General features: G+C 72.2%; 49 protein-coding genes, 3 tRNA genes and 2 pseudogenes (1 of these 54 cut by a window edge). 28 read left to right on the top strand and 26 right to left on the bottom strand.

The annotated features are described in order from the left end of the window. The first annotated feature begins 363 nt into the window (after positions 1–363). From ACFXAE_RS22065 to ACFXAE_RS22095, 7 genes are all read left to right on the top strand, one after another. Entirely contained in the window at positions 364–1320 is a 957-nt protein-coding gene (locus ACFXAE_RS22065) for a GlxA family transcriptional regulator (protein WP_384717443.1), read from the top strand. Between the two features lie 103 nt (positions 1321–1423). Next, positions 1424–2422 carry a type I glyceraldehyde-3-phosphate dehydrogenase gene (gene gap / locus ACFXAE_RS22070; protein WP_384717446.1) on the top strand — a complete coding sequence of 333 codons (999 nt, stop codon included), beginning with the start codon at positions 1424–1426 and terminating at the stop codon, positions 2420–2422. Between the two features lie 219 nt (positions 2423–2641). Then, positions 2642–2715: transfer RNA gene (locus ACFXAE_RS22075), tRNA-Pro, on the top strand. 204 nt (positions 2716–2919) lie between these two features. Beyond that, complete coding sequence (locus ACFXAE_RS22080) at positions 2920–4203, top strand: ABC transporter substrate-binding protein (RefSeq protein ID WP_384717449.1); 1284 nt, start codon at positions 2920–2922, stop codon at positions 4201–4203. Continuing rightward, complete coding sequence (locus ACFXAE_RS22085) at positions 4200–5141, top strand: carbohydrate ABC transporter permease (RefSeq protein WP_384717452.1); 942 nt, start codon at positions 4200–4202, stop codon at positions 5139–5141. The genes ACFXAE_RS22080 and ACFXAE_RS22085 overlap by 4 nt, the downstream gene beginning before the upstream one ends. Further along, the gene (locus tag ACFXAE_RS22090; protein WP_384717455.1) at positions 5141–5974 is read left to right on the top strand and encodes a carbohydrate ABC transporter permease; all 834 of its coding nucleotides are present in this window, start codon (positions 5141–5143) and stop codon (positions 5972–5974) included. The genes ACFXAE_RS22085 and ACFXAE_RS22090 overlap by 1 nt, the downstream gene beginning before the upstream one ends. 25 nt (positions 5975–5999) lie before the next feature. Beyond that, positions 6000–7178, top strand: a complete 1179-nt coding sequence (locus ACFXAE_RS22095) for an ABC transporter ATP-binding protein (protein ID WP_384717458.1) — start codon at positions 6000–6002, stop codon at positions 7176–7178. A 9-nt stretch (positions 7179–7187) separates the two neighbouring features. Here ACFXAE_RS22095 and ACFXAE_RS22100 read toward each other — a convergent pair whose 3' ends face one another. The 6 genes from ACFXAE_RS22100 to ACFXAE_RS22125 form a co-directional block, all read right to left on the bottom strand. Further along, the gene (locus ACFXAE_RS22100) at positions 7188–7715 is read right to left on the bottom strand and encodes an NUDIX hydrolase family protein (protein WP_384717461.1); all 528 of its coding nucleotides are present in this window, start codon (positions 7713–7715) and stop codon (positions 7188–7190) included. A gap of 31 nt (positions 7716–7746) precedes the next feature. Then, positions 7747–8559, bottom strand: coding sequence for an SAM-dependent methyltransferase (locus ACFXAE_RS22105; protein WP_384717464.1), 813 nt, complete (start codon positions 8557–8559; stop codon positions 7747–7749). Positions 8560–8675: 116 nt separating this feature from the next. Then, a complete protein-coding gene (locus tag ACFXAE_RS22110; protein WP_384717467.1) occupies positions 8676–9332 on the bottom strand; it encodes an endonuclease in 657 nt (218 codons plus the stop codon). Between the two features lie 5 nt (positions 9333–9337). Beyond that, on the bottom strand, positions 9338–9670 hold the full coding sequence (locus ACFXAE_RS22115; RefSeq protein WP_384717470.1) for a DUF3140 domain-containing protein: 333 nt from the start codon (positions 9668–9670) through the stop codon (positions 9338–9340). 42 nt (positions 9671–9712) lie between these two features. Continuing rightward, entirely contained in the window at positions 9713–10195 is a 483-nt protein-coding gene (locus ACFXAE_RS22120; RefSeq protein WP_384717473.1) for a Dps family protein, read from the bottom strand. Further along, positions 10192–10452 (bottom strand): WhiB family transcriptional regulator, encoded by a 261-nt coding sequence (locus ACFXAE_RS22125; RefSeq protein WP_384717476.1) that lies wholly within the window; start codon positions 10450–10452, stop codon positions 10192–10194. Before ACFXAE_RS22125 ends, ACFXAE_RS22120 begins: the two co-directional genes overlap by 4 nt. Before the next feature lie 160 nt (positions 10453–10612). On the opposite strand from ACFXAE_RS22125, the gene ACFXAE_RS22130 reads away from it, so the two are divergent. Beyond that, complete coding sequence (locus tag ACFXAE_RS22130; RefSeq protein ID WP_384717479.1) at positions 10613–11800, top strand: thiolase family protein; 1188 nt, start codon at positions 10613–10615, stop codon at positions 11798–11800. A 75-nt stretch (positions 11801–11875) separates the two neighbouring features. Further along, positions 11876–12649, top strand: a complete 774-nt coding sequence (locus ACFXAE_RS22135; protein WP_384717482.1) for a sulfite exporter TauE/SafE family protein — start codon at positions 11876–11878, stop codon at positions 12647–12649. Here ACFXAE_RS22135 and ACFXAE_RS22140 read toward each other — a convergent pair. Further along, positions 12635–14086 carry a diacylglycerol kinase family protein gene (locus ACFXAE_RS22140; protein WP_384717485.1) on the bottom strand — a complete coding sequence of 484 codons (1452 nt, stop codon included), beginning with the start codon at positions 14084–14086 and terminating at the stop codon, positions 12635–12637. The genes ACFXAE_RS22135 and ACFXAE_RS22140 overlap by 15 nt on opposite strands. Before the next feature lie 121 nt (positions 14087–14207). Between ACFXAE_RS22140 and ACFXAE_RS22145 the strand changes: the two genes are divergently transcribed. Beyond that, on the top strand, positions 14208–14957 hold the full coding sequence (locus tag ACFXAE_RS22145; protein ID WP_384717488.1) for a cobalt-precorrin-6A reductase: 750 nt from the start codon (positions 14208–14210) through the stop codon (positions 14955–14957). A 134-nt stretch (positions 14958–15091) separates the two neighbouring features. On the opposite strand, the gene cobF is transcribed toward ACFXAE_RS22145, so the two are convergent. Together cobF and ACFXAE_RS22155 are read right to left on the bottom strand one after the other, a co-directional pair. Then, the gene (gene cobF, locus ACFXAE_RS22150) at positions 15092–15865 is read right to left on the bottom strand and encodes a precorrin-6A synthase (deacetylating) (protein WP_384717491.1); all 774 of its coding nucleotides are present in this window, start codon (positions 15863–15865) and stop codon (positions 15092–15094) included. A 56-nt stretch (positions 15866–15921) separates the two neighbouring features. Continuing rightward, positions 15922–16446, bottom strand: a complete 525-nt coding sequence (locus ACFXAE_RS22155; protein ID WP_384717494.1) for a DUF309 domain-containing protein — start codon at positions 16444–16446, stop codon at positions 15922–15924. 99 nt (positions 16447–16545) lie between these two features. Here ACFXAE_RS22155 and ACFXAE_RS22160 point away from each other — a divergent pair. After that, positions 16546–16619, top strand: a tRNA-Pro gene (locus ACFXAE_RS22160). 773 nt (positions 16620–17392) lie between these two features. Here the strand turns inward: ACFXAE_RS22160 and ACFXAE_RS22165 are convergent. Further along, entirely contained in the window at positions 17393–18298 is a 906-nt protein-coding gene (locus ACFXAE_RS22165) for an endonuclease/exonuclease/phosphatase family protein (RefSeq protein ID WP_384717497.1), read from the bottom strand. Positions 18299–18526: 228 nt separating this feature from the next. On the opposite strand from ACFXAE_RS22165, the gene ACFXAE_RS22170 reads away from it, so the two are divergent. Continuing rightward, positions 18527–19507, top strand: a complete 981-nt coding sequence (locus ACFXAE_RS22170) for an aldo/keto reductase (RefSeq protein ID WP_384717500.1) — start codon at positions 18527–18529, stop codon at positions 19505–19507. A 16-nt stretch (positions 19508–19523) separates the two neighbouring features. Here the strand turns inward: ACFXAE_RS22170 and ACFXAE_RS22175 are convergent, their stop codons facing one another. The 5 genes from ACFXAE_RS22175 to iolC are packed head-to-tail and all read right to left on the bottom strand — an operon-like array spanning position 19524 to position 25013. Further along, positions 19524–20309 (bottom strand): GntR family transcriptional regulator, encoded by a 786-nt coding sequence (locus ACFXAE_RS22175; RefSeq protein WP_384717503.1) that lies wholly within the window; start codon positions 20307–20309, stop codon positions 19524–19526. A 32-nt stretch (positions 20310–20341) separates the two neighbouring features. Continuing rightward, entirely contained in the window at positions 20342–22213 is a 1872-nt protein-coding gene (gene iolD / locus ACFXAE_RS22180) for a 3D-(3,5/4)-trihydroxycyclohexane-1,2-dione acylhydrolase (decyclizing) (protein ID WP_384717506.1), read from the bottom strand. After that, entirely contained in the window at positions 22210–23103 is an 894-nt protein-coding gene (gene iolB, locus ACFXAE_RS22185; protein WP_384717509.1) for a 5-deoxy-glucuronate isomerase, read from the bottom strand. Before iolB ends, iolD begins: the two co-directional genes overlap by 4 nt. A gap of 28 nt (positions 23104–23131) precedes the next feature. Further along, positions 23132–24007, bottom strand: a complete 876-nt coding sequence (locus tag ACFXAE_RS22190; protein WP_384717512.1) for a deoxyribose-phosphate aldolase — start codon at positions 24005–24007, stop codon at positions 23132–23134. Positions 24008–24020: 13 nt separating this feature from the next. Next, positions 24021–25013: a 5-dehydro-2-deoxygluconokinase gene (iolC, locus tag ACFXAE_RS22195; RefSeq protein ID WP_384717515.1), complete on the bottom strand. Its 993-nt coding sequence runs from the start codon at positions 25011–25013 to the stop codon at positions 24021–24023. Positions 25014–25330: 317 nt separating this feature from the next. Between iolC and ACFXAE_RS22200 the strand changes: the two genes are divergently transcribed. From ACFXAE_RS22200 to ACFXAE_RS22220, 5 genes are read left to right on the top strand one after another with little or no spacing between them, the layout of a single operon-like run. After that, positions 25331–26350, top strand: coding sequence for a sugar ABC transporter substrate-binding protein (locus tag ACFXAE_RS22200; RefSeq protein ID WP_384717517.1), 1020 nt, complete (start codon positions 25331–25333; stop codon positions 26348–26350). Continuing rightward, positions 26350–27426: an ABC transporter permease gene (locus ACFXAE_RS22205; RefSeq protein WP_384717520.1), complete on the top strand. Its 1077-nt coding sequence runs from the start codon at positions 26350–26352 to the stop codon at positions 27424–27426. The genes ACFXAE_RS22200 and ACFXAE_RS22205 overlap by 1 nt, the downstream gene beginning before the upstream one ends. A gap of 5 nt (positions 27427–27431) precedes the next feature. Further along, positions 27432–28343: an ATP-binding cassette domain-containing protein gene (locus ACFXAE_RS22210; protein ID WP_384717523.1), complete on the top strand. Its 912-nt coding sequence runs from the start codon at positions 27432–27434 to the stop codon at positions 28341–28343. A gap of 1 nt (position 28344) precedes the next feature. Then, complete coding sequence (locus ACFXAE_RS22215) at positions 28345–29247, top strand: sugar phosphate isomerase/epimerase family protein (RefSeq protein ID WP_384717526.1); 903 nt, start codon at positions 28345–28347, stop codon at positions 29245–29247. A gap of 25 nt (positions 29248–29272) precedes the next feature. Then, positions 29273–30289: a Gfo/Idh/MocA family protein gene (locus ACFXAE_RS22220; RefSeq protein WP_384717529.1), complete on the top strand. Its 1017-nt coding sequence runs from the start codon at positions 29273–29275 to the stop codon at positions 30287–30289. Positions 30290–30332: 43 nt separating this feature from the next. Here ACFXAE_RS22220 and ACFXAE_RS22225 read toward each other — a convergent pair whose 3' ends face one another. The 4 genes from ACFXAE_RS22225 to ACFXAE_RS22240 are packed head-to-tail and all read right to left on the bottom strand — an operon-like array spanning position 30333 to position 34377. After that, positions 30333–31352 (bottom strand): Gfo/Idh/MocA family protein, encoded by a 1020-nt coding sequence (locus tag ACFXAE_RS22225; RefSeq protein WP_384717532.1) that lies wholly within the window; start codon positions 31350–31352, stop codon positions 30333–30335. Continuing rightward, positions 31349–32353, bottom strand: coding sequence for a Gfo/Idh/MocA family oxidoreductase (locus tag ACFXAE_RS22230; RefSeq protein WP_384717535.1), 1005 nt, complete (start codon positions 32351–32353; stop codon positions 31349–31351). Before ACFXAE_RS22230 ends, ACFXAE_RS22225 begins: the two co-directional genes overlap by 4 nt. 53 nt (positions 32354–32406) lie before the next feature. Beyond that, positions 32407–33183, bottom strand: coding sequence for an SDR family oxidoreductase (locus ACFXAE_RS22235; protein ID WP_384717538.1), 777 nt, complete (start codon positions 33181–33183; stop codon positions 32407–32409). A gap of 18 nt (positions 33184–33201) precedes the next feature. Then, positions 33202–34377 carry a phytanoyl-CoA dioxygenase family protein gene (locus ACFXAE_RS22240; RefSeq protein ID WP_384717541.1) on the bottom strand — a complete coding sequence of 392 codons (1176 nt, stop codon included), beginning with the start codon at positions 34375–34377 and terminating at the stop codon, positions 33202–33204. Between the two features lie 107 nt (positions 34378–34484). On the opposite strand from ACFXAE_RS22240, the gene ACFXAE_RS22245 reads away from it, so the two are divergent. Both ACFXAE_RS22245 and ACFXAE_RS22250 read left to right on the top strand, forming a co-directional pair. Then, the gene (locus tag ACFXAE_RS22245; RefSeq protein ID WP_384717544.1) at positions 34485–35519 is read left to right on the top strand and encodes a LacI family DNA-binding transcriptional regulator; all 1035 of its coding nucleotides are present in this window, start codon (positions 34485–34487) and stop codon (positions 35517–35519) included. Between the two features lie 53 nt (positions 35520–35572). Then, a complete protein-coding gene (locus ACFXAE_RS22250; RefSeq protein WP_384717547.1) occupies positions 35573–36184 on the top strand; it encodes a TMEM175 family protein in 612 nt (203 codons plus the stop codon). A gap of 7 nt (positions 36185–36191) precedes the next feature. Here ACFXAE_RS22250 and ACFXAE_RS22255 read toward each other — a convergent pair whose 3' ends face one another. After that, entirely contained in the window at positions 36192–37355 is a 1164-nt protein-coding gene (locus tag ACFXAE_RS22255) for a Gfo/Idh/MocA family protein (protein WP_384717550.1), read from the bottom strand. Between the two features lie 188 nt (positions 37356–37543). On the opposite strand from ACFXAE_RS22255, the gene ACFXAE_RS22260 reads away from it, so the two are divergent. From ACFXAE_RS22260 to ACFXAE_RS22280, 5 genes and pseudogenes are all read left to right on the top strand, one after another. Beyond that, entirely contained in the window at positions 37544–38194 is a 651-nt protein-coding gene (locus tag ACFXAE_RS22260) for a GntR family transcriptional regulator (protein WP_384717553.1), read from the top strand. A 10-nt stretch (positions 38195–38204) separates the two neighbouring features. Continuing rightward, positions 38205–38908 (top strand): annotated as a pseudogene (locus ACFXAE_RS22265) (PrpF domain-containing protein); the annotation flags it as partial. Then, positions 38889–38999, top strand: a pseudogene (locus tag ACFXAE_RS22270) (VOC family protein); the annotation flags it as partial. The pseudogenes ACFXAE_RS22265 and ACFXAE_RS22270, both read left to right, overlap by 20 nt. A gap of 342 nt (positions 39000–39341) precedes the next feature. Next, positions 39342–39415, top strand: a tRNA-Pro gene (locus ACFXAE_RS22275). 148 nt (positions 39416–39563) lie between these two features. Then, the gene (locus ACFXAE_RS22280) at positions 39564–40985 is read left to right on the top strand and encodes a Yip1 family protein (RefSeq protein ID WP_384717556.1); all 1422 of its coding nucleotides are present in this window, start codon (positions 39564–39566) and stop codon (positions 40983–40985) included. 17 nt (positions 40986–41002) lie between these two features. Here ACFXAE_RS22280 and ACFXAE_RS22285 read toward each other — a convergent pair whose 3' ends face one another. Continuing rightward, on the bottom strand, positions 41003–42124 hold the full coding sequence (locus ACFXAE_RS22285; protein ID WP_384717559.1) for a hypothetical protein: 1122 nt from the start codon (positions 42122–42124) through the stop codon (positions 41003–41005). A 799-nt stretch (positions 42125–42923) separates the two neighbouring features. Continuing rightward, entirely contained in the window at positions 42924–44009 is a 1086-nt protein-coding gene (locus ACFXAE_RS22290) for a M12 family metallopeptidase (protein WP_384717561.1), read from the bottom strand. Between the two features lie 95 nt (positions 44010–44104). Between ACFXAE_RS22290 and ACFXAE_RS22295 the strand changes: the two genes are divergently transcribed. Further along, on the top strand, positions 44105–45814 hold the full coding sequence (locus tag ACFXAE_RS22295; RefSeq protein ID WP_384717564.1) for a LuxR C-terminal-related transcriptional regulator: 1710 nt from the start codon (positions 44105–44107) through the stop codon (positions 45812–45814). A 144-nt stretch (positions 45815–45958) separates the two neighbouring features. Here ACFXAE_RS22295 and ACFXAE_RS22300 read toward each other — a convergent pair whose 3' ends face one another. Beyond that, positions 45959–48532: a CHAT domain-containing protein gene (locus ACFXAE_RS22300; RefSeq protein ID WP_384717630.1), complete on the bottom strand. Its 2574-nt coding sequence runs from the start codon at positions 48530–48532 to the stop codon at positions 45959–45961. A 165-nt stretch (positions 48533–48697) separates the two neighbouring features. Here ACFXAE_RS22300 and ACFXAE_RS22305 point away from each other — a divergent pair, with 165 nt between their 5' ends. From ACFXAE_RS22305 to ACFXAE_RS22315, 3 genes are read left to right on the top strand one after another with little or no spacing between them, the layout of a single operon-like run. Further along, the gene (locus ACFXAE_RS22305; RefSeq protein ID WP_384717567.1) at positions 48698–50128 is read left to right on the top strand and encodes a S8/S53 family peptidase; all 1431 of its coding nucleotides are present in this window, start codon (positions 48698–48700) and stop codon (positions 50126–50128) included. A gap of 59 nt (positions 50129–50187) precedes the next feature. After that, complete coding sequence (locus ACFXAE_RS22310; protein ID WP_384717570.1) at positions 50188–50763, top strand: RNA polymerase sigma factor; 576 nt, start codon at positions 50188–50190, stop codon at positions 50761–50763. 5 nt (positions 50764–50768) lie between these two features. Beyond that, a complete protein-coding gene (locus ACFXAE_RS22315; protein WP_384717633.1) occupies positions 50769–51218 on the top strand; it encodes a hypothetical protein in 450 nt (149 codons plus the stop codon). Positions 51219–51303: 85 nt separating this feature from the next. On the opposite strand, the gene ACFXAE_RS22320 is transcribed toward ACFXAE_RS22315, so the two are convergent. From ACFXAE_RS22320 to ACFXAE_RS22330, 3 genes are all read right to left on the bottom strand, one after another. Continuing rightward, entirely contained in the window at positions 51304–52101 is a 798-nt protein-coding gene (locus tag ACFXAE_RS22320) for an N-formylglutamate amidohydrolase (protein WP_384717573.1), read from the bottom strand. Between the two features lie 137 nt (positions 52102–52238). Then, on the bottom strand, positions 52239–54458 hold the full coding sequence (locus ACFXAE_RS22325; protein WP_384717575.1) for an NADP-dependent isocitrate dehydrogenase: 2220 nt from the start codon (positions 54456–54458) through the stop codon (positions 52239–52241). A 364-nt stretch (positions 54459–54822) separates the two neighbouring features. Further along, a protein-coding gene (locus tag ACFXAE_RS22330) for a mechanosensitive ion channel family protein (protein WP_384717577.1) crosses the window boundary here: on the bottom strand, positions 54823–55903 show its 3' portion. Its footprint extends 29 nt past the window's final position; 1081 of the gene's 1110 nt are visible here — the last part of the coding sequence; its start codon lies beyond the right edge, outside the window; the stop codon is at positions 54823–54825.

Consider the following 55903-nt stretch of genomic DNA (forward strand, 5'->3'; position numbering starts at 1 on the left):
GGGGGGGGTGGGGGGTGGGGGGGGGGGGGCGCGCGCCCCAGCCAGTCGGGTGGGGGGCGGCCCCCCCCCCCCGGTCGGGGGCCCTGCCGAACTCGGGGGCTGGTCACGACGATGTGCGCGGCGGCCGGCGCGGGGAGTCCGGCGCTCGCCCGCGACGCCGGCACCGTGGCCGAGGTGCCGGCCCGGCCCCTCACCCGGACCGCGGACGCACTGACCGACTGCGCCCCTCGGTCCCGTGGAGGAAGCCCGACGCGCCTCCCCGCCCTGACCGGGAGAGGCGAGGCGCCGGCGGTCCGGCCGGCGCCGTCCGCCCGCTCCACAAGGTGGACGCGGCAGGGCCACGCCCCACGTAACCTCTCTCCCGTGCCAGCCCCACGCCTTCGTCGCGTCGCCGTCCTGATCCTCGAGGGTGCGAAGCCGCTCGATGTCGGCATACCCGCACAGGTGTTCACGACCCGCGCGAGCATGCCGTACGAGGTGCGGGTGTGCGGGGCCGCGCCCGGTCCCGTCACCGGCGGCGACGGCCTGTCGTACCACGTCGCCCACGGCCCGGACGAGCTCGCGTGGGCCGACATCGTCTTCATCCCCGGCTACCGGTTCCCGGACCGCGACGACCCGCCGGAGGCCGTCGTCGACGCGTTGACCGCCGCCCACGCCCGGGGCACGCGGCTCGCCGCCATCTCCACGGGTGCCTTCGCGCTCGCCGCCACGGGTCTGCTCGACGGCAGACGGGCCACGACGCACTGGCATTACACGCGGGCGCTGGCGGCGAAGTATCCGCTCGTCCGGGTCGACGAGAACGTCCTGTTCGTCGACGAGGGCAGCGTGCTGACGTCGGCCGGCGCCGCCTCGGGCATCGACCTGTGCCTGCACATCCTGCGCGGCGACCTCGGGGTGGCCGCGTCCAACCACGCGGCCCGCCGCCTGGTCGCGGCCCCCTACCGCAGCGGCGGCCAGGCACAGTACGTGCCGCGCAGCGTGCCCGAGCCGCTCGGCGAGCGGTTCGCCACCACCCGCGAGTGGGCGCTGCGCCGGCTCGGCGAGCCCCTCACCCTGGAGGCGCTCGCCCGGCACGCGGCGGTCTCGCCGCGCACGTTCTCGCGGCGCTTCGTCGAGGACACCGGCTACACACCGATGCAGTGGGTCATGCGCGCCCGCGTCGACATGGCCCGCGAGCTGCTCGAACGCTCGCAGCGGAGTGTCGAGCGGATCGCCGCCGACGTCGGCCTCGGCACCGGCGCCAATCTGCGGCTGCACTTCCAGCGCATCCTCGGCACCACGCCGAGCGAGTACCGGCGCACCTTCGCCCGGGGCGGGTAGCCGCCGGGCACGTGGCGCGATCCTTTCGAACCGTGGCGATCACGCCGCTGTCAGGGGCGGACGCCGCACGCGACGCTGGTGGCGAACCGAAGGGACACCACTCATGACGCGTATCGCGATCAACGGATTCGGCCGCATCGGACGCAATGTGCTGCGCGCACTGCTCGAACGCGACAGCCGCCTCGACATCGTCGCCGTCAACGACCTCACGGAGCCCGCCACCCTCGCCCGGCTGCTGGCCTATGACACGACGGCCGGCCGGCTCGGCCGCCCGGTGAGCGTCGACGGCGACGTCCTCGTCGTCGACGGCCGTCGCATCAGGGTGCTCGCCGAGCGCGAACCGGCGCGGCTGCCCTGGGCCGAACTCGGCGTGGACATCGTGCTCGAGGCGACCGGCCGCTTCACGTCGGCCGAGGCCGCCCGCGCCCACCTCGACGCCGGCGCGAGGAAGGTGCTCGTCGGCGCACCGTCGGAGGGCGCCGACGTCACCCTGGCGTTCGGGGTCAACACCGACGCGTACGACCCGGCCGCGCACACGATCGTCTCGAACGCCTCGTGCACGACCAACGCGCTCGCGCCGCTGGCCGCGGTGCTCGACGAGCTCGCCGGTATCGAGCACGGTTTCATGACGACGGTGCACGCCTACACGCAGGAGCAGAACCTGCAGGACGGTCCGCACCGCGACGCCCGCCGCGCCCGCGCCGCCGCCGTCAACATCGTGCCGACCACGACGGGCGCCGCCAAGGCGATCGGACTCGTGCTGCCCGGCCTCGACGGCAGGCTGTCGGGCGACTCGATCCGTGTGCCCGTTCCCGTGGGCTCGATCGTCGAACTCAACACGACCGTCGCCCGTGAGGTGACGCGCGACGACGTACTGGCGGCGTACCGCGCCGCGGCTCAGGGGCCGCTCGCCGGAATCCTCGAGTACTCGGACGACCCGCTGGTGTCGTCCGACATCACGGGGAATCCGGCGTCGTCGATCTTCGACTCGGCCCTCACCCGCGTCGACGGCCGTCACGTCAAGGTGGTCGCCTGGTACGACAACGAGTGGGGCTTCTCGAACCGCGTGATCGACACTCTCGAGCTCCTCGCCGCCCGCTGACCGGGCACCGGAGCGGTGCCCCCGGCCCCGGCGACCGCGTCACTCGGCGCTTCCCGCCGGGGCCGGAGGGGCTCCGGCCGCCGCGGCCCCCGGGAACGCCCGAGGACGCGTGCTCCGGGAGCGGCCCGCGCCCCTGAACGCGTGCGCGATCACCGCCCCGAGTGCGGTATGGTTTCCATGCGCGTTCGGCCGGGGGGAATCCCCAGGTCAGACGGGCAACGGGACGTGGCGCAGCTTGGTAGCGCACTTGACTGGGGGTCAAGGGGTCGCAGGTTCAAATCCTGTCGTCCCGACTTGCTGAACAGCAGGCCGGAGGCCGCATCGGGAACACCCGAGGCGGCCTCTTCGTCGTTTCCCGCCCGCACGTCGACCGCTATGGGCGAATCATCGCCGAATGTCCTTGATGTCGCTCTATGTTCTGTTTAACGTTCGCCGGGTAGGCGCCGCCGCGGGGTCGGACACCCGCGCCGCGATCCCGGAAGCGAGGTGTGGAGCGCGTGCACGCGAGGCGCGGATGTACCGGAAGGCCGCGACGGACGCGGGCGCTGGTCGCGCTGATCCTGCTGGCATCGACGCTCGCCGCCTGCGGCGGCGACGAGGACACCGCACGCCCCACCCTCAACTGGTACAACTTCCCCGACGACTCCGGCGCCCTGCAGAAGGCCGCCGACCGCTGCAGCCGGGCGTCCGGCGGCCGCTACCGGATCAGCTACAACAAACTGCCCCGGGCCGCCGACGGCCAGCGCCAGCAGATGGTGCGCAGGCTCGCCGCCGAGGACGACTCCCTCGACATCCTCGGCCTGGACGTCACCTGGGCCGCGGAGTTCGCCGAGGCCCGCTGGATCCGCGAGTGGACGGGCGAGGCGAAGCGCCGGGCCACCCGGGGCACCCTCCGCGTCCCGCTGCAGACGGCCACCTGGAAGGGCAGGCTCTACGCCGTCCCGTACAACACCAACACCCAACTCCTGTGGTACCGGAAGGACCTGGTGCCCACCCCGCCGAAGACCTGGTCCGAGATGCTGAACATGTCCCGCGGCCTCGCCCGGCAGGGCAGACCGCACTACGTGGAGATCCAGGGCGCCCAGTACGAGGGCCTCACCGTCTGGTTCAACTCACTGGTCAACAGCACGGGCGGCACCATCCTGAACCCGGGCGCCACCGAGCCCTCCCTCGGCCCGCCCGCCGTACGAGCCGCCTCGATCATGCGGGAACTCGCCAACTCCCCGGCCGCCGACCCCTCCCTGCCCAACCAGATGGAGGACCAGAACCGCCTGGCCATGGAGTCGGGCGTGGCGGCCTTCGAGCTCAACTACCCGTTCGTCTATCCGTCGATGAAGGCGAACAACCCGCGGTTGTTCGAGAACTTCCGCTGGGCGCCCTACCCCCGCGTCGACGCCGACCGCCCCGCCCGCCCCACCATCGGCGGCATCGACCTCGCCGTCAGCGCCTACTCCCGCCACCCCGACCTGGCCTTCGAGGCGGCCCTGTGCCTGCGCGACCGGGAGAACCAGCTCACCGCCGCGCTCGAGGGCGGACTGCCGCCCACCCTGCGCGCCCTGTACGACGAGCCCGCCTTCATGAAGGAGTACCCCTTCTCCAAGGAGGTGCTGGCCGCCCTGGAATCCGCGAGCGTACGGCCGCTCACTCCCGCCTACCAGAACGTGTCGATCGCCGTCTCCCACACCCTGTCCCCGCCGTCGGAGATCGAGCCGGAGAGCGCGGTCGACACCATCGGGGAGCAGATCGACCAGGCCCTGCGATCCGAGGGTGTGATCCCGTGAGCACGATGGCGGAGCCCGCCGAGGGCCCCACCAAGGGCAAGGCGAAGGGCAGGAAGGCCCTCTCCGCCGGCGCCGAACAGGAGCGCCGCCTGGGCTGGCTGCTGTGCGCGCCGGCCGTCCTCGTCATGACCGCCGTGACCGCCTACCCCATCGGCTATGCGGTCTACCTGTCCCTCCAACGCTACGACCTGCGCTTCCCGGCACGGGCCGAGTTCGTGGGCCTGAGCAACTACGGCGCGGTGCTGTCCTCCCCGTTCTGGTGGGACGCCTTCTGGGTCACGGTCTTCCTGACCGCCGTCTCCGTGGCCGTCGAACTCGTCCTCGGCATGGGCCTCGCCCTGGTGATGCACCGCACGCTCTTCCTGCGCGGCACGGTGCGCACCGCGGTCCTCGTCCCGTACGGCATCGTCACCGTCGTCGCCGCCTTCTCCTGGCAGTACGCCTGGACCCCCGAACTCGGCTATCTCGCCGAACTGCTGCCCAGCGGCGAGGCCCCGCTCACCGAGCAGTGGCCCGCGCTGTGGCTGATCATCCTCGCCGAGGTGTGGAAGACCACCCCCTTCATGGCGCTGCTCCTGCTGGCGGGCCTCGCCCTGGTCCCCGAGGAGACCCTGAAGGCGGCCATGGTCGACGGCGCCACCCCCTGGCAGCGGTTCACCAAGGTCATGCTGCCGCTGATGAAACCGGCCATCCTGGTCGCCCTGCTCTTCCGCACCCTGGACGCGTTCCGGATCTTCGACAACATCTACGTCCTGACCTCGGGCGCCCAGGGCACCGGCTCCCTGTCGATCCTCGGCTACGACAACCTGTTCACCGCGCTGAACCTGGGCATCGGGTCGGCGATCTCGGTCCTGATCTTCCTCTGCGTCGGGATCATCGCCTTCACCTTCGTCAAGCTGTTCGGCGCCGCCGCACCGGGCGCGGAGGTGAAGCGCTGATGGCCGCCGTGGGCGCGCCGCACGCCACCCGATGGGGCGTCGTCAACGTCGTGGTGGTGCTGTACGCCCTGTTCCCGGTGTGGTGGATCGCCGCGCTGTCGTTCAAGGACCCCGGCACCCTCACCGACGGCAACTACATTCCGCGGGACTGGACCTGGGAGAACTACCGGGGCATCTTCGAGACCTCCGAGTTCACCCGGGCGCTGATCAACTCGATCGGCATCGCCCTGATCGCCACCGTGATCGCGGTGATCCTCGGCACCATGGCCGCCTACGCGGTGGCCCGGCTGCGGTTCCCGGGCAAGCGACTGCTGATCGGCATGTCGCTCCTCATCGCCATGTTCCCGCCGATCTCCCTGGTGTCCCCCCTGTTCAACATCGAGCGGATCATCGGGATCTTCGACACCTGGCTCGGACTGATCATCCCGTACATGACCTTCTCGCTGCCGTTGGCGATCTACACCCTGTCGGCGTTCTTCCGGGAGATCCCCTGGGACCTGGAGAAGGCCGCCAAGGTGGACGGGGCCACGCCCGCACAGGCGTTCCGGCTGGTCATCGTGCCGCTCGCCGCGCCCGGCGTGTTCACCACCGCCATCCTCGTGTTCATCTTCTGCTGGAACGACTTCCTGTTCGCGATCTCGCTGACCTCCACCGAGTCCGCGCGCACGGTCCCCGCCGCGATCGCGTTCTTCACGGGCAGCTCGCAGTTCCAGCAGCCCACCGGGTCGATCGCCGCCGCCGCCGTGGTCATCACCGTCCCGATCATCATCTTCGTCCTGCTCTTCCAGCGGCGGATCGTCGCCGGACTGACCTCCGGGGCGGTCAAGGGATGAGCGTGAAGGCAAGGAGGCGCCGCCCATGGCCGAGATCGTCCTAGAGGGAGTCACCAAGCGCTATCCCGACGGATCCCTCGCCGTGCGGGACGTGGACCTCGACATCGCCGACGGCGAGTTCGTGATCCTGGTCGGCCCGTCCGGCTGCGGCAAGTCGACCACCCTGAACATGATCGCCGGGCTCGAGGACATCACCGAGGGCACCCTGCGCATCGACGGCCGGGTCGTCAACGACCTCGCTCCCAAGGAGCGGGACGTCGCCATGGTGTTCCAGAGCTACGCCCTGTACCCGCACATGAGCGTGCGGGAGAACATGGGGTTCCCGCTGCGGCTGGCGAAGGTGGACAGGGCCATCATCGACAGCAAGGTCGAGGAGGCCGCCCGGGTGCTGGACCTGAGCGAGTTCCTGGACCGCAAGCCCGCCAACCTCTCCGGCGGACAGCGCCAGCGGGTGGCGATGGGCCGGGCGATCGTCCGTGACCCCAAGGCGTTCCTCATGGACGAGCCGCTGTCCAACCTGGATGCCAAGCTCCGCGTGCAGATGCGCACCCAGATCTCCCGGCTGCAGCGCCGCCTGGGCACCACCACCGTGTACGTCACCCACGACCAGACCGAGGCGATGACGCTCGGCGACCGGGTCGTGGTGATGCGGCAGGGCCTGGTCCAGCAGGTCGGCACCCCCGCCCAGCTCTACGACATGCCGCGCAACCTGTTCGTCGCGGGCTTCATCGGCTCCCCGGCGATGAACTTCGTGGGCGCCTCCCTGTCCGGTGGCGTCCTGCGCACCCCGCTGGGCGACCTGCCGCTCGACGACCGCGTGCGCCGGGCGCTGGAAGGGCGGGACGCGCCGCGCGAGGTGATCGTCGGGCTGCGCCCCGAGGCCTTCGAGGACGCGAGTCTGGCGCACGGAACGGGCGGCCCGGTCGTCACCGCCACCGTGGACGTGCTGGAGTCGCTGGGCTCCGACGCGTACGTCCACTTCAGCGCGGAGGGCGGGCCGGTGACCACCGCCGAACTGGAGGAACTCGCCACGGACTCGGGCGCGCGCGACACCGGGGCCCAGGGAGCCCAGCAGGTCGTGGCCCGGCTGAACGCCGCAACCCGGGCCCGCGAGGGCGCGCCCGTCGAACTCCGGGTCGACATGGGCAAGGCCCATGTCTTCGACCCGGCGACCGGCACCAACCTCACCCACGCGGGGAGCTAGTGCCCCGCGTCAGATCACGCAGCCCGCGTGGGCCAGTGCCTGCTTCAGCAGCACTCCGTGACCGCCCGGCATCTCGCTCTGCACCGCCTGCGACACGGCCTCCTGCGGGCTGAACCACACCAGGTCGAGGGCGTCCTGCCGGGGCCGGCAGTCACCCGTCACCGGCACGATGTACGCCAGCGACACCGCATGCTGACGAGGGTCGTGGAAGGGGGTGGTGCCCTGGGTGGGGAAGTACTCCGCGACCGTGAACGGCTGCAGCGACGCGGGGACGCGGGGCAGCGCCACCGGGCCGAGGTCCTTCTCCAGATGGCGCAGCAGGGCGTCACGGACCCGTTCGTGGTGCAGCACCCTGCCGGAGACCAGAGTCCGGCTGACCGTTCCGTCGGGCCCGATGCGCAGCAGCAGACCGACGCTGGTGACTTCACCGCTGTCGTCGACGCGCACGGGCACGGCCTCGACGTACAGGATCGGCATCCGGGCGCGTGCCATCTCCAGTTCGTCGGAGGACAGCCAGCCCGGCGTGGTTTCGGTCATGTCAGACATTGTTTGATCATACTTTCAGCGCTCAGGGCTTCACGGCCACCGCGCCGTACTGCGGCACCGCGGCGGCGGAGCCGGAGGCGGCGTGCCACTGCGAACAGGACACCAGGCCGGGTTCGACCAGGTCCAGTCCCTCGAAGAACGCGGTGATGTCCGCGGCGCTGCGGGCGGTGATCGGGGGAGTGGCGTTCTCGTTCCAGAACTCCATGGCCGGGACCTGCAGTTCGCCGCCGACCTCGGGGTCGAACGTGGGGTGGGTGAGGACCAGGAAGCTGCCGGAGGGCACCGCCGCCATGATCCGGCGGACGATCTCCCGGGCCTTGTCGGTGTCGAGCACGAAGTTGAGGATCCCCAGCATCATCACCGCGACGGGCCGCGTGAGGTCCAGGGTCCCGGCGGCGCGTTCCAGTATGGCGTCCGGGTCGTGCACATCGGCGTCGATGTAGTCGGTGGCGCCCTCACGCGTGCCGGTCAGCAGGGTACGGGCGTGGACGAGCACGATCGGGTCGTTGTCGACGTAGACGATCCGCGAGTCCGGCGCGATCCGCTGCGCGATCTCATGGGTGTTGTCCGCCGTCGGCAGGCCGGTGCCGATGTCGAGGAACTGCCGCACACCGCGCTCGCGGGCCAGATACGTCACCGCCCGGCCCAGGAAGTCCCGGTCCGCGCGGGCGATGTCCCGGACGACCGGGTTGATCGAGGCGACGTGGTCGCCGACCTGCCGGTCGACCTCGTAGTTGTCCTTGCCGCCGATCCAGTGGTTCCACACGCGCGCGTTGTGCGCCACACCGGTGTTCAGCCTCGCCGAGCCGCTCGGCGGGGTGTGGCTCTCACTCACGGTCTCTCCCTCTCCCTCGTCCGTACGGCCGTGATCGGGCCGCCGCGGCCATTGTGCCGCGTGGTGATCACGTTGTCCCGCGAATGGGGGAGTGGAAAAGCCCTGTTGGCGACGGGTCACGTGGACTCGGCCCGGCTGAGCGTGTCCTCGGCCACGTGCCTGTCGATCGCCGCACGGACCAACGCCGCCGCCAGGACGGCCGGTTCGGTGCGTCCCGCGAGGCCGAGGAGCCGGTCCGGGTCCTGCGGCAGCTTCAGCCGCCGGGCGCCCTGAAGGGCCTTGGCGTCCAGTCGCGGCGCCGCCTCCGGCCAGACGCGCTGGACCTCGCGCAGGAAGATGTCGGCGCCGGCCGGTCCCACGCCGGGGAACTCCTGCAGCAGACGGCGCAGTTCGCCGACGTCACCGGCCGCCTCCTTGCGCAGCCTGCGCAGGTCGCCGCCCCAGCGTTCGGTCAACAACTCTGCTTCGTCGGCCAGTTGGGTCGCGGTGCGCTCGTCGTAGCGCCGGTAGCCGCCCCGGCCGAGCGCGTCCACCCGTTCCTGCCGGCCGGCCCCCGCCATGCGGCGGGGATCGCGCAGCCCCGCCTCGTGCAGGGCACGGGCGGAGGCCACGGCGATCGACCCCTTGATGCGGGCGCTGAGCAGATGGGCCAGTACCAGCAGCCGGTACAGCGGCTGCGGGGTGTCCCTCAGCCCGATGCCGGCCTCCTCCGCGTACGTCCGGCCGTGCGCGCCGACGAGGGCACGGACCACCCGCTCGTCCCGGCCGGCCACGGCGGCTACGGCTTGAGCGGGTCGTGGCCGAGGCTCATCAGACGGTGCCGGCGGGGCGTGTCCTCGGCCACGGGCTCGTTCTCCGGGTCCGTCTGCGCCGTGACGGTGTCCACGACCTCCTCCATCACCCGCAGATCGTCCTCGGTGAGGTCGGTGCGGCGTTTCTGCAGGATGGCGAGGACGTGCTGTCCCGTCTCACTGCCCGCCCGGTCCGGCAGCGGTTCCGTCGTCTCGTCGGCGTCGCTCACCCGCAGCCAGGCCGCCAGTTCCGCCGAGGTCATGTTCACCACGCGGTGGAAGTCCTCCCACAGCGCGTCCATCTCGAGGGCGTCGCTCACGATGTGCCCCTTACGTGCGTGCGTTCCCCGGTGCCGGGGCGGTCAGGACTCGCCCGGGAAGTTCTCCGCCTCGAACATCCAGCGCTGCTTCTCCAGTTCCGCGGTGACCGAGATCAGCAGGTCCTGGGTGACCAGGTCCGCCTTCTCGGTGGCGTCGATGCGCTCGCGCAGGCGCGTGATCGCCGTGCCGAGCGCCTCCGTCATCACCCGCACGGCCTCCGCGTCGCGCAGCCAGCCCTCCTTCGGGGCCGGCAGCGAGAAGACCTTGGCGATGGTCTCCGGACGGCCGTCCGGCGGCACACCGAGCGCCGCGGCCCGCTCCGCCACCGTGTCGGCGTGGGTGCGCGCGGCGGAGACCACCTCGTCCAGCTGGAGGTGGACGGAACGGAACCGCGGGCCCACGACGTTCCAGTGCGCCTGCTTCCCGATCAGCGACAGCCCGAGCAGGTCCACCAGGGTGTCCTGGAGGGCCTCGCAGGAGATCCGGCGGGCCTCGTCGGGCAGGGTGCTCCTCACAACGGTCATGGAGTGCTGTTCCTCCTTCTCGAATCGTCCGTGGTCCCGCGGAGCAGTGCCTCGCGCTCGTCCTCGCCGGTGCCGCCCCAGACGCCCGAGGTCAGACCGCCCTCGACCGCGAAGCCGAGACACTGTGCGCTCACCCGGCACCGCGCGCAGACGCGCTTGGCGGCGGCGAGGTCCCGCAGTGCCGGTCCCGTCGACCCGACGGGGAAGAACAGCTCCGGGTCCTCTCCCGCACAGGCCGCGCTCCGCAACCACTCCATGGACGCGCGGGTGCCCCCGGCCCTCCGGCACAAACACGGCCCCGGGGCGGACAGCTTCCCAGGGAGCCGTCCCGCGGTCTATAGTCCAAAACTAGCGGTGCTAATTAATAGTGTCGCCGGTTGCACAGCACAGCCATCGGCATCGGTCAGGAGTCCTGTCGTGCGTCCCGTCCACTTCGCGGCCGCCCGCCGCACCCCCATCGGCAAACTGCGCGGAGCCCTCTCCACCGTACGGCCCGACGACCTCGCCGCCGCCGTGATCCGCGGCCTGGTCGCCGACGTACCCGCGCTGGACCCGGCCCGCGTCGACGAGGTCTACTGGGGCGCCGCCAACCAGGCGGGCGAGGACAACCGCAACGTCGCCCGCATGGCCGCGCTGCTCGCCGGGCTCCCCGAGTCCGTCCCGGGCGCCACGGTCAACCGGCTGTGCGCCTCCGGCCTTGAGGCCGTCACCACCGCCGCCCGCACCATCGCGGCCGGCGAGGCCGACGTCGTCATCGCCGGCGGCTCCGAGTCGATGAGCCGCGCCCCCTTCGTCCTGCCCCGCCCCGACGAGGCCCTCCCGCACCGCATGGAGACCGCCGACACCCGCCTCGGCTGGCGGCTGGTCAACCCCGCGATGAAGGAACTCCACGGGGTGCTGGCCATGGGCGAGACGGCCGAGGAGGTCGCCGCCCGGTACGGCGTCCCGCGCGAACGCCAGGACGAGTTCGCGCTGCGCAGCCACCAGCGGGCCGCCGACGCCCGCAAGAACGGTCACTTCGACGACGAGCTCCTGCCCGTGACCCGCCCGGACGGGGTGGTCGTCGACGCCGACGAGTGCGTCCGCGAGGACACCTCCCTCGAGAAGCTGGCCCGGCTGAAGCCGGTGTTCCGCGCGGGCGGTTCGGTCACCGCGGGCAACGCCTCCCCGATGAACGACGGCGCCGCCGGCCTGATCCTGGTCAGCGAGGAGGCCCTGAACGAACTGGGCCTGGAGTCGCTCGGCCGCTACGTCGCCGGCGCCTCCGCAGGCGTCCACCCGGACGTCATGGGCATCGGCCCCGTCCCCGCCACGCGCAAGGTGCTCGCCCGCGCCGGCTGGGCGATCGGCGACCTCCAGGAAGCCGAGTTCAACGAGGCGTTCGCGGCACAGGCCCTGGCCTGCGTCGACGAGCTCGGCATCGACCCCGGCCTGGTCAACCCCAGCGGCGGCGCGATCGCCCTGGGCCACCCGCTGGGCTGCTCCGGCGCCCGCATCCTCACCACCCTGCTGCACCGCATGCGCCGCACCGGAGCCGAACGCGGCCTGGCGACCATGTGCGTGGGCGTGGGGCAGGGAAGCGCGGTGCTGGTCGAGAGGCACTGACCACCGCCCCGGGCGCCACCGGACGAGACGGTCCTTACGGGCGTCGATCGCTTGCGCATAGCATCGGTCCCCGCAATGAACACGATGACGCTCTGGCACCTCAACGGCTGGCAATTCGCCGCGCTCGCCTTCGCGGCCCTGCTCGTCGGCTTCTCCAAGACCGCCGTCAGCGGGGCCAACACGGTCAGCCTCGCCGTCTTCGCCGCCGTGCTGCCCGCCAAGGCCTCCACCGGCGTCCTGCTGCCCATCCTGATCGCCGGCGACGTGCTCGCCGTCCTCACCTACCGCCGGCACGCCCACTGGCCCACGCTGTGGCGGCTGTTCCCGGCGGTCGCGGCGGGCGTCGTCGCGGGAACCCTGTTCCTGGTGTGGGCGGACGACGGGATCGTACGGAGCTCCATCGGGGCGATCCTGCTGCTGATGGCCGGGGTGACGGTGTGGCGGCGGCGGACGGCCGACGCGGACCGGGAGCCCGACGGGGTCACCACCCGGGCCGGCCGCGCCAAGGCCCGCTCCTACGGCGTCCTCGGCGGCTTCACCACCATGGTCGCCAACGCGGGCGGCCCGGTGATGTCGATGTACCTGCTCTCCGCGGGCTTCCGGAAACTCGGCTTCCTGGGGACCTCGGCGTTCTTCTTCCTGATCGTCAACACCTCCAAGCTGCCCTTCAGCGCCGGTCTCGGCCTGATCGACGCCGACTCACTGCTCCTCGACGCGGCGCTCGTGCTGTTCGTGGTGCCCGGCGCGCTCCTCGGCAAGTGGGCGGTGAACAGGATCAACCAGCGGCTCTTCGAGCAGCTGGTGATCGCGGCGACGGTGGTGGGCGGCGTACAGCTACTGGTGTCCTGAGCGGGGCCCGGCCGGCTCGTTCCGTCCGCCCGGCTCGCCCGGGCCTGTGCGGGGTCCGGCCGGCGGCCGCGGTCCGTGGGGCGCCTCGTACGGGCGGTGGAGCCGGCTGGGCGCGGCGGTACGGCCGACCGTCGCCGCCAGCTTGCGCAGCCGCCGCCAGTCCAGCCGCGGCGGAGTCCGGGTGACGCCGGGCCGCCTGCGCGGGACCCGGACGCGCAGCGCGCCGGGCGCGATGCGGCAGTGCACGGGAGCGGGCAGGACCATGGCCTCCCCGTCGACCCCGGCCTCGATCTCCACGCGGTCCGCCTCGATGACGACCTCGGTGGCGGTCACGATGGTGAGCCCGCTCGGCTCGGGGTTCAGCAGCAGGGCGGCGGCACTGATGGCGCCCTCCAGCCTCACCCCGAGGACGCCGAGCGCGGCGGAGTCGAGCCGTTCCCGCCGGCCGAGGCCGAAGGGGTCGCCGGTGCGGTAGGGATTGTTGCTGACCAGCACGGCCTGCGGCGCGATGAGCGTGGTGTCCCCCGCGCGGGCGACCAGCCGGGGCCCCTGCCGACCGGTGAGCAGACCGGGCAGCATCTCCAGACTGGTGCCGATCTTGTCGTCACGGTAGGCGGGGCTCTGCACGATCGCCGCGTACGCGCCGAAGGAGGCGTTGTTCACGAACGGCTGCTCACCCGCGAAACCCAGGTCGACGCGGAGCTCGACGCCGTCCGTGAGCGCGTCGAGACAGGCTGCCGGGTCGCCGCGGTCGAGGCCGAGGTCCAGGGCGAAGTGATTGCGCGTCCCGGCGCTGATCACCAGGAACGGGATGTCGTGCTCGGCGGCCACGGCCGCCACCAGCGCCTGGGTGCCGTCGCCGCCGGCGGCGCCCAGCAGATCCGCGCCGTCCGCGACGGCGGCCCGGGCCAGCGCGGTGACGTCGTGCTGCCTGCCGGGTTCGAGCAGCACCACCCGGGCGCCCAGACGTTCCGCCTTCTCCCGCAGCCGGAACCGGCCCACCTTGCCGCCGCCCGACCGGGGGTTCATGATCAGGACCGGCTTCCGGGGCGGCGGCAGCCGCCGCTCGCGCACCTGGGCCTGCCCGCCGCCCGTGCCGCGCAGCGCGAACCTGCCGCTCCACACCGCCAGCCCCCACAGGCCCAGGGACACCAGCAGCGCCCAGAACAGGGTCACGGCGAACAGCGCGATCAGACCCGCCGGCACGCACACGGCGACCAGCGCGGACACCCACCGCAGCGGGCCCCGCAGGGTCAGCGTCCACCACACGGCGGCCGCGCTGAGCCCCAGTCCCGCGACCCCGCACACCAGCAGCAGCAGACCGCGCAGCCCGCCGTAGACAAGGGGGGCCGCCACCGCGAGCGCGGCGGCGGCCAGCGCCCCCCGCGCCGCCCACCGCTGGGCGTGATAGCCCCGCTCACTCCAGTCCACGGCCATGCTTCCTCCAGTCACCCGGCGTCATCGTAGGGTGTGTGGGTACGTGTGTGCGGCCGGACGTCGATCTTCGTCGGGCGGGCCGGTGCCGGACCCGGCATCCGGGCCTCGTACTCTCGGCGCCATGTCCCCCCACGTCCTGGTCCTCGGCGGCACCACCGAGGCGCGCGCACTGGCCGGCGAGCTGTCCGCCCGCCCCGGAACCAGGGTGACCACTTCCCTCGCCGGACGCGTGAGAAGGCCGGGAGTGGTCGCCGGCGAGCTGCGCGTCGGCGGCTTCGGCGGCGCGGAGGGGCTGGCGGACTGGCTGCGCGAGCAGCGCGTGGACGCGGTCGTCGACGCCACACACCCCTTCGCGGAGACCATCACGGCGAACGCGGCAGGGGCCGCGGCCGCGACCGGACTGCCGTTGGTCGTCCTGCGCCGGCCGGGCTGGCAACCGGGCCCGCGCGATGTCTGGCACCCGGTCCCGTCACTGGACGCGGCCGCCGGCCTGCTGCCCCGACTCGGACACCGGGTCTTCCTCACCACCGGCCGCCTCGGCCTCGCGGCCTTCGCCCACCTGACAAAACCGCGCTTCGTCGTCCGGTCGGTGGAGCCCCCCGAGCCGCCCATGCCGCCGCACACGCACGTCCTGCTGGCCCGCGGACCCTTCACCGTGGCCGGTGAGACGGCCCTCCTGCGCGAGCACCGCGTCGACGTGCTGGTGACGAAGGACAGCGGCGGAGCGGCGACCGCCGCCAAACTCACCGCGGCCCGTGACCTCGGCCTCCCGGTCGTCGTCGTACGCCGCCCGCCCCTGCCGGACGGAGTGACCGCGGCCGGTGACGTGCCGGCGGCCCTGAGCCGGCTGGACGCCCTCGGCCGGCCATGACGGGCGGCCCGGTCTGCCGTGCCCGGCCGCCCGGTCCGTGCCCGGCCGCCCGGCCCGCGGCCGACCGTGCCCGGCGGCCCGGCGCTCGCCCGGCCGCGGCCCGGCGGGTGGTCGTCGGCCGGCGGACCTGCCGCTCAGCCCTCGGCCGGTCTGCGGCGCAGCAGATACGTGTCCATGATCCAGCCCTTGCGCTCGCGGGCCTCCGCACGGAGCCGCTCGATACGGGGAGCGGCCTCGGCCAGCGGCCCGGAGACCAGGATCTCGTCCGGGGTACCGATGTAGGCGCCCCAGTAGATGTCGACGTCCTGGTCGGCGTACGCGCGGAAGGCCTGCTGGGCGTCGAGCATCACCACCACGTCGTCCACGCCCTCCGGGAACCCCTCGGCGAGCCGCCGCCCCGTGGTGATCTGCACCGGGCGGGCGACCCGGTTGAGCCCCGTGCGGTGCCGGGCGACCAGCGCCGAGACACTGCTGATGCCCGGTACGACGTCATAGCCGAAGGCGACGCGGCCGCGCTCCAGGATCTCCTCGAGGATGCCGATCGTGCTGTCGTACAGCGACGGATCGCCCCAGACCAGGAACGCCCCGGTCTGGTCCTCACCCAGCTCCTCGGAGATCATCCGCTCGTAGATGTCCGCACGGGCACTGCGCCAGTCCCCGACGGCGGGGGAGTAGGCCGGACCACCGGCCTTCCGGTCCCGCTCCGGGTCACGTGCCTCGACGACGCGGTAGGCACCCCCCGGTATGTGCGCGTCGAGCATGTCCCGGCGCAGCCGGGTCAGGTCCGCCTTCGCCTCGCCCTTGTCCAGGATGAAGAACACGTCCGTGTTCCGCAGTGCCTTGACCGCCTGCAGGGTCAGCTGGTCGGGGTCGCCCGCGCCGATACCGATGACATGAATCTCTCGCACGCCCCCGAGTCTGCCGCACGGCACTGACAGCGCGTGCACCGCACCCGGCCCCTCCGTCAGGAGGCCCCCCGCAGCCGGGGCGCCCGTGCCCCCGCGTCCACCGGAGCGCCCGCCTCCACCTCGGTCGCCAGGTCCCGGGCCCAGGCGATCACACCGGAAAGATCGATCCCGTGCGGCCGGTGACCGGCTCCCGCGGCCCACTGCTCGACCGCTCCGGCCCCGCGCCGCAACAGCCGCGCCCCGCCGGTGACGTTCCCGCGCGCGGCATGGGTGAGCCCCACAGCGAGCTGGGCCAGCCCCCGCCACAGCTCGCGCTCCTCCTGCGGCCCCGACTTCCAGGCGTCCTCGAAGACCTCGTGCGCGTGGAACGGCTTCCCCTCGTCCAGCAGCCGCTGCGCCTCAGCGACGCTCTCCTCCGGCCGCCGCACGACCCCCTCGGGCTGCCGGGGCACGCCCGCTGCGCCGTACGGCAGGGGGCGCCCGAGCCCGTCCCGCGGCCGGGCGTTGCGCGCCCGCCCCTCACCGTCCCGGTCCCGCGCATCGGCCGTCCGGCCCGAGGAAGTGCTCTCCGTGCTGCTCATACGCCGATTGTCCCGCGCCCGGTCCGATTCCGGGCGCCCCGGGGATGTGGGGTAAAGTGCTGTTCGCGCGATCACGCGGTTCACCGCATGTGAGCGCACCGGGACGTGGCGCAGCTTGGTAGCGCACTTGACTGGGGGTCAAGGGGTCGCAGGTTCAAATCCTGTCGTCCCGACTTTGTGAAGTCGCGGTCCAGGGGCCATTCCAGCGAAGGTCTGGAATGGCCCCTGGCCGTTCCCGGGGACCGGCTGAGGGCCGGAGGGCTCGACCGGGCCGTACACCCCGTTGACGTGAGCGCTTTCCACTCTCCACGGGACGATGCCCGTATGCCCGCACCCGTCCGACACCCCCGCCGGTAGTGGTCGTGGCTGTGTTCCGGGGCGCCGGCCGAGGACAGGTGTCGTGGGGCCGTCGTGATGGCCGCGGCGGCGGGGGCCGGCGCCGTCGAGGGGGTGCGGCCGTTCCAAGTGGTGCGGTGCGGTCGTCACGGACTCCAGGCCGTTGCCGAAGGCGACGCCGCGGTGAGCGGGTCCGGGGCGTGCTCCGTCGCTGGGCACGGCCGCGGTGAACCAGGTGCTGGAGGCGCGCGTGTTACGGCCGTGCTAAGCAGCAATACCCGGTCGGGGTCCCGGCAAGACGTCCGAATCGGAAGGGAAGGCCCAAGCGTGGCCGAAATACCGCAGTCGGGGTTTTCCGCAGGCCGAGACGGTCGGTGACGGGACGACGGCCGACCAGGCGGTGCCGGCCCGGCGGCTCGGCCACGGGCCGCCGATCGTCCCGTCGGCCGGGACCCGCGCCGCAGTCCGGGAGCTGTGCCGGTACGGTCGCTGCTCCAGGTACGCGCCGGGCCGCCGCCCTGCGCGTGTCCCACCCGCACAGGCCTACCGGCCCCGACACTCGACTGTCGGGCGGATGCCCGGACAGCACCCGGTCAGGTGCGGTACTCGTTCAGCGCAGTGTGATCCGCGCCGCGACCGGCAGGTGGTCGCTGCCGGTCGCGGGCAGGGTGCGGATGCGGGCGACGGTCGCCGAGCGGGCCATGACCTGGTCGATCCGGGCCAGCGGGAGGGCGGCGGGGAAACTGAAGGCGAAGCCCCGCCGCGCCACGTCCATCCGTGAGGTGAGCGGGTCCAGCCCGCGGTCGTCGACCGTGCCGTTGAGGTCGCCCAGCAGGAGCACCGTTTTCAGCGGTTCGGCGGCGACGGCCTCGCCCAGCAGGCCGGCGCTCTCGTCGCGCGAGGAGGACGCGAGGCCGCTCGCCCCCACCCGGACCGAGGGCAGGTGCGCGACGTACGCCGCGATCTCGCCGTGCGGCGTGTGGACCACGGCCCGCAGTCCGCGACTCCAGGGCTTTGTGATGCCCTGCGGTCTGATGTCCAGGAGCCGGGCATCGGTGAGTGGATGCCTCGACCACAGTCCGACGGTGCCCCGGACCGCGTGGTACGGGTAGTCCGGGGCGAGAGTCTTCTCGTACACCGCGAGCGCCGGGACCACCAGTTCCTGCAGCGCGACGAGATCCGGGCCGGCGTCGGTCAGGGCGCGGGCCGTGCCCGCCGGGTCGGTGTTCTCGTCGCTGACGTTGTGCTGCACCACCACCAGGTCGTGCGGGCCGGACTCCCCACCGGGCAGGAGCAGCCCGCCGAAGTGGTACGTCCAGGCCGCCGTCGGCAGGAGCAGGGCCACCAGGGCGGTGGCCGAACGGCGCAGCAGGGCCAGGCCGAGCAGCAGGACGACCGCCGGCCCGAGCCAGGGCAGGAACACCTCCAGCAAACTGCCCAGGCGGCCCGGCGAGTTGGGCACCGCCCGGTGGAACGCCAGCAGTCCGGCCGTCAGCACCGCGAACGCGGTGAGCACCCGCCCCCGCGTCCGGACCCGCCGGCGCCACGCCCCTCGGGGCGCCGCTGTTGCCCGCTCCACCTGGTTTCCCGTCCGCTCGACTCGTTGTCCAGGACGAATCGCGAGGCGGATCGGTTTCCGCTTCGCCGAGACGTGCCGTGGCCACGCTTGACCTGGAGCGCTCTTCAAGCGGAAGACTCCCGTTCCGTGCCCCGACAGCGGGGTGTGAAACGGGAGGAGTCAGGCATGAAGTACCGCACCATCGGGACCGGTCCGCACAGCCGCCGCGTGAGTGTGCTCGCGCTCGGGGCAATGCTGTTCGGGTCGGTGACCGACGAGAAGACCTCCTTCGCCCTGCTCGACCGCTATGTCGAGGCCGGCGGGAACTTCATCGACACGTCCGACAACTACGCCTTCTGGACCGACGGCGGCCAGGGCGGACAGAGCGAGGAACTGCTCGGCCGCTGGCGCCGCAGCCGCGGGGCCGGCGACGAGATCGTCTTCGCGACCAAACTCGGCGCCCGCCCCCTCGCCCCCGGCACGAGCTACACCGACAACGCCGAGGGCCTGTCCGCGAAGGTGATCCGGGAGTCGTCCGAACGCAGTCGCGAACGGCTCGGGCTGGAGCGGCTGGACCTGCTGTACGCGCACATCGACGACCACACCGTCCCGCAGCGCGAGACGGTCGAGGGCTTCGGGGCCCTGGTCGCCGAGGGCACGGTGGGGCTGCTCGGCGTGAGCAACCAGGCCGTGTGGCGGGTGGAGCGGGCCCGTGCCCTCGCGGCGGCGGCCGGTCTGCCCGGCTACGAGGTCCTGCAGTACCAGCACAGCTATCTGCGCCCCCGCTTCGACGTCCCCGACGACCTCTTCCCCGACGGCAGCCTCGGCCACGCGGGCGCGGAGCTGGCCGGTTATCTGCGCGCCGAGCCCGCCCTGACCCTGGTCGCCTACTCGCCGCTGCTCAAGGGCGCCTACGCCCGCCCCGAACGCCTGCCCGCCGACTACGACCACCCGGGGACCCCGGCCCGCCTCGCCGTGCTGCACGAGGTCGCCCGGGAGACCGGGGCGACGCCGGGCCAGGTCGTGCTGGCCTGGCAGATCGGTCACGAGCTGCCGGTTCTCCCGCTGACAGGCGTGTCGTCGGTGGCCCAACTGGAGGAGAACCTGGCGGCGGTGGACCTGGAACTGTCGGCGGAGCAGCGGGCCCGGCTGGACGCGGCGCACTGAACCGCCGGCCCCCGCCTCACGGTCTGACCAGCAGCTGGAAGTCGAACGAGTACCGGGACGCACGGTAGACGTGGGTGCCGTACTCCACCGGCCGGCCGGTGTCGTCGTAGGCCGTGCGCTGCATGGTGAGCAGGGCGGCGCCCTCCTTCTCGTCCAGGCGGGCGCCCTCCGCCGCGGTGGCCGCGCGGGCGCCGACGGTCTGGCGGGCGCTGTGCAGGGTGATGCCGGCCGAGCGCATCATCCGGTACAGGCCGGTCGCCTCCAGGCGGGCGCTGTCGAGGCCGAGCAGCCCCGACGGGAGGTAGTTGCACAGCAGGGCGACCGGCCGGCCGTGGGTGGAGCGCAGGCGTTCCAGCAGGACCACCTCGTCGCCCTCGGCCAGCCCCAGGGCGGCCGCCGCATCCGCGGGCGCGGGGACCGTCTCGTTGCGGACCACCTGCGTGGTCGGGCCCTGCCCGGCCGCCTCCAGGTCGTCGTAGAGGCTGCTCAGCTCCAGGGGGCGTCTGACCTTGCTGTGCACCACCTGAGTGCCCACCCCGCGCCGCCGGACGAGCAGCCCCTTGTCGACGAGGGACTGGATGGCCTGGCGGACGGTGGGGCGGGACAGACCGAGCCGTACGGACAGGTCGACCTCGTTGCCCAGCAGGTTGCCCGGGGCGAGGACGCCCTGCTCGATCGCCGCCTCCAGCTGCTGCGCGAGCTGGTGGTACAGCGGCACCGGACTGCCCCGGTCCAGGGCGAAGTCCAGGGTGCTCAGCGCGGGTCCGGTCGCGGCATGTGCGGGGTCACCGGTCTTCGTCATGGACGTACCTTCCTGTAGCGGAGCGGGCGGGTTCAGAGGTGGCGGCGGCGCCCGGCGACCTCGGAGTCGTACCGTGCGCGGGCCCGGACGGCGGCGTCGCGGGCGGACACCTCGGCCACCGGCACGTCCCACCACGCCTCGGCCGGGGGAGCGGTGGGAGCGGGGTCGGTCTCGACGTACACGCACGTCGGCCGGGAGGAGGCGCGCGCCTCGGCCAGCGCGTTCCGCAGCTCCCGCACGGTCTTGGCGCGCAGTACGTCCATGCCGAGGCTGGCCGCGTTCGCGGCGAGGTCCACGGGCAGCGGGGCACCGGTGAAGGTGCCGTCGGCGGCCCGGTGACGGTAGGCGGTGCCGAAGCGTTCGGCGCCCACCGACTCCGACAGGCCGCCGATGGAGGCGTACCCGTGGTTCTGCACCAGGACCAGATTGACCGGCAGGTTCTCCTGGACGGCGGTGACGATCTCCGTCGGGTTCATCAGGTACGTGCCGTCGCCGACCAGTGCCCAGACCGGTGTGCCGGGCGCGGCCTGCCGGACCCCCAGCGCGGCCGGGATCTCGTAGCCCATGCAGGAGTAGCCGTACTCCAGGTGGTACTGGCGGGGGCTGCGCGAGCGCCACAGCTTGTGCAGGTCCCCGGGGAGCGAACCGGCCGCGTTGATCACCACGTCCTCGTCGCCGACGACCGCGTCGAGCGCGCCGAGCACCTGCGTCTGCGTGGGTACGGCCGTGTCGTCGTCCGCGCGGTAGGCGGCCAGGACGACCCGCTCCCAGCGCTCCTTGCCGGCCCGGTACTCCGCCTCGTACGACGGCTCCACGCGGTGGCCGGCGAGCGCCCCGGCCAGCTGTTCCAGCCCCGTGCGCGCGTCGCAGACCAGGGTGCGCGCCGCCAGCTTGTGCGCGTCGAACCCGGTGATGTTGAGGTTGAGGAAGCGCACGTCCGGGTTCTGGAAGAGGGTGCCGGAGGCGGTGGTGAAGTCGGAGTAGCGGGTGCCGACGCCGATCACCAGGTCGGCGGTGCGGGCCAGTCCGTCGCTCACCGCCGTGCCGGTGTGGCCGATGCCGCCGAGGTCGGCGGGGTGGTCGTGGCGCAGGGAGCCCTTGCCTGCCTGGGTGGAGGCGACCGGGATGCCGGTGGCGTCCACCAGCGCCTTGAGCGCCTCCTCGGCCTCGCTGTGGTGGATCCCGCCGCCCGCGACGATCAGCGGGCGCCGCGCGGCCCGTACGGCCGCCACGGCCGCCGCCAGTTCCCCCGGGTCCGGGGCGGGACGGCGTACGGACCAGACGCGCTCGGCGAAGAACTCCTCCGGCCAGTCGTACGCCTCCGCCTGCACGTCCTGGGGGAGGGCCAGCGTCACCGCACCGGTCTCGGCCGGGTCGGCGAGCACCCGCACGGCGCCCAGCGCGGAGGGGATCAGCGCCTCGGGGCGGGTGACCCGGTCGAAGTACCGCGACACCGGGCGGAGCGTGTCGTTGACCGACACGTCCGCCTCGACCGGGTGCTCCAGCTGCTGGAGCAGCGGGTCGGCGACGCGGGAGGCGAAGTAGTCGCCGGGAAGCAGGAGCACCGGCAGCCGGTTGATGGTGGCGAGCGCCGCGCCGGTGACCAGGTTGGTCGCGCCGGGGCCGATGGACGTCGTCACCGCCTGCGCCGAGAGCCGGTTCAGCTGGCGGGTGTAACCGACGGCGGCGTGCACCATCGCCTGCTCGTTGCGGCCCTGGTGGTACGGCATGACGTCCGAGTACTCGACCAGCGCCTGCCCGATGCCCGCCACGTTGCCGTGGCCGAAGATGCCCCAGGTGCCCGCGATGAGCCGACGGCGCACGCCGTCGCGTTCGGTGTACTGGGCGGACAGGAACCGCACCAGGGCCTGGGCGGTCGTCAGTCGGCGGGTGATGGCGCTCATGCGGACCTCTCCGGTGCGGTGTAGAGGGGGAGCCGGGCGTCGACCGCCTGGTCCGGCCAGGTGTCGCGGACCCAGGCGTGGTCGGGGTGGTCGCAGATCAGCCAGGCGCGTTCGGCCTCGGGTCCTGCCATGACGTTGAGGTAGTACATGTGGTGGCCGGGCACGGCCATCGACGGCCCGTGCCAGCCGTCCGGGACGAGGACGACGTCGCCGTCGCGCACCTCGGCCAGCACGTCCGTCTCGCGGCCCGGACCGGAGGGGGAGACCCGCTGGTAGCCGAGGCCGGGCGTGCCCTCGTGGCCGGCGAACTCGAAGTAGTAGATCTCCTCCAGCACGGACTCCTCGCCGGGCCGGTGTTCGTCGTGCTTGTGCGGCGGGAAGGAGGACCAGTTGCCGCCCGGGGTGAGCACCTCGACCGCGATCAGCCTGTCGCACTCGAACACGCCTGCCGCGCCGAAGTTGTTGACCTGCCGGGAGCAGTTCCCGGTGCCGCGCAGCTCCACGGGGACGTCGGCGGCCGGTCCGTAACGGGCGGGCAGCCGGCGGGTGCAGCGGGCGCCGGTGAGCGCGAACCGTCCTCCGCCCGTGGAGGACACCGCCGCTCGGGCGTCGCGCGGGACGTAGGCGAAGTCGGTGACGCCGTCGAACACACCGGTGCGGCCGGTGAGTTCGAAGGTGTCGTGGCCGAAGTCGTCGTCGGCGGTGACCGTGCAGCCGCCGTTCAGCGGCAGCACGATCCACTCGCTGTCGCCGGTGTCGAAGGTGTGACTGCCGCCCGGGGGCAGTTCCAGCACCCGCAGGCTGGAGTGACCCCAGCCGGCCGTATCCGGGTTCACGTCGACGACGTAGGGGCCGGCGACGGCCTTGCCCGCGGGAAGGTGATGTGTCATGGCATGCCTCCGTGTCGCAACAGGCTTCTCACAACAGGCCGACGGCCGTGTCGACCGCCGTCTCCACACTGCCCTCGGCCGGGTAGAGCAGCGAACGGCCGACGACCATCCCCATCACGGTGGGCAGCCGCAGCGCCTTGCCCCACCGCTCGTACGCCGCCTCCTGGTCGCCGACCTCGCCGCCGAGCAGGACGACGGGCAGCGTGGAGGCCCCCAGCACCTCCGGCATGGCGTCGACGTCGTCGGTGACGGGGAGTTTCAGCCAGGTGTAGGCGGAGGTGCCGCCCAGACCGGAGGCGACGGCGATGGAGCGGGTGACGGCCTCGGCGGAGAGGTCGTTGCGGACCCGGCCGTCCACCCGGCGCGAGATGAACGGCTCCACGAACACCGGCAGCCGGTGTTCGGCCATGGCGTCCACGGCGCGGGCGGAGGACTCCAGGGTGGTCAGCGAACCGGGGTCGTCGTAGTCGATACGGACCAGCAGTTTGCCCGCGTCGAAGCCCAGCCGGGCGATGTCCTCGGCGCGGTGGCCGGTGAAGCGGTCGTCCATCTCGAAGGACGCGCCGGCCAGGCCGCCGCGGTTCATCGAGCCCATGACGACCTTGTTCTCCAGCACCCCGAGGAGCAGCAGGTCCTCCAGGATGTCGGCGGTGGCCAGCACCCCGTCGACGCCAGGCCGGGACAGCGCGGTGCAGAGACGTTCCAGCAGATCGGCGCGGTTCGCCATGGCCAGTCGGCGGTCACCGATGCCGAGCGCGCCCCGGGCGGGGTGGTCGGCGGCCACGATCATCAGCCGGCCGCTGTCGCCGATCAGCGGGCGCCGTGCCCGGCGGGCGGCGGCCTCGGCGACGGCCTCCGGGTTGCGGGCCCGGACCGTGGTGAGGCCGGGGATGCTGAGGTTCAAGGAAGGGCTCCGTTCAGGACTGGCTCGGCAGGCCCGCCGCGTCCGGCGACGCGGCCCGCGCGAGGAGGTCCGCGACCTCCGGCTCGGTCGGCATGGCGGACGAACAGGCGAGGCGGGAGGCGACGACGGCTCCGGCGGCGTTGGCGTGGCGCATGGTCTTCTCCAGGTCCCAGCCGGAGAGCAGGCCGTGGCAGAGCGAGCCGCCGAAGGCGTCGCCCGCGCCGAGGCCGTTGACCACCTCGACCGGCACCGGTCCCACCTCGGCCCGGGTGCCGTCGCGGTGCACGGCGAGCACACCCCGGGGGCCCTGCTTGACCACCGCCAGCTCCACCCCGGCCGCCAGCAGCGCCTCGGCGCAGGCCCCGGGCTCGCGCACACCGGTGGCGACCTCGCACTCGTCGAGGTTGCCGACCGCGACCGTGGCGTGCCGCAGCGCCTCGCGGTAGTACGGGCGGGCCTGCTCCGGGTCCCGCCAGAACATGGGGCGCCAGTCCAGGTCGAAGACGGTGGTGCCGGCCCTGTCCCGGGCCTCCAGGGCGGCGAGGGTGGCCGAGCGGCTGGGCTCCTCGCTCAGACCGGTGCCGGTAATCCAGAAGATCCCGGCCGCGCGCACGGCGGTCAGGTCCAGCTCGTCGGCGCGGATCTCCAGGTCGGGGGCCTTGGGGCGGCGGTAGAAGTACAGCGGGAAGTTGTCCGGCGGGAAGATCTCGCAGAACGTGAGAGGGGTGGGGTACGCGGCGACCGGGGCGACCCAGCGGTCGTCCACGCCGAACTCCTTCAGCGCCTCGTGCAGAAAGGCGCCGAAGGGGTCGTCACCGGTGCGGGTGATCACCGCCGCGGAACGACCCATTCGGGCGGCCGCCACCGCGACATTCGCGGCCGATCCGCCCAGGAATTTCCCGAACGTCTCCACCTGCGCCAGCGGAACACCGGTCTCCAGTGGATAAAGATCGACCCCGATGCGACCCATGGTGATCAGGTCGAAATACTGTGGTGAGTCGGCCATTGAACGACGCTCCTCGAGCTGCTGGGGATGCGGGTCCCAGGACGCCCTGCCACGGTGGGGGCGTGGATTCCAGGGACCTGCCGCCTCACAGGTGTAGGTCTCGGAGGGCGGCGATGTCAATAGTTTGTACTTACATTCGGACTAGTGCGTGAAATGATGTCTTGACAAAGTATTGACAGCGGGTGGTTCTGGGGATTGGATCGCGTCCCAGCATGACCGCCGTGTTCTATGGCACACCCCCGGACTTCCGAGGTTCCGGGCACCGGATCCTCGGACTTCCGCCCTTTCTCCGCATAGCACAGTGAGGTGCAGGACAGATGGACCGCTCTTCGCACACCCGCTCCCGCAGAATCGCGCCGTTCGTCGCGGTCGCGGCGGCAGCCGCCCTGACCCTCGCCGGCTGCTCCAGCGGTTCCGGTGGCAAGGAGTCCGAGGAAGGCGGAGCGGACGCCTCCGCGGGCAAGGCGAACACGCCCCGCATGAAGGTCGCCCTGGTCACCCACCAGGCTCCCGGCGACACCTTCTGGGACATCGTCCGCAAGGGCGCCGAGGCCGCCGCCGCCAAGGACAACGTCGACCTCGTCTACTCCGCCGACCCGAACGCCGGCAACCAGGCCACCCTGGTGCAGAACGCGATCGACCAGAAGGTCGACGGCATCGCGGTCACCCTCGCCAAGCCGGACGCGCTCAAGGAGGCCATAGCCAAGGCGAACGCGGCCGGCATCCCCGTCGTCGGCCTCAACTCCGGACTGAGCGACTGGAAGGACCTCGACCTGCTCGAGTTCTTCGGCCAGGACGAGTCCGTGGCGGGCGAGGCGTTCGGCAAGAAGCTGAACGAGGTCGGCGCGAAGAACGCCGTCTGCGTCGTCCACGAGCAGGGCAACGTCGGCCTGACCCAGCGGTGCGACGGGGTGAAGGAGACCTTCGAGGGCGAGACCCAGATCCTCAACGTCAACGGCACCGACATGCCGTCGGTGAAGTCGACGATCACCGCGAAGCTGAAGCAGGACTCCTCCATCGACTACGTCGTCACCCTCGGCGCGCCCTTCGCGCCGACCGCGGTGCAGTCGGTGGGCGACGCGGGCAGCAAGGCGAAGGTCGCCACCTTCGACCTCAACAAGGAGCTGACCAAGGCGATCGAGGCCGGCGACATCCAGTTCGCCGTGGACCAGCAGCCCTACCTGCAGGGCTACCTCGCCGTCGACGGCCTGTGGCTCTACAAGAACAACGGCAACTACAGCGGCGGCGGTGAGCAGCCGGTGCTGACCGGCCCGGCGTTCGTCGACAAGTCCAACGTCGAGGCGGTCTCCGAGTACGCCGCGAAGGGCACTCGGTGATGAGCATGGCCCGACAGGCTGAGCCGGCGGTGAGCACACCGCCGGTCCCCGGCCCGGAACAGAGCGACGGCCGCACCGTGCGGCGCCCCCTGGCACTGCGCCTGCTCGCCCGGCCCGAGGTCGGCGTGTTCCTCGGCGCCGTGGCCGTCGTGGTGTTCTTCCTGTTCGCCGCGCCGCCGGTGCGCGACGGCAGTTCCATGGCGAACATCCTGTACCAGTCGTCGGTCATCGGGATCATGGCGCTGCCCGTGGCCCTGCTGATGATCGGCGGCGAGTTCGACCTCTCGGCCGGTGTCGCCGTCGTGGCCTCGGCACTGACCGCGAGCATGCTCAGCTACCAGCTCACCCTGAACGTGTGGATGGGCGTGATCGTCGCCCTGGTGGTCTCCCTGGGGATCGGCGCGTTCAACGGCTGGATGCTGGTCAGGACCGGGCTGCCCAGCTTCCTGGTCACCCTCGGCACCTTCCTGATCCTGCAGGGCGTGAACCTGGCGGTGACCAAGCTGGTCACCGGCAACGTCGCCACCGACAGCATCGGCGACATGGACGGCTTCGACCAGGCCAAGGCGCTCTTCGCGTCCAGCTTCGACGTGGCCGGCGTCCAGGTGAAGATCACCGTGGTGTGGTGGCTCGTCTTCGCCGCCCTCGCCACCTGGGTGCTGCTGCGCACCAAGTACGGCAACTGGGTCTTCGCCGTCGGCGGCAACAAGGACTCCGCCCGCGCGGTCGGCGTCCCCGTCACCTTCACCAAGATCTCCCTGTTCATGCTGGTCGGCTTCGGCGCCTGGTTCGTCGGCATGCACAACCTGTTCTCCTTCAACACCGTGCAGTCCGGCGAGGGCGTGGGCCAGGAACTCATCTACATCGCCGCGGCGGTCATCGGCGGCTGTCTGCTGACCGGCGGCGCCGGCTCCGCGATCGGCCCGGTCTTCGGCGCCTTCATGTTCGGCATGGTGCAGCAGGGCATCGTCTACGCCGGCTGGAACCCCGACTGGTTCAAGGCATTCCTCGGCGTGATGCTGCTCGGCGCCGTCCTCATCAATCTGTGGGTCCAGCGCCAGGCGACCCGGAGGTGACCGCAATGACCGACAAGACCACCGGCACCCACGGTGCCGTCCTCAAGGACACCCCGCCGGACGGCGACCGCCCCTTGGTCGAACTCCGCTCCGCCGGCAAGTCCTACGGCAACATCCGCGCCCTGCACGGCGTCGACCTCACCGTCCACCCCTCCAAGGTGACCTGTGTCCTCGGCGACAACGGCGCGGGCAAGTCCACCCTCATCAAGATCGTTTCCGGCCTGCACCAGCACACCGAGGGCGAGTTCCTCGTCGACGGCGAACCGGTGCGGTTCTCCACCCCGCGCGAGGCCCTCGACCGGGGCATCGCCACCGTCTACCAGGACCTCGCGGTCGTCCCGCTGATGCCGGTGTGGCGCAACTTCTTCCTCGGCTCCGAGATGACCAAGGGCCCCTGGCCCGTCCGCCGCCTCGACATCGACCGGATGAAGAAGACGGCCGACGAGGAACTGCGCAACATGGGCATCGTCCTGGACGACCTGGAGCAGCCCATCGGCACGCTCTCCGGCGGCCAGCGCCAGTGCGTCGCCATCGCCCGCGCCGTCTACTTCGGCGCGCGGGTGCTGATCCTGGACGAGCCGACGGCCGCCCTCGGCGTCAAGCAGTCCGGCGTGGTGCTCAAGTACATCGCGATGGCCCGCGACCGCGGCCTCGGCGTCATCTTCATCACCCACAACCCGCACCACGCCTACATGGTCGGCGACCACTTCAGCGTGCTGCGCCTGGGCACCATGGAACTCAGCGCCGACCGCAGCGAGGTCGGCCTCGAGGAGCTGACCAACCACATGGCCGGCGGCGCCGAACTGGCCGCCCTCAAGCACGAGCTGGCGCAGGTCGGCGGCGTCGACACCGAGGAACTCCCCGAGGAGGGCGACCTCCAGACCTCCGTAGCCGCAACTCCGGAAGGAAAGTCCTGACATGGCAGTCGCGCTCGACCGCATCCGGGTCGGCTCCGCCCCCGACTCCTGGGGCGTCTGGTTCCCCGACGACCCGCAGCAGGTGCCCTGGCGGCGCTTCCTCGACGAGGTCGCCGAGGCCGGCTACTCCTGGATCGAACTCGGCCCCTACGGCTACCTCCCCACCGACCCGGCCCGCCTCGGCGACGAGGTGAAGAAGCGCGGCCTCAAGGTCTCCGCCGGCACCATCTTCTGCGGACTGCACCGCGGCCCGTCCGAGTGGGACGCCACCTGGGAGCAGGTCAGCCGCGTCGCCGCGCTCACCCGGGACATGGACGCCAAGCACCTCGTCGTCATCCCGTCCTTCTGGCGCGACGACAAGACCGCCGAGATCCTCGAAGCCCCGGAGCTCACCACCGAGCAGTGGGGCCACCTCACCAAGGGCATGGAACGCCTCGGCCGCGAGGTGAAGGACACGTACGGCCTGGACATCGTCGTCCACCCGCACGCCGACACCCACATCGACACCGAGGAGCACGTCGAGCGCTTCCTCGACTCCACCGACTCCGGCCTGGTCAACCTCTGCCTGGACACCGGCCACTACGCCTACTGCGGCGGCGACAGCGTCAAGCTGATCGAGACCTACGGCGAACGCATCGGCTACCTCCACCTCAAGCAGGTCGACCCGGAGATCCTCGCCGACGTCGTCAAGAACGAGGTCCCGTTCGGACCGGCCGTGCAGCGCGGGGTGATGTGCGAACCGCCCGCCGGCGTCCCCGAGCTGGGCCCGGTCCTCACGGCCGCGCAGAAACTGGGCGTGGACCTGTTCGCGATCGTCGAGCAGGACATGTACCCCTGCGAGCCGGACAAGCCGCTGCCGATCGCCGTACGCACCCGCGCGTTCCTCCGCTCCTGCGGCGCCTGACGACCCGGAAGGGGAGGCGTAAGACATGAACCGGCGCGAGCCACTGCGCATCGCCGTCATCGGCACCGGCCGCATGGGCGCGGACCACGTACGCCGTATCGACCGGGTCGTCAGCGGCGCGCGGGTCACCGCCGTCGTGGACGTCGACGCCGAACGGGCCGAGGCCGTCGCCGCGGGCGTCGACGGCTGCACCGCCCACACCGACCCGGCCGCCGCGATGGCGGCCGGCGTCGACGCCGTGCTCGTCGCCTCCCCGGGACCGGCCCACGAGGCCGCCCTGCTCGCCGCGTTCGCGCACGACCTGCCCGTCCTGTGCGAGAAGCCGCTCACCCCCGACGCGGCCTCCGCCCTGCGCGTCATGGAAGCCGAACAGGCCCTCGGCCACCGCAGGGTCCAGGTCGGCTTCATGCGCCGCTACGACGCCGAGTACGTGAAGCTGAAGGCCCTGCTGGAGACCGGACAGCTGGGCCGCCCGCTGATGCTGCACAACCGCCACCGCAACGTGGCCTCCCCGCCCTTCTTCACCAGTGCGATGCTCATCAGCGACTCCGTGGCCCACGAGGTGGACGCCACCCGCTGGCTCCTCGGCCAGGAGATCACCGCCGTGACGGTGCTGCGCCCCACCCCGTCGGCCGGCGCCCCCGAGGGACTGACCGACCCGCAGTTCGTCGTCCTGGAGACCGACGGCGGCGCCCTCTCCGACGTCGAGATCTTCGTCAACTGCGGCTTCGGCTACCAGGTACAGGCCGAGGTGGTCTGCGAACGCGGCACCGCCCGCGTCGGCGACGGCCACGCCCTGGTCACCACCATGGCCGGCCGCTGGGGCGGCACCATCACCCAGGACTGGACCGAACGCTTCGCCCAGGCCTACGACGACGAGGTCCAGGCCTGGGTCGACACCACGCGGCGCGGCGAGGTCACCGGCCCCAGCACCTGGGACGGCTACGCCGCGGCGGCCGTGTGCGAGGCGGGGGTGCGGGCGCTGGAGAGCGGCGGCCGGGTGGAGGTCGACCTGGTGGAGAAGCCCGCGCTGTACCGCTGACACCATGCGTACGGCCGCCCTTCGAGGGGCGGCCGTAGGCGTGTCAGCCGAGCGCGGTCCGCGGTCGCGGGGCAAGCCCCGCGGCCTCGTAGCACGCGTCGATCAGCCGCATCGTCGCCACCGCGTCGTCCGCGTCCAGCGGGAGCGCCGTGCCCTCGCGTACCCGGTCGGCGAACGCCTCCAGTTGGTACGTGTACGACGACCGGGCGCCGAGGTGTTCCGTGCGTTCGCCGTCCGGAGTGCGGACGACGACACGGTCGTCCAGCTGCGGGAGCACGAAGTTCGGGGCCGTGGCCTCGCCCCGGCTGCCGACGACCCGCATGCTCATCTCCAGCCGGTCGTACGCCATGTGGCAGCGGGCGCTGCCCGTCGCGTCGCCCGGGAACTCCAGGCCGGCGTCCAGCCACTCGTCCACGCCCGGTGCCCCCTCCCGCTCACCGGCCCGCGCGGACAGCGGGCGCGGAGCGCCGCCCGCCCAGGGGGCGAGCATGCGCAGCGCGTGCAGGCCGTAGCAGCCGAGGTCCATCAGGGCGCCGCCGGCCAGCGGCAGCGACCAGCGCGGGTCGGTCGCCTCCGGGGCGGGGATCGCCACCATGGCCTCCGCGTGGCGGAGTTCGCCGAGCTCACCGGAGGCCAGCAGCTCGTGCAGACGCCGGGTGACCGGGTGGAAGAGGTAGTGGAACGCCTCCATGAAGACCGTGCCGGACTTCGCCGCCGCCTCCCGGACCTCCTCCGCCTCCCCGGCGTTGCTCGCCGACGGCTTCTCGCTCAGGACGTGCTTGCCGGCCGTCAGTGCCGCCAGGTTCCACGGACCGTGCAGGCCGTTGGCGAGCGGGTTGTAGACGACGTCGACCTCGGGGTCGGCCAGCAGTTCGGCGTACGAGCCGAGGGTCCGCTCCACGCCGTGGGCCGCGGCGAAGGCCTCGGCCCGCGAGCGGTCGCGGGCGGCCACCGCGACCAGGCGGTGGCCACTCGCCCGGGCCGGGGCGACGAGGGAGCGCTCGGTGATGCGCGCGGCTCCCAGGATTCCGATGCGCAGGGGTTCCCGGCCGGTTTCGCTCATGTCCGCCGTACCTCCTCGATGGTGACGGGACGGTGCTCGTGCAGCGACAGTGTGCACGCCTCGGCGATCCAGCCCGCCTCCAGCGCGTCGGCGACCGTGCACGGCGAGGGCCGGGAACCGGCCACGACCTCGGTGAACGCGGTCAGTTCGGCGCGGTAGGCGGCGGCGAAGCGGTCCATGAAGAAGTCGTGCGGGGTGCCCGCGGGGAAGGTCACGCCCGGCTCCACCGACCGCAGCGGCAGCTTGTCCTCCAGCCCCACCGCGATGGAGTCGGCGAAGCCGTGGAGCTCCATGCGGACGTCGTGTCCCCGGCCGTTGTGACGGCTGTTGGAGACCACCGCCAGGGTGCCGTCGTCCAGCGTGAGCACCGCGCCGGTGGTGTCGGCGTCGCCCGCCTCCCTGATGTAGTCGGCGCCCCGGTTGCCGCCGGCCGCGTACACCTCGGTCACCTCCCGGCCGGTCACCCAGCGGATGATGTCGAAGTCGTGCACCGAGCAGTCCCGGAAGATGCCCCCGGACGCGGCGACGTACGCGGCCGGCGGCGGCGCCGGGTCCAGCGTGGTCGAGCGCACGGTGTGCAGCTTGCCCAGCTCCCCGGAGCGTACGGCGGCCCGCGCGGCGACGAAACCGGCGTCGAAGCGGCGGTTGAAACCGATCTGGACCGGCACGTCACGGCCCCCGACGGCCTTCAGCACCGCCACGCCCTCGCCGATGGTGCGGGCCACCGGCTTCTCGCAGAAGACGGGCACGCCCGCCTCGACGCAGGCGAGGATCAGCGCCGGGTGGGCGTCGGTCGCGGCGGCGATCACCACGCCGTCCACCCCGGCCGCGAGCACGGCCTCGGGGGAGTCCGCGACCTCGGCGCCGAACCGCTCGGCGGCGGTCTTCGCGGCGTCCGTGAACGGGTCGGAGACGACGAGGGACTCGACGGCGCCGAGCCCCGCCAGGGTCTCGGCGTGGAAGGCGCCGATACGGCCGAGACCGAGGATTCCGATGCGCATGGGGACGGTGCTCCTTGCTTGCGGGTACGTACGAGCGGAGATGTGCGGGGAGATCAGTCGAGGCCGCCGAGGACGTTCTGGTCCCAGTCGATCACGGAGCCGGTGACCACCCCGGAACGGTCGGAGAGCAGCAGGACCACGAAGTCGGCGATCTCGTCCGGTTGGCCGAGTCTGCCCATCGGCAGCCGCGCGGCGGCCTGTTCGCGCCAGTCGTCCCCGGCGCCGTGGAAGGCGCGCTGGGTGGCGTCCTCGCCCTCGGTGGCGGTCCAGCCGATGTTCAGGCCGTTGATCCGGATCCGGTCCCAGCGATGCGCGTGCGCCGCGTTCCGTGTCAGGCCGATCAGCCCGGCCTTCGCGGCGACGTACGGTGCCAGGAACGGCTGCCCGCCGTGCGCGGACGAGGTGATGATGTTGACGACCGTGCCGGGGGCCGCGCGCCGCACCATGTCCGCGACGGCGGCCTGCATGGCGAAGAACGGCGCCTTGAGGTTGATCGCGATGTGCTGGTCGAACAGTTCGGGTGTGGTGTCGAGCAGCGTCCCGCGGGAGGTCAGGCCGGCGGAGTTGACCAGGCAGTCGACCCGCCCGTACGCCTCCACCACCCGCGCGACGCAGGCCTTGGCTTGCTCGGCGTCCGCCAGGTCGGCCCGCGCGAACATCGCCTTGCCGCCCGCGGCGGCCAGCTCGGCCACCAGCGCCTCACCCGGCTCCGGGCGCCGCCCGCTCACGGCCACGACCGCCCCCGCGCGGACCGCGGCCCGCGCGACGGCCGCGCCGACGCCCTGACTGCCACCGTTGACGAGGACGACCTTGTCGTCGAGAAGTCCCATGCCGGTGTCCGGGTCCCTTCAGCTCTCGCGCCGCTTGGCGCCGGTTCGCAGTTCGCCCCGCAGGGTCCGGGCGGTCCAGCCCTCGCGCAGGGCCCGGCGGACGACGTCGGCCTGCGAGGGCGGGGCCAGGCCCTCGACCGGCGGGTCGCTGTCGAGGTTGGTGGGGAAGGGGTAGCCCTCGGCGCTCGCCGCGATCACGTTCTCCAGCCACCGCTCGCCGGCGCCCTCGCCCTGCCGCTTGAGGAGCACCGGGTAGACGGCGCCCGCCACGGCCTCGCGGTCCACCGTCTCCATCGCCCGGCCGAACGCCGAGGACACCTGGAGCAGGTTGGCCATGCGCCGGATGTCCGCCGAGTGGTTGGTGCCGGCGGCGTGGAACAGCGCCGGGTTGAAGAACACCGCGTCGCCCTTGGCGAGCGGCAGCTGGACGTGGTGCTCCCCGAAGTACGCCCGGAACTCCGGGAGCCGCCAGGCGAGGTAGCCCGGCTCGTACTTCTGCGAGTGCGGCAGGTACAGCGTGGGCCCGGACTCCACGGGCATGTCACAGTGCGCCACCGCGCCCTGGAGGGTGAGCACGGGGGAGAGGCGGTGCACATGCGCCGGGTAGGCGGCGGCGACCTCGTTGGAGAGGAAGCCGAGGTGGTAGTCGCGGTGCGCGGTCTGCGCCGCGCCGCCCGGGTTGACCACGTTGACCTGGGAGGTGACCTGGTAGCCGGGGCCGAGCCAGGCCGAGGAGACCAGCGCGACGATCTCGTTGCCGTAGTAGTCGGCGAACGCCTCGGGGTCGTACAGGGCCGCCTTCTCCAGGGCGTTCCATACCCGGTCGTTGGCGCCCGGCCGGGCGAAGTGGTCACCGGCGCCGGCGCCCGAGGCGCGCTGCTCGGCGATCAGGGCGTCGAACACGGCGGTGGTCCGGTCCACCACGGCCGGGTCGGCGAAGGCCCCGCGGATCACCACGATGCCGGGGCCGTCCGCGAACGCGCGCACCAGTTCGGCCTGGACGGCACGGCGGTCGGCGAGGACGAGCCGGGCGGCGTCGTACAGCGGCACGTTCCGCTCGACGGCACTGGCGTGCGGGTAGGCGGCGGCATCCGTCGGCTGCTCGACCAGCGCGCGGAAGGCGTCCAGGTCGCAGTCCCGCTCGGACAGCCAGGCGGCCGGCGCGGGCGTCTGCCGGTAGGTGGAGGTGGACATGGGGTCGTCCCTTCGGGTCACGGAGCGACGCGGCTGGTGTCATTCTTGTCAGTACAAACCCTTCGAACAACCAGCAGGAAGCCATCAAAAACCCCTCAGGAGCCGATGTGGGCCACCCCTTCCCGATCCGGGAAATCGCACGTCAGGCCGGGTTGAGCGAGGCCACGGTGGACCGGGTCCTCAACGGCCGGGGAGGAGTGCGGGAGAGCACCGCGCGGGAGGTGCGCCGGGCGATCGCCGACCTGGACCGGCAGCGCACCCAGGTCCGGCTGGTCGGCCGGACGTTCATGGTGGACATCGTGATGCAGTCGCCGGAGCGGTTCTCCACCGCCGTCCGGGCCGCCCTGGAGGCCGAACTGCCCTCCCTGCACCCGGCGGTGGTCCGCTCCCGCTTCCACTTCCGGGAGACGGGCCCGGCGGGGGAACTGGTCGCGGTCCTGGACCGGATCGGCCGGCGCGGCTCCCAGGGCGTGTTCCTCAAGGCGCCCGACGTCCCCGAGATCACCGCGGCCGTCGGCCGGCTCGCGGCGGCCGGCGTTCCGGTGGTGACCCTGGTGACGGACCTGCCCGTGAGCGCCCGGATCGGCTACGTCGGCAGCGACAACCGCGCGGCGGGCGCGACCGCCGCCTACCTCATGGGACAGTGGCTGGGCGAGGGCCCCGGCAATGTGCTCACCAGCCTCTCCAGCGGCTCCTTCCGCAACGAGGAGGAGCGCGAGATGGGCTTTCGCGCCACCATGCGCACCCGGCACCCCGGGCGGAGCCTCGTCGAGATCACCGAGGGACAGGGCCTGGACGCCACCCAGTACGACCTGGTCCGGGCCGCCCTGGAACGCGACCCGGAGATCCGCGCGGTCTACTCGATCGGCGGCGGCAACATCGCCACCCTGCGCGCCTTCGAGGACGCGGGGCGCGAGTGCGCCGTGTTCGTCGCGCACGACCTCGACCACGACAACACCCGGCTGCTGCGCGAGCACCGGCTGTCCGCCGTGCTCCACCACGATCTGCGCCACGACCTGCGCGAGGCCTGCCACCTGGTGATGCGCGCCCACGGCGCCCTGCCGCCCGCCGGACCCACCCTCCCCTCCGCGATCCAGGTCGTGACCCCCTACAACATGCCGCCCCTGACGTCGGCGGGGTGACGGCCGGGCGTGTAGCCCCGTGCGGCCGGCCGGGCCTGCCTACCGTCGTGCGCATGAGGAATCCGACCCCGGAAGGCGGGCCCGAGCGGCTGATCACGCTCGCCGACGGCGTGTTCGCCATCGCCATCACCCTGCTCGTCCTGGACGTCTCCGTACCGCAGGGGCTGAACTCCGAGGAGTTCCACCGGGCCCTGGGCGACGTGCTGCCCAACCTGGGCGCCTACGCGATCAGCCTGGCGGTGCTGGCCGGCTTCTGGCGCGACCACCGCGCGATCTTCCGCACGGTCCGGCAGGTGGACGGGCAGGTGATCTCACTGACCGTGCTCGGTCTGGGCCTCGCGGCGCTGCTGCCGTTCCCGACCGCGCTGGTCTCCGAGTACGGCGAGGAACGCGCCTCGGTGGTCATCTACGCGGCGGCGGTCGCCGCACTCGGTGCCGTCCACCTGGCGCTGGCCGCCCTCGTCGCCCGGCGCCCCTGGCTGCGTGGCGGGGCCGCCCCCGTGCGGGACGAGACGCTCTCCGCCATCGACCTGGGGGTGACGGTGGTGGTGTTCCTCGTGACCATTCCGCTGGCCCTGCTCATGGGGCCCGGCGCCATGTGGTGGTGGCTGGTGCTGGTACCGGTCAAGGTGTGGCTGGGCCGCCGGGAGAACGTGGCCCGCTGACGGCCGGTCAGGCCGGCGCGTCCACCGTCACCCAGGCCCTGCTCTCCGCCGACCGCGCCATCGCGTCCAGCACCGTGGCGCTGTGCACGGCGTCGGCGAGAGTGGCCCCGTAGGGCACTCCCTCCGCGACGGAGCGCAGGAAGCGGTACGCCTCGATCACCTTCAGGTCGTCGTAGCCCATGGCGTTCGCGGCACCCGGCTGGAAGGCGCCGAACTCCCCGTGGTCCGGGCCGACGTAGACGGTGCTGACGGGCTGGTCCTGGTAGACGGTGCCCCGGCTGACGCCCAGTTCGTTCATCCGGCGGAAGTCCCAGAACACCGCTCCCTTGGTGCCGTGCACCTCGAAGCCGTAGTTGTTCTGCTCGCCGACCGACACCCGGCACGCCTCCAGCACCCCGCGCGCACCGGAGGCGAACCGCAGCAGACAGCTGACGTAGTCCTCGTTCTCCACCGGGCCCGGTTCGCCGCCGGCCGCGCGGGAGTGACCGGCCGTGGCGCCCGCCGGGCGGGCCCGCTCGGGCAGGAAGACCGCCGTGTCCGCGGTCAGTGAGGCGATGTCGCCGAGCAGGAAGCGGGCCAGGTCGGCGCCGTGCGAGGCCAGGTCGCCGAGCACCCCGCTGCCCCCGCGCTCCCGCTCGTAGCGCCAGGTCAGCGCACCCTCGGGATGGGCCGCGTAGTCGCTGAAGAGGCGGATGCGGACATGGGTGACGGTGCCGATGTCACCGGAGGCGATCAGCTCGCGGGCCGCCTCCACGGCGGGCGCGTTGCGGTAGTTGAAGCCGACCGCCCCCTGGACTCCGGCCTCGGCGACCGCGTGCGCGACCGCGCGGGCGTCGTCCGCGCCCAGGCCCACCGGCTTCTCGATCCAGATGTGCTTGCCGGCCCCGGCCATCGCGACACCGATCTCGCGGTGCAGGAAGTTCGGGGCGGTGATGCTGACGGCCCGCACCCGGGGATCGGCGGCCACCTCCCGCCAGTCGCGGGTCGCCGAGGCGAACCCGAACCGCGCGGCGGCCTCCTCGGCCCGGCCCGGCACCTCCTCGGCGACCGTGACCAGCTCGGGACGGAGGGCCAGCTGCGGATAGTGGTGCCGCACGCGTGCGTACGCCTGGGTGTGCACCCGCCCCATCCAGCCGAATCCGACGACGGCGACACCCAGCGCGTCCACCATGAAAGCCTCTCTCCGGCCCGGTCCGTGTCCTGTCCGCTCACCTTCTGCGGGGATCCGGAGTCCTGTCAACCTTTTGACAGGACAATGTGCGCGCCGGAAGTGGTGCCCGCAATACGGCGAACAAAATTGTTGACAATATTGTTTGGCTGGATTTACGTTCGACAGGCACTCACTCAGGGAGGGCGACCATGCCGAACCGAGCCCGTCCGGGTACCGGGGAGCAGGCCAAACAGCTTGCGCTCGGGCAGCTGCGGGAGGCGATCTCGCGCGGCGAGATGGCGCCGGCGCAGCGGCTGGTGGAGAACGAACTCGCCGAGCAGTTCGGCGTGACCCGGGCCAGCATCCGGGCCGCGCTGATCGAGCTGGAGTCCCAGGGGCTCGTGGAGCGGATCCGCAACCGTGGTTCACGGGTGCGGGTGGTGACCGTGGAGGAAGCGGTCGCCATCACCGAATGCCGCCTGGTCCTCGAAGGTCTCTGCGCGGCGAAGGCGGCGGCCGCCGTCACCGACGCACAGGTCACCGAACTCGAGGACCTGGGCACGTCGATGCGCAAGGCCGTGGCCGACGGCGAACCGCTCACCTACTCGGAGCTCAACCACGAACTCCACGCCAGGATCCGGGAGTTCTCCGGCCAGTTGACGGCCGTGGAACTACTGGAGCGGCTCAACGCCCAACTGGTGCGGCACCGCTTCCAGCTGGCGCTGCGACCGGGGCGTCCGCAGCAGTCCCTGAACGAGCATCTGGCCATGATCGAGGCGATCGGGGCCAGGGATCCGCAGGCGGCCGAGGCGGCCGTCCGCGCCCACCTCACCAGCGTGATCGAGGCGCTGCGCGACTGACACACGCACCCCGACCCCGGGCGGACGCGTCGACCACACCGGCACCGTCGGGATATCCGGCGTACCGGGCACGGCCGCCCCGGTCGTCATCGAGTCCCCGCAGGGCGAGGGCCCGCTGCTGCCCACCGGCAACGTCCGCGACACGATCGCCGGCACCGAGGTGACCCGCGTCGACAACGGCATGCCGGTGGTGCTGATCCCGGCGGCCGCGCTGAAGGTCACCGGGTACGAGACGCCGGCGGAACTGGAGGACGACGCGGTGCTCGCCGACCGCCTCCGGGAGATCCGGCCGGCGGCCGGGCGCCTGATGGGTCTCGGGGACGTCGAGGGCGCCACCGTGCCCAGACCGACCCTGCTCGCCCCGCCCCGGCACGGCGGCGCGGTCACCACCCGCACCTTCATCCCGGTGCGCTGCCACACCTCCATCGGCGTCCTGGGCGCCGCGAGCGTGGCGGCCGGACTGCGCGTCGCGGGCGGGGTGGGGAAGCAGGTCGCGCAGCTCCCCGGGGCCGGCGACCGCGTACGCGTCGAACACCCCACCGGCTTCCTGGAGGTCGACGTCCACGTCGACCCCGCCTCCGCCGTGGTCCGCCGCACCGCCGTCGTACGCACCGCGCGCAAGATCTTCGACGGCACCGTCTTCCCCGGTCCGCCGGGACGGCACCGGTCCCCGCACAACGCCCTGGAGGCACCCATGACCCCGCCGCTCGGTGACATCGCCCATGTCGGCCACGCCCAGCTGTTCACGCCCGACCTGGACGCCAGCGTCGCCTTCTTCACCGACTACCTCGGCCTGACCGTCAACTTCGCCGTGGCCGGCGCGGCGTCGATGGTGTTCATCGGGATCGCCGCGCTGCGGACCTCGCGGTCGGCGCAGCGGGACGGCGAGCCGCAGCAACTGGCCACCGCCGGCTGAGCGCGGATCGCCCGCACAGTGCCCCCGCATCCCTTGGGCGAATTCCAGGGGGCGCGGAGGCACTGTGCGTGGGGCAGGGGTGCGCTCGGCCGCGCCCCGTCCGGCCCTCGTCCGCCCCGCCGCCCCGCCGCCCCGCCGTACGGAGTCGACGCTCCTCGCGTCCCGACGCCACCGTGTACATGCGGTACTGTTGACCTGCGTGATCACGCGGTCCACCCGCGCGAACCGCATCGGGACGTGGCGCAGCTTGGTAGCGCACTTGACTGGGGGTCAAGGGGTCGCAGGTTCAAATCCTGTCGTCCCGACGTGCAACGGGCCGTCGGCCCGGCTCAGGGCCTTGCCTCACCTCGTGAGGCAAGGCCCTCAATCGTGTAGGGGCCACCGAACGGGGGAGCCCCGCATGCGGGGCTCCGGCCCGGGCCTGAGTCTGGGTCCATGAGTATCCGTCCATGGGTGATCGTCGAGGCTCCGGACCGTCGAGGTCTTCGCCGTGTCGTCGTGGACGGGAAGCCGGTGGGCAGTGCCTGGTCACTGACCCAGCTGCGGGAAATGCTCGGTCGCCTCGGTTATCCGGAGGACATGGACCTGGAGGACCCGGCGTCCGTGCGGTGGCGCGGAGGGGACAGCGGGACGTGGCCCGACCGCGCTCGGCGCAGGCACACGGTCCTCGTGCTGATGATGACGGGAATGCTCGCTTCCGTGATCCTGAACGTAGTGATCGGATGGCCGGATGCCGTCGGTGCCCTCACTTTCGCGCAACGAATAAGCGGGTCCCTGATCCTCATCTCCGGCATGGTGCAGGGCGTGGCAGTGCTCGCGGTGCTCGACTACTGGGGGACACGGCGGTACAAAAGTTCCGGAGCTGTCGTCCTCCTGGGAGTCATCATCACGGCGGCCACTGAAGGGCTTCTTCTCTTCATGTGGTTCGACGAAAAGGAATACACGCCCTATCTGCTGGTCTTCATGCCCCTTCTGTGCTGGTCCCTGTGGGCGCTCTGGCTCCTTGTCCGGGAGAGGGCCTGGCAGGGTATCCCGATTCCCAGGACGTTTGCGGCCGGTGTGGTCGCCACCGCACTCATGAGCGCCGTGAGTCTGGCGTATTCGACCATGTACCAGCCCTCGGCGGCTCCCATGCACTTCATTTTGAAAGCGGAATTCGGCGAGGCTCGGGCCGATCACAGGAATCCGTTCGTGCATGTCCCGCTGAAGCTTTACATGAAGAACGCCGGAGGGATTCCGGTCTACATCATCAACGATGACTACGCGGTGTACGGAAGAATCGCTGAATATTCTGACGGTGAGGACCGGCTGGAGGAGTGGAGAAGGAGTCTGGACGAGGGGACCGAAGGGGAAGCCGAACGTTACGTCGGTCAACTCGGATTCACCACGATAAGCAGTGGCCAATTCTATCGCCCAGGTGACTCGCTCGATGTCGGACAGGAATACGCCATGGAGCGTGTGTTCCAGATGCCGATAGACACCGAGTTCGACACGGTGAACATTTTCCTGCAGATCACGTACATGAGGAAGGACCGAGGGAAGCTCGACGTGACGGAATTTCGGCGCGCGCACCGTTCATGGGACAAGAGGGAGGGGCGGTACTATTGCCTTCCCAAAAAATGCGGGGAAGAACTTTACTACCATGGCAGGGTGCGGCACAACAACAACCTTGTCAACGTGACGCGCAAACCGAGATATGTGACGGCGGTCTGGTCCCCCAGGGAAAGGCCGCTGTATTCTATTTCGTCGTTTCACTTCAAGGGCATGATCGACCGCGCGAAGGAAAGAAGGGACGTGGGTAGATACGGCGCTTCGACGACTTACGCCGACATGGAGGTACCCGTCGCCAAGCTGTTGGGGGAGGCGGCAGGCTGACCGGGGCCGGATTCCTTCTACGCTTCCTCCTCGACCATCTGGAGCCAAGTCTCTATTTCCACGCCCTGACGGTCGAGCTGCCGAGCCGACTGCAGGCAGTGAAGGCCCGGAACGCCGACGGTGCCGAACAGCCTGCCGGCCGGCACGACAGCGGCGAGCCCGGTGACGAGCGGTGCGACGTCGAACGGGGCGTTGTCGTACTCGTTGTTCTGCAGCTGGGCCTGGACGTCGAGGGAGTCGGATCCGGATTCCCTGGCTTTCCAGTAGTCCTTCACCCCTTCGGCGTCCCACCGTGCGGGAGACAGTTCTTCGATGCCCCGGGTGAGAGTGCGGTCGGGGACGGACTTGAAGAGGGCGTTGGTGCAGACTTCGGCGGCCTTGCCGAGTGGTACGTCCGGCAGGCCCTGAGCGAAGGCGGTCTTCTTCATCTGCTCGTTCAACCGGGCGAGCTGCTCGTCCGCTTTTCGCCGCGCCTCCTCCCGGTCCTCGTCCGACACCCTGGGATCACTGCTGTCCTGCAGTGACGAACTGGCTTCGTCCGCCGTCTCCGCGAGACCGTGCCGGTCCCCGTCGGATGTCTCGGACCGGCCGATCGTCTCCAGTGCGACGCCTATCGTCGCCGCGTCCTGGCGGGACTGCTGCGCGGCGCTGATTCCGCTCCTGGCCGCGCTTCCGTCCGGCACCGGCTTCGCGCCCGTGCTCCACATCAGCACGCGGTACAGCTGCTTGATGCTGTTGGCCAGATGCTCCCTCAGCTCCCGCGATGTCGAGGGGTCGCCGATCAGATCCAGGACGGATGTACACCTCTGCACCGTCAGGACGACAGCGGACCGCTCCTCGGGAGGAGCTCCCGCAGCGCTGACCGATTTCAGCGCGGAAACCATCTGCTTCACGATCACGATCAGTTCTTTCCGCACCTCGGGAGGCGTCCCTGAGTCATTGATCACTTCCAGTGCGGCAGCGATCTCCTTCGCGCTCCCGATGACCCCTTCCCTCTCCTGCGGTGGTATCTCCTGCTTCTCGGTCGCCTGCAGGACGGTGGTCAACTGCGTCACACTCGGCGTGAGCTCTTCGGGAGCCTCTTCCGTTTCCTGGGCCAACACTTCGGTTACTTCTTCAATTTCCTCCTTCTGTTCCACGGTGGGCTCGGGAGTCGTCCGATCCGGTTCTTCTTCGGATGCGGTCGACTGGTCCTCGTCCGGTGTTCCGTCCTGTTCCTCGCCCTCACTCGTCGGGGAATCACCGGGTTCCGTCGGTTCTGCCGGTTCCGTCGGTTCCGTCGGTTCGGTCTCCTCCGGAGGGGCGCTCGGCTCCGTCGGTTCCGTCTCTTCCGAAGGGGCGCTCGGTTCCGTCGGCGGAGGATCCGGGGGCGAAGGTTCTGCCGGTGGAGTGGGCGGAGGAGGCGTCGTCTGAGCGGGTATTCCCACCGTGATTCCGTCGCCGGTGTGAGATGCTGCCGCGGCAGTCGTCAGACTTGCGGGAAACGCAAGCGTTGCAGCCACGACGGATGCGCTGACAGTGCGGGATACATGTCGCCGGGTGGTCCTGGCCATGAGGGTTCCAGATGCGGTTGGCCTCGTGCTGTGGTTCCCCCGCGTGGCCTGCCCTTTTACGGGCGGCACTGCGAAGAGATTGAAATGTGGATCGGGTGATACAGGACCGATATAATTCCACTCTTCACCCGCACGGTACGACCCGCAACGTGAAGCACCGTTGCCGCCGTCGCCCGCCGGGACCCTCCCGCGCGACGCGTCGTCGATGACAGCTGCCCCTCGCCGCCGGGTCCGGCCGCGGTCGTCGTCGGCCGGCACGGATGCCGTGTGAACACCAGGTGTGGCGTGGGCCGGGAACGCCACCCTCCCCCGAAGGTGACGTCCCCGGCCGCTCCCCCGGCGCCGGACTGTGGCTCGGATCTCCGCGGGCGGCCGTCGTGTGCCGTTACCAGCACATGACCGCCGTCTCGCCCGGACCCCACGCGGAGTACAGGCGGACACGGACGTAATAGCGGCGGCCCTTGACCAGCCGGGCCGCGACGGCCGCGTTGTGCGGGGTGCCGCCGTCGTCGTGGCCGGCGAGGAAGCGGGGCTCCCCGCCCCGCTCCTCGAAGAGCACGACGACCCGGTCGGCCTCGCCGAAGGTGCCCACCGTGTAGTCGCGGGTCTCCGGCGGATCGATACGGAAGTCCGCCTGCTCACCGGGGCCCAGACCCAGCGGCACCGAACGGAACGGCACCAGCGCGGGTGGCCGCGGCGGATCGGCCGGCGGGTACCGGCGGAGCACGAACTCCCTGTCGGCGGAGGAGAGGACGCCGGGCGGGTACACACCCCCGTGGTACTGCTCCGGCTCGAGGATCAGCCCCGGCGGCAACGTGTACTGCATGATCGACTGCGGGTCCCAGACGGAGCCGTTGACCTCGTCCGGGCCGAGCCTGCGCAGGATGTTGTGGTACGTCCTGTCCCGGCTCCAGTGGTTCGGCGGGCCCGCCAGCTCGGCGTACACGGCCTCGTCGTCCCAGTGGATACCGGCGTACGGGCTCTGGTGCTCGTGCAGCATGCCCAGCGCGTGCCCGATCTGGTGCAGCACCGTGGCGTGTTCGCCCGGTGCGGTCAGGTCCCAGCCGAAATTCATGGTGCGCTCGTGCACGCCGACGCGGAGCGCGTCCCTGCCCACGGCCGACCAGGTGCCCTCACCGAGCTGGAACCCGATGCGCAGCTCCGCCTCGGTGCGGTCGCGGACCTCGGTGAACGTCAGGCCCGCCCCGAGTCCCCGCCACTCCTCGAAGCACTCGCGCACGACGTCCTGCTGCTCCTTGGCCCCGCCCCACGGGACCCACCGGGTCCGCCCGGTCCCGGGAACGGCGATCTCCGACCCCTCGGTGTCGCCGTCGAAGAAGCAGTAGTGCAGCACGGTGCCGTTGACCCACAGCCGCCGCCCGCCGATCAGCGCGCCGAGCCGCTCGGCGGCCAGGCCCGGCGGGTACGCGGGGGCCGGCTGCGGCGGCAGCGAGCAGTGGCGAGCGGTCATGGATCACAGGCTGCCGTGCGGTGGGGCCGGGCACCTGAGTCGGAGTCTGCTCAAGCGCCCCTGTATCAGGCTTGAGTAGCCGTGCTCCTGTTCTCGTGACGACTTCGCGACGGGATGCCACCGGGCGGTACGAGCCGAACGGGAAGGACGCGACGACCCTTCGGCCGCCCTGGACGTTCACCGGCCGGGAGGACGAACTCGACCTGGTACGAAGCCCGCTGACCGGCGCGGGGCGGGGGATCGTGGTGACCGGAGCGGCGGGACGGGGCAAGACCCGGCTCGTCACCGAGGCGATGCGGGGCACCGACCGCGCCCGTGTCACCGGGACGCCGCAGACCCGGCACCTGCCCTTCGCCGCCTTCGCCCCGCTGCTGCCCGAACCCGTCACCCTGCACCACGCCCTGCGGCAACTCTCCGGTGTGCGCACGCTGTTCGTCGACGACGCCCATCTGCTCGACGACGCCTCCGCCGCCCTGCTCCACCAGCTCGCCGTGCACGGACGCACCCGGCTGCTGGTCGTCGTCGCCGACGGCGAGCCGGTGCCCGCCGCCGTGTCCCGGCTGTGGACCGGGGAGCTGCTGCCCCGCCTCGCCCTGCCGCCACTGCCCCGGGAGGACACCGCGCGACTGCTCGCGGCGGGCGCGGACCCGACCCCGGAGCCGCTCACCGCGAACCGGCTGCACCGGTTGTGCGACGGGGACCTGCGGCTGCTGCGGGACCTCCTGGACGCGGTACGCGCACACGGCCGGCTCACCGGGGGCCGGGGCACCTGGGAATGGCGCGGCCCGCTGCCACTGACCCCGGCCGTACGTGAACGCACCGCCCACCTCCTGGACCGTGCCCGCCCCGGGGAGCGCGAGACGCTCGACCGCCTCGCCTTCGCCGAACCCCTGCCGCTCGACGGCGACAGTGACGGCCTCGACCTCACCGTCCTGGAACGCCTGGAGACCGCGGGCCTGGTCCACGTCGACGACCACGGCGGTATCCGCCTCGCCCATCCCCTGCACGGCCCGATCCTCCGGGCCGCCGCCGGCCGGCTGCGCGCCCGCCGGCTCGCCCGCACACCCGGGGACTGCGCCCCCGCCCTGGACGCCGAGTCGGCGGAGCTGACCCGGCGGATCGAACGGGCCGACGTGACGGCGGTCCCGGCCCCCGTCGGAGACTGGCTCGTGGGCGAGGGGGCGCCGGTCCCGGCCGGGTACGCGGCCCTGCGCGCCCGGTACGCGCGGCTGCGCGGCGCACTCCGGGAGGCGGCCGCATGGGCACGCGAGGGCCTGCGCACCGTCCCCGCCGACCCGGCCTGCCGCACCGAACTCACCCTCGCGGAAGGGACTCCCGAGGCGTACGGCGACCCGTACGGCGCCGTGCGCCTCGGCACCCCCGAACAGGCAGCCGGCCGGCTCACCGGCGTCTTCGCCGACCACGCCGACGCCCTCGCGCGGGCCGACGGGCCCGCACTGGACCGGGTGGGTGAGGAGTTCGAGCGGCGCGGTTTCCTGCTGTTCGCCGCGGAGGCGCACGCGCAGGCCGTCTCCGCCCACCGGGAACCGCACGCCGCCCGTACCGCGCGCACGCGTGCGGTCGCTCTCGCACGCCGCTGCGAGGACGCCCGTACGCCGGCCCTCGAGGGCCTGGTCATGGGTGAACTCACCGCGCGTCAGCGGCAGATCGTCATGCTGGCCGCGGCGGGCCTGAGCAACCGGCAGATCGCGGAGCGCCTCACCCTTTCCGTTCGCACGGTGGGTAATCACCTGTACGGGGCGTACACCCGGCTGGGGGCCACCGTGCCCCGTCAGATCGCCTGACAGCTCGGGAGTCCTGTTTCGTCGGCGGCTGCGGGTGGTCGGTGGCTGGTCGCGCAGTTCCCCGCGCCCCTTCAGGGTGGTGCAGCCGACCCACCTCAAGGGGCGCGAGCAGCCACGACTCACCCGCAGCCGCCCACGGCGGGATCACGCCGCCCCGAAGGCGGTGAATGCCCAGCCCGTCGCCCGGTGCAAGGCGTCCGGTGGCAGCGCGGCGCGGGCATCGCGCAGGGCCTCCGCCAGGGAGAGGCCCGTGTCGAGGCCCGTATGGAGGGCCACCATGAGGGGGACCGCCGCCGCATCGTTGACGGGGGCGCTGCACGCCACCACCCCCGCCGTGCCCAGCGGCAGCAACGCCGTGACCAGGCCGAGGAGTTCGTCGGCGCCGACCGTGGCGAACCGCGCGGTGTCGCAGCAGGACAGGATGATGCGGTACGGGCTGCGGTCCAGCCGCTCGAAGTCGTGCACGATCAGCGGCCCGTCGGCCATCCGCAGGGACGAGAACAGCGGACCGTCCGCACGGAACGTGCCGTGCGCGGCGATGTGCGCCAGCCCCGCCCCGTCCAGCTCCCGCAGCACGCGCGGCACCGTCGCGTCGTCGTACTCCAGGATGGTCGCACCGCCGTAGCGGCCGGCCAGCTCGGACACCTCCGCGCCGCCCGTCGCGAGACCCGGACCGCGCACCAGCACCTGGCGGTCCCGGGGCGGCGGCGCCGTCTCCTTCGCGCGCAGCCAGCTGCTCGCCGACGGCGACACGCTCAGCACCCGCTCCCGCAGCGAGGGCAGCAGCGCCCACGGCACCCGGTGCAGCCGCCCCGGCGGCACGATCACCACCGGGCCGTCACCGAGGTGCGCCGCGGCCGGACCGAGCAGCAGCTCCTCCAGCCGGCGGCCCGCGGCCTCCACCACCGGCAGCCGCGCCTGCGCCCCCGGATGCGCCAGCCGCCGCAGCCCCGCCTGCACGTGCTCCGCCTCGGTCTCCGCAGCCGCCAGCAGCCCGGCCTCGAACCGCCGCACCTGCCCCTGCCCGCACAGCAGCACCTGCACCCGCCCGTCGAGCACGGCGAGTTCCACCAGCTGTCCGTCGTCGCCGTCGCCCAGCCGCGCGAGCAGCCGGCCGACGTCGAAGCGGTCCCCGTCGCCGGGGGCCTCGCCGCGGATGTGCAGCGTCCGGGAGCGGATCTCCCGTTCCAGCCGCCGCTGTTCCCGCTCCAGCGCCGGCACGGGCCTGCCCTCCATGCGGGCCTCCTCCGCGCGGGCGGCGATCTCCCGGTAGGCGGTCATACCGCTGAGCAGCGCCGGGTCGGCGGGCGGCCGGGTGGGCGGTGCGGACAGGGCGGTGGCCCGCCAGCGCTCGCTCCACACCAGCAGCCGCCGCGGTCCGCCGGAGACCAGGCTGGCCTGCTGGGCGAGCGCGGCCAGCTCCGCGCCCTGCGCGGTGGCGCGGGCCCGCAGCTCCGAGGCGCCCAGTGTCATCCGGTGGTCGTCGAGCACGTCGAGACCGCGCCGGCAGGCCTCCAGCACGCCCCGCGCGGAACCGGCGGACCGCGCGCGCAGCGCCTGCGCCGCCCAGCCCGTCATCCGCGCGAGCGGCGGCCCGCCGTGTCTGCTCCGCGCGGCGACCGCGAGATGCCGCTCCGCGTCCGCCGTCCAGCCCAGGTCCAGCGCGATCCGGCCCGCGAGCAGGGACGCCTCCGGGGCGGCCGGGGCACCGAGCGCGGCCAGCCTCTCCGCCACCGCCGCCGCGTCCGCGACCAGCCGGCCCGAACCGCGCCCGGCCGCGTGCCGGGCCCCGATCAGCACCAGCCGCGCGTGCGTCTCCCACCAGGTGCGCCGCTGCCCCGCGAACAGCCGTACCGCGAGCGCCGCGCGGGCGATCGCGGTCCCCGGCTCGCCGGCCAGCCGGGCCGCCCGCGCGGCGGCCAGCAGCAGCTCCGCCCTGCGCGTGGACTGCCCGCCGATCCCGTCCAGCGCCCGGAGCGCCGCGTCCGCCTCGGCCAGCGCCTCCGCGGCGAGACCGGCCGCCATCAGCACCTCGCAGCGCCGGATGTTCAGCATGAACGTCGGCGTGCCGAGCTTGGCGTACCGCTCCTCCGCCTCGTCGAGCAGCCGCAGCGCCGCCGGGACGTCGCCGGAACGGAACGCGGCCAGCCCCCGGCTCTCCACCGCGTCCGCCTTGTCGTGCTCCTGGCCGGTGGTGTCCCACAGCGCCTCGGCCGCCGTGAAGTCGGCGTCCGCCCGCTCCACCGAGCCCAGCGCCAGATGCACCGTCGCCCGCAACGTCAGCGCCCGCGCCGTCCAGATCACGTCCTCGGCCTGCCGCAGTACGGGAATGGCCCGCCGTACGTCCTCCAGGGCCTCCTTGTGATGGCCCAGCACCCACCACGAGTACGCCCTGCGGAACAGCACCCGCGCGCGGGTGTGTCCGGTGCCGCGCTCGACGCCGCGCCCCAGCGCGTCCATGCCCTGCCGGGTGCGCCCCGCGTGCACCAGTGCGACCCCGAGCGTGGCGAGGACGTCCGCCTCCCGCTCGGCCGAGTCCGCGCGCGCCGCCCAGGCCCGGGCCCGGCGCAGATGGGTCAGGGCCAGCCGCATGTCGCCGAAGTCCCGCTGCCAGATGCCGATCACCTGATGGGCGACGGAGGCGTGCAGGGGTGGTGGACGGTCACCCAGCACCTCTTCCGCCCTCGCCAGCGCCTCACCCGGGGCGGCGAACACCATCGGCAGCAGTTCCAGCACCGTGTCGCTTCCGGCTGTCACCCCACGATGGTAGTGGTCCGCAACCACGCCTCACAGATATGACGTTGTATCAAACACCCGCTCCGCGGCTCTGCATACACGACAGCTCCGCGGCACCGGCCGCCGTCGCACCAGTGGAGGACACGCATGGCACCACAGCGATTCCGCGAGCAGTTCGCACAGATCCAGCGCTCGATGCCCGACGTCCCCCTGGCGATGGGGCCGGACGACGCGGGCGAGTTCCTCTACGAGAAGGGCGTGGTCCTCGCCCGCGACGGCGAGGAGGCCCGCGTCGTCGAGGACACCGTGCGACAGCACTTCACCACGTTCGCCGGCCTCACCCCGGACCAGGTGCGCCGGACGAGCCCGGAGACCAACCGCTCCGGCATCACCCGCATCCGGGTCGCCGACCCCGGCCAGGGCGACGGCAGCGGCGACCCGGCGGTCGCGGGGGCGCTGCGCGCGCTCTCGGCGACCGAGGGGCGCGCCGGACACCGGCTGATCAGCCGCAACCACGTCGTGTCGATCGCGGTCAACGCCTGTCCGGGCGACGAACCCGTGCCCGTACCGCGCGGCGGGCAGCCCAACCCGGCCGTCGCCGACGCCGCGCACGACCCGGACACCGCCGTCGGCGTGCTCGTCATCGACACCGGCCTCATGCACGACCACCGCTCCTACCCGCCGCTCGCGTACACCCGGGGCGACGCCCAGGTCGCGGAGTGCGACGGCGACGGGGTCCTCCAGCAGTACTGCGGGCACGGTACGTTCATCGCCGGACTCGTCGCGGCCGTCGCCCCGGGCACCGACATCACCGTCCGCGGCACGCTGAACGACGCGGGCGCCGTCCTGGAGTCCGAGTTCGGCGAGAAGCTCTTCGAGGCCGTCGACCAAGGCGGCTGGCCCGACGTCATCAGCCTCTCCGCCGGCACCTCCAACGGCCGCACCGACGGGCTCCTCGGCGTCGACGCCTTCATGCGGGAACTGCGCGAGCGGCCCACCCTGCTGGTCGCCGCCGCCGGCAACAACGCCAGCGCCACCCCCTTCTGGCCCGCCGCCTACGCCGATCTGCCCGGCTACGAGAACGCGGTGCTGTCCGTCGGCGCGCTGCGCGGGGACGGCGAGTTCGGCGCCTGCTTCAGCAACCACGGCGGCTGGGTGAAGGCCTACGCCCCCGGCGAGCGGCTCACCAGCGCCCTCACCGGATTCGAGACCCCCGTCCCGTACGTGTACCAGCACTCCACCTACGACGCCTGCCGCTACGGATTCACCTACGCCTGCACCTGCCACCACCCGCGCCACACCGGCGTACTGAGCGAGGACGGCGGCTCCGGCAAGCCGGACCAGGTGATGTTCGAGGGACTCGCCCAGTGGAGCGGGACCTCGTTCGCCACCCCCGTCGCCGTCGGCATGGTCGCCGCCCACATGACCGCGCAGGCGGAGACCGACCCGCGCAAGGCCCGCCGGCAACTGCTCGACGCCACCACCGAGTACGCGCAAGTGCGCGGGGCGCACGTCCCGGCGCTCCTTCCGCCCACCTGGCGCCCCGTGCAGGTCTCACCGCCCCCGGCACGGGCATGAGGACCGGAACAGTCCCCTCCACGGCGTACGATGACGTGCCGTACACGAGGGGTGGGACCGTGGAGCGTACTGAAGTCGGCGCGTTGGTCCGGTCGGCTGTCGACGGCGACGCGGCGGCCTGGAAGGCGATCGTGGAAGGGCTGGGCCCGCTGGTGTGGTCCGTGGTGCGCGCGCACCGGCTCTCCGACGCCGACGCGCACGAGGTCTACCAGACCGTGTGGTTCCGTTTCGCCCAGCACCTGGGGCGGATCCGGGAACCCGACAAGACGGGCTCCTGGCTGGCCAGTACCGCGCGGCACGAGTGCCTGAAGGTGCACAGGAACGCGCGCCGGCTGATGCTGACGGACGATCCGCAGCTGCTGGACCGGGTCAGTGAGGACGGTGCGCCGGAGCAGTCGCTGCTGGAGGCGGAGGAGGCCGCGGCGCAGAGCGAACGCGTGCGGCGGCTGTGGCAGGAGTTCGAGGAACTGGGCGAGCGGTGCAGGCAGTTGCTGCGGGTGCTGATCGCCTCACCGCCGCCCAGTTATCAGGAGGTGTCCGCCGCGCTCGACATCGCGGTGGGCAGCATCGGGCCGCTGCGCCAGCGCTGTCTGCGCCGGCTGCGGACCCGGCTCGAGGCACGGGGGACGACGTGAACGACATGACCGGCGACGCGGAATTCGACGACGGGCTGCTGGAGGAGGAACTCCGGCAGGCGGCGGCCGTCCTGGACCCGTTGCCTCCTGCCCTGCTGCAGATCGCCGTCGACGCCTACGCGCTGCACGACCTCGACGCCCGCGTGGCCGAGCTGACCTTCGACTCGCTGGTCGACGCCATCCCGGTCAGGGGCGCGACGGACGTGCCGCGCATGCTCACCTTCACCGCCGGTGAGGTGACGCTGGACGTCGAGGTGACCGCGGAGGGCCTGATGGGTCAGGTGCTGCCGCCCCAGCCGGCCCGCGTCGAGGTACTCGGCGGCCCGCAGACCACCGCCCCGCTCACCGCCGACGACCTGGGCCGCTTCACCACCGCCACCCCACCCTCCGGCCCCTTCGCCCTGCGCCTGCGCACCGGCGCGGACGTGGTCGTGACGGAATGGCTCCGCGCCTGAGCCCACCGGGGGGCGGGCCGGACGTACCGGGTGCGCCGTCCCCGGCGGAAGGGGACGGCGAGCGTCCGCGTCGTGGTCGGCCGGGTCAGGCGGAGACGGCGTCGATCAGCGCGGCGAGCGCCGACGCGAGCCGGGTCAGCCCCGGCCCGGCGGGCCCGCCCGGCTCGGTCATGTAGGTGTCCCGGCGGATCTCCACCATCAGGGCGGACACCTCCGCCCGCTCGCCGTAGAACTCCAGCGGTACGTACGTCCCGGCGAACGGGCTGTCCAGCCCCGTCTCCCCGCACGGCGCGAACGCCTCGCGGGCGGCGGCGAGCAGCCCGGGCGGGGTGTGGAAGGAGTCGGTGCCCAGGCAGACCTCCGGCCGCGGCCCGTCGCCGTGCAGTTCGTAGGGCAGCGGCGCGCTCGGATACGAGTGCACGTCGATGACCACGGCCCGCCCGGTCGCCGCGAGCCGGTCGGCGACGGCTTCCGTCATCGCCCGCGCGTACGGCCGGAAGTACCGCTCGATCAGCGGCTCGGCGTCGAACCCGCCGGGCCGCAGCACGTCCTTGTGCGTGGTCCGTGTGTAGACCGCGCCCATGCCGGCGGCCAGCATCTCCTCCCGCTCGTCCGGGAACCGCTCGGGATCGACGACCAGCCGCGACAGCCGGTTCACGAACCGCCACGGCGCGACCCCGGCCGCCCGGGCCGCCGCCTCGGCGATCGACGCGGTGTGCGAGTCGGTGATGTGGTCCAGCTCCCGCTCGAGACCGGCATCGTCCAGCACGATCCCGGCCCGCACGTCCCCCGGTATCTCCCGGGCGGAATGCGGCACATGCAGGATCACGGGGGAGTCCGGATCACCGGAGACGAACTCGAAGGAGGACGGCACATCGGTCATACGGCTGCTCCAGGGGCGTTCTCGGTGGTGCACGACATGATCAAGGTGCCACACGGCACTGACAACGCCACCCCGCAGACGGCTCCGCCCCGGCCGGGCGCGGGGCCGGCCGGGGCGGAGCGTGCGGGCTGCTCGCGTCAGCTCAGGGACGCCAGCGCCTCGTTCCACGTGGTGGAGGGGCGCATGACCGCGGCGGCCCTGGCCGGGTCGGGCTGGTAGTAGCCGCCGATCTCGGCGGGCCTGCCCTGGACGGCGTTCAGCTCCTCGACGATCTTCGCCTCATTGGCGGTGAGCGTCTCGGCGAGCGGCGCGAACGCCTTCGCCAGGTCCGCGTCGTCGCTCTGCGCGGCCAGCTCCTGCGCCCAGTACAGCGACAGGTAGAAGTGGCTGCCGCGGTTGTCGATGCCGCCGACGCGACGGGTCGGGGACTTGTCCTCGTTGAGGAAGGTCGCCGTGGCGCGGTCGAGGGTGTCGGCGAGGACCTTGGCACGGGCGTTGCCCGTGGCCTCGGCGTACTGCTCCAGGGACGGCACCAGCGCGAAGAACTCACCGAGCGAGTCCCAGCGCAGGTAGTTCTCCTTGACCAGCTGCTGCACGTGCTTCGGCGCGGAGCCGCCGGCGCCCGTCTCGAACAGGCCGCCGCCCGCCATCAGCGGGACGACCGACAGCATCTTGGCGCTGGTGCCCAGCTCCAGGATGGGGAACAGGTCGGTGAGGTAGTCGCGCAGCACGTTGCCGGTGACCGAGATGGTGTTCTCGCCGCGGCGGATGCGCTCCACCGACAGCTTGGTCGCCTCGACCGGGGACAGGACGCGGATGTCCAGGCCCTCGGTGTCGTGCTCCGGCAGGTACTGCTCGACCTTGGCGATCAGGTTGGCGTCGTGGGCGCGGGTGGCGTCCAGCCAGAACACCGCCGGGTCGCCGGTGGCGCGGGCGCGGGTGACGGCCAGCTTCACCCAGTCGCGGATCGGGGCGTCCTTGGTCTGGCAGGCGCGGAAGATGTCACCGGCGGAGACGGCCTGCTCGAGGACCGCGTCGCCGTTGCCGTCGACCAGACGGACCGTGCCCGTGGTGGGGATCTCGAAGGTCTTGTCGTGGCTGCCGTACTCCTCGGCCTTCTGCGCCATCAGACCGACGTTCGGCACCGAGCCCATGGTGGACGGGTCGTAGGCGCCGTTGGCCCGGCAGTCGTCGAGCACGGCCTGGTAGACGCCGGAGTAGCTGGAGTCCGGCAGCACGGCCAGGGTGTCGGCCTCCTGGCCGTCCGGGCCCCACATGTGGCCGGAGGTGCGGATCATGGCCGGCATGGAGGCGTCGACGATGACGTCCGAGGGGACGTGCAGGTTGGTGATGCCCTTGTCGGAGTCGACCATCGCCAGCGCCGGGCCCTCGGCGAGCTCCGCGTCGAAGGACGCCTTGATCTCGGCGCCCTCGGGCAGGGCCTCCAGGCCCTTGTAGATGCCGCCCAGGCCGTCGTTCGGGGTGAGGCCGGCCGCGGCGAGCTTGTCACCGTACCGCGCGAACGTCTTGGGGAAGAAGGCGCGCACCACGTGGCCGAAGACGATCGGGTCGGAGACCTTCATCATCGTCGCCTTCAGGTGCACCGAGAACAGCACGCCCTCCTGCTTGGCGCGGGCGACCTGCGCGGTCAGGAACTCGCGCAGCGCGGCGACGCGCATCACGGAGGCGTCGACGACCTCGCCCTTCAGGACGGGCACGGACTCGCGCAGCACGGTGGTGGTGCCGTCGTCGCCCTTGAGCTCGATGCGCAGCGCGCCGTCCTCGGCGATGACGACCGACTTCTCGGTGGAGCGGAAGTCGTCCGCGTCCATGGTGGCGACGTTGGTCTTCGACTCGGCGGTCCAGGCGCCCATGCGGTGCGGGTGGTTCCTGGCGTAGTTCTTCACCGAGGCGGGGGCACGGCGGTCGGAGTTGCCCTCGCGCAGCACCGGGTTCACGGCGGAACCCTTGACCTTGTCGTAGCGGGCGCGGATCTCCCGCTCCTCGTCGGTCTTCGGGTCGTCCGGGTAGGCCGGCAGTGCGTAGCCCTGGCCCTGCAGCTCGGCGATCGCGGCCTTGAGCTGCGGGATCGACGCCGAGATGTTCGGCAGCTTGATGATGTTGGCCGCCGGCGTCTTGGCCAGCTCACCGAGCTCCGAGAGGGCGTCCGGGATGCGCTGGTCCTCGGCCAGGTACTCCGGGAACAGGGCGATGATGCGCCCGGCCAGCGAGATGTCACGCGTCTCCACGGTGACACCCGCCTGCGAGGCGTACGCCCGGACCACCGGCAGGAAGGAATACGTCGCCAGGGCCGGGGCCTCGTCAGTGTGCGTATAGATGATGGTCGAGTCAGTCACCGGGTGCTCCGCTCCACGTCTGCAACATTGCTCGACATCAAGATATCTCGTGACCGACCGGGGCTCGACAGGGGTCCGCGCCGACTTCCGGCCAGGGTCTGTCTTCCGGATCGGGCCGGCCCCGGGCGACGGCACCTTGCAGCCGAGCCGAGCGGGGTCGGGTGCGTGCAGCTGCAAGGCGGAGGAGGGCGCCAGGGCGGAGCCCCGACAACCGACGACAACGCCGCCGGGGGTACCACCCACGCCTTTCAGGCAGTGGGGGAGCGCGTGCCAGGCCCCGCGACTCCGGCAAGATCCGGAAGGCGGACCCTTGCTCCCGCCACGGTCCTTCCGGCGCGGCGGGAGATCACCCGGGACGGTGGGCTCAGATCGGCCGGGTGGTGGTCATGTCGTCCGGCGCGGAGTCCGGCGCGGAGTCCGTGGCGCGCTGCTGGGGGAAGACCACGGAGCCCTGCTGGAGCGCCACCGTCCGCGCCGGCGACGGGATGCGGATGCCCTCCTCGCGGTAGCGGCGGTGCAGGCGCTTGATGAACTCGTGCTTGATCCGGTACTGGTCGCTGAACTCGCCGACGCCCAGGATGACGGTGAAGCCGATGCGGGAGTCCCCGAAGGTGTGGAAACGCACCGCGGGCTCGTGCTCCGGCACGGCGCCGGTGATCTCCGTCATCACCTCGGCGACGACGTCCATGGTGACCCGCTCCACCTGTTCCAGGTCGCTGTCGTACGACACCCCGGCCTGCACCAGGATGGTCAGCTGCTGTTCGGGACGCATGAAGTTGGTCATGTTCGTCTTGGCGAGCTGCGCGTTCGGGATGACCACCAGGTTGTTGGACAGGTTGCGGACGGTCGTCTGGCGCCAGTTGATGTCCTCGACGTATCCCTCCTCGCCGCTGCTCAGCTGGATGTAGTCCCCGGGCTGCACGGTCTTGGAGGCGAGGATGTGGATGCCCGCGAACAGGTTGGCGAGCGTGTCCTGCAGTGCCAGCGCGACCGCCAGGCCGCCGACGCCGAGGGCGGTGAGCATCGGGGCGATGGAGATGCCCAGCGTCTGCAGTCCCACCAGGAAACCGATCGCCAGGACCAGGATCCGGGTGATGTTCATGAAGATGGTCGCCGAGCCGGCGACACCGGAGCGGGACTGGGTGACCGAGCGCACCAGCCCCGCCACCACCCGGGCGGCCGAGATCGTCGCGGCGAAGATGACCATCAGCGTCAGCGTCTGGTTGACGTTGTGCTGCACGGTCCGGGTCAGCGGCAGCGCCGCCGCCGCGGTGGCCGCACCGCCCGCGATCGCCGCCCACGGCGCGATCATGCGCAGCGCGTCCACCAGGACGTCGTCCCCGTGCCAGCGGGTGCGGTCCGCGTGCCGGCCCAGCCAGCGCAGCAGCATCCGCAGCAGGAACGCCGCCAGCAGCCCGGCCGCGAGGGCGATGCCGGCGTACACC

The sequence above is a fragment of the Streptomyces sp. NPDC059454 genome, from assembly GCF_042749965.1.
Classification (GTDB): domain Bacteria; phylum Actinomycetota; class Actinomycetes; order Streptomycetales; family Streptomycetaceae; genus Streptomyces.

Excerpts from the sequence above, each read along its gene's own strand:
- ACFXAE_RS22175 (WP_384717503.1), bottom strand. The coding sequence starts at position 20,309 with ATGACGAAGACCGGTGACCCCGCACATGCCGCGACCGGACCCGCGCTG.
- ACFXAE_RS22250 (WP_384717547.1), top strand. The coding sequence starts at position 35,573 with ATGAGGAATCCGACCCCGGAAGGCGGGCCCGAGCGGCTGATCACGCTC.
- iolB (WP_384717509.1), bottom strand. The coding sequence starts at position 23,103 with ATGACACATCACCTTCCCGCGGGCAAGGCCGTCGCCGGCCCCTACGTC.
- ACFXAE_RS22125 (WP_384717476.1), bottom strand. The coding sequence starts at position 10,452 with ATGGAGTGGTTGCGGAGCGCGGCCTGTGCGGGAGAGGACCCGGAGCTG.
- ACFXAE_RS22290 (WP_384717561.1), bottom strand. The coding sequence starts at position 44,009 with ATGACCGCTCGCCACTGCTCGCTGCCGCCGCAGCCGGCCCCCGCGTAC.
- ACFXAE_RS22235 (WP_384717538.1), bottom strand. The coding sequence starts at position 33,183 with ATGGGACTTCTCGACGACAAGGTCGTCCTCGTCAACGGTGGCAGTCAG.
- ACFXAE_RS22240 (WP_384717541.1), bottom strand. The coding sequence starts at position 34,377 with ATGTCCACCTCCACCTACCGGCAGACGCCCGCGCCGGCCGCCTGGCTG.
- ACFXAE_RS22120 (WP_384717473.1), bottom strand. The coding sequence starts at position 10,195 with ATGACCGTTGTGAGGAGCACCCTGCCCGACGAGGCCCGCCGGATCTCC.
- ACFXAE_RS22135 (WP_384717482.1), top strand. The coding sequence starts at position 11,876 with ATGAACACGATGACGCTCTGGCACCTCAACGGCTGGCAATTCGCCGCG.
- ACFXAE_RS22155 (WP_384717494.1), bottom strand. The coding sequence starts at position 16,446 with ATGAGCAGCACGGAGAGCACTTCCTCGGGCCGGACGGCCGATGCGCGG.
- ACFXAE_RS22255 (WP_384717550.1), bottom strand. The coding sequence starts at position 37,355 with ATGGTGGACGCGCTGGGTGTCGCCGTCGTCGGATTCGGCTGGATGGGG.
- ACFXAE_RS22205 (WP_384717520.1), top strand. The coding sequence starts at position 26,350 with ATGAGCATGGCCCGACAGGCTGAGCCGGCGGTGAGCACACCGCCGGTC.
- iolC (WP_384717515.1), bottom strand. The coding sequence starts at position 25,013 with ATGGCCGACTCACCACAGTATTTCGACCTGATCACCATGGGTCGCATC.
- ACFXAE_RS22090 (WP_384717455.1), top strand. The coding sequence starts at position 5,141 with ATGGCCGCCGTGGGCGCGCCGCACGCCACCCGATGGGGCGTCGTCAAC.
- ACFXAE_RS22300 (WP_384717630.1), bottom strand. The coding sequence starts at position 48,532 with ATGGTGTTCGCCGCCCCGGGTGAGGCGCTGGCGAGGGCGGAAGAGGTG.
- ACFXAE_RS22200 (WP_384717517.1), top strand. The coding sequence starts at position 25,331 with ATGGACCGCTCTTCGCACACCCGCTCCCGCAGAATCGCGCCGTTCGTC.
- ACFXAE_RS22095 (WP_384717458.1), top strand. The coding sequence starts at position 6,000 with ATGGCCGAGATCGTCCTAGAGGGAGTCACCAAGCGCTATCCCGACGGA.
- iolD (WP_384717506.1), bottom strand. The coding sequence starts at position 22,213 with ATGAGCGCCATCACCCGCCGACTGACGACCGCCCAGGCCCTGGTGCGG.
- ACFXAE_RS22140 (WP_384717485.1), bottom strand. The coding sequence starts at position 14,086 with ATGGCCGTGGACTGGAGTGAGCGGGGCTATCACGCCCAGCGGTGGGCG.
- ACFXAE_RS22215 (WP_384717526.1), top strand. The coding sequence starts at position 28,345 with ATGGCAGTCGCGCTCGACCGCATCCGGGTCGGCTCCGCCCCCGACTCC.
- gap (WP_384717446.1), top strand. The coding sequence starts at position 1,424 with ATGACGCGTATCGCGATCAACGGATTCGGCCGCATCGGACGCAATGTG.
- ACFXAE_RS22305 (WP_384717567.1), top strand. The coding sequence starts at position 48,698 with ATGGCACCACAGCGATTCCGCGAGCAGTTCGCACAGATCCAGCGCTCG.
- ACFXAE_RS22230 (WP_384717535.1), bottom strand. The coding sequence starts at position 32,353 with ATGCGCATCGGAATCCTCGGTCTCGGCCGTATCGGCGCCTTCCACGCC.
- ACFXAE_RS22145 (WP_384717488.1), top strand. The coding sequence starts at position 14,208 with ATGTCCCCCCACGTCCTGGTCCTCGGCGGCACCACCGAGGCGCGCGCA.
- ACFXAE_RS22315 (WP_384717633.1), top strand. The coding sequence starts at position 50,769 with ATGACCGGCGACGCGGAATTCGACGACGGGCTGCTGGAGGAGGAACTC.
- ACFXAE_RS22210 (WP_384717523.1), top strand. The coding sequence starts at position 27,432 with ATGACCGACAAGACCACCGGCACCCACGGTGCCGTCCTCAAGGACACC.
- ACFXAE_RS22100 (WP_384717461.1), bottom strand. The coding sequence starts at position 7,715 with ATGACCGAAACCACGCCGGGCTGGCTGTCCTCCGACGAACTGGAGATG.
- ACFXAE_RS22225 (WP_384717532.1), bottom strand. The coding sequence starts at position 31,352 with ATGAGCGAAACCGGCCGGGAACCCCTGCGCATCGGAATCCTGGGAGCC.
- ACFXAE_RS22220 (WP_384717529.1), top strand. The coding sequence starts at position 29,273 with ATGAACCGGCGCGAGCCACTGCGCATCGCCGTCATCGGCACCGGCCGC.
- ACFXAE_RS22320 (WP_384717573.1), bottom strand. The coding sequence starts at position 52,101 with ATGACCGATGTGCCGTCCTCCTTCGAGTTCGTCTCCGGTGATCCGGAC.
- ACFXAE_RS22170 (WP_384717500.1), top strand. The coding sequence starts at position 18,527 with ATGAAGTACCGCACCATCGGGACCGGTCCGCACAGCCGCCGCGTGAGT.
- ACFXAE_RS22260 (WP_384717553.1), top strand. The coding sequence starts at position 37,544 with ATGCCGAACCGAGCCCGTCCGGGTACCGGGGAGCAGGCCAAACAGCTT.